Genomic DNA, 56368 nt, shown 5'->3' with positions numbered 1-56368 from the left:
GGACGGGTTCATGGCGAACAACGCCAAGATCAAGAAAGCGGGCATCGCCCCGGTCATCCAGACCTACCAGGAGACCTGGACCTCGCAGCTGTTCGTTCTGGGCGACTACCACAACGTCGCCGCCGCCGAGCCGGACTTCGCCAAGGAATACACCGGCAACGACGTCAAGTACGCCACCTCTCCGGACGCGCGCCGGGGCTTTGAGCGCCTCCAGGACGTTCATGACGCCGGCTACCTCAACAAGGGCTTCGCCTCGGCGACGTACGAGCAGGGCCTGCGCATGATCGGCAAGGGAGAAGGCGCGCACTACCCGATGCTGACCAACGCGATCAGCCCCGTGATCGAAGCCGTGCCCGCGGCCAAGGACGACATGGGCTTCTTCGCGCTCCCCGGCGAGAAGGCCGCGCAGAACGGGCTGACAGCCTGGGCCCCGGCCGCGGCGTACATCCCGAAGTCGACCGAGGGAGAGAAGCTCAAGGCAGCCAAGGAGTTTCTCGCCTTCATCGCGAGTCCTGACGGCTGCAAGTCCCTCACCAAGGCGCAGCCTCCCTCGGGGCCCTATTCGGTGAAGGGCTGCGAGCTGCCCGCCGACGCGCCGCAGGCGGTCAAGGACACGCAGCGCTACTTCGAGGACGACGCTGTGACGCCCGCTCTGGAGTTCCTCTCCCCGGTCAAGGGCCCGGCGCTGGAGCAGATCTGCATCGAGGTCGGCTCGGGTATCCGCTCCGCATCCAAGGGCGCGCAGCTGTACGACAAGGACGTGGCCAAGCAGGCCAAGCAACTGGGCCTCAAAGGCTGGTGACGGGTCCTCACCATGACCACCACCCTCGAGGCCCCCGAAAAGCGGCGGTCAAAGAAGAAGCGGTCACCGTCGTCGCGGGGTGAGACCCGGGCGGGGAGTGCGGCACTCAAGAGCGCCTACCCGTTCGGGTTCTACCTTCCCGCAGGGGTCGTCTACACGACGCTGTTCCTGGTGCCGACAGTCGCTGCGTTCTTCTTCAGCCTCACCCGCTGGACGCTCTTCGACTACGAGTTCATCGGCCTCGACAACTTCGAGCAGTTCGTCCGCGAGGCGGCGCTGGTGAAGGGCCTGACCAACACCCTCATCTACGCCGTCGTCACCTCGGGGATGAAGGTCGTCCTCGGGCTGCTGCTCGCGGTGCTGCTCACCAGCCAGATCATCGGACGCGGCTTCCTGCGCTCACTGGTCTTCTTCCCCGTGCTGGTGAGCACCATCGGCGTGGGCATCACCTTCACCGTGCTCATGCACCCGTCCGAGGGCCTGATCAACGACGCCCTCCGCGTGCTCGGCGTCGAAGGCCCGGCCTGGCTGACCGACCCGGCCTGGGCACTCCTGTCGGTCGCCTTCGTCGACGTCTGGAAGGGCGTCGGACTGGCCACCGTCATCTACATAGCCGGTGTCGTCTCCATCCCCCGCGAGTACTACGAGGCGGCCGAGGTGGACGGAGCGGGGCCGCTCGCCCAGTTCTGGCGCATCACAGTGCCGTTGGCGCGACCGGCGACGGTCACCGTCATCATCCTGTCCCTCATCGGCGGGCTGCGCACCTTCGACCTGATCTGGACGATGACCGGCGGCGGCCCCGGCTTCACCTCCGACGTCATCGCCTCGGTCATCTACAAGCAGTACCAGGCCGGCTTCTACGGTCTGTCCACGGCGGGCAACGTAGTGCTCTTCATCCTGGTCTCCGCGATCGTCGTTCCGCTGTTCTGGTTCCTCAACCGCAAGGAGGCGGAGCTGTGAGCGACAGCACCAGGACGGTGAAGGCCGTACTCCCCAGCGCGCGCCCACGTTCAAGGGTTCGCCGCCCCAACTACTCACTCAGCGTGCTGGCGACTCTCGCCTTCGTCGTCGTCTTCGTCATCCCCTTCGCCTTCATCGTCGTGACCGCGTTCAAGGGTGAACAGGAAGCGGCGCAGCTGGAGTTCTCACTGCCCGGCGACTGGCAGATCGTCGAGAACTTCCAGGCCGTCCTCGAGGCCGGCGACTACATCCTGATCATCGCGTTCATCAACAGCGTGATCCTCACCGTCGCCAGTGTCACCTTCATGGTCGTCCTCGGTGCGATGGTGGCGTTCGTCCTCCAGCGCCGCACCAGCCGGACGACCGGGCCGATGAGCTTCCTCGTGCTGGCCGGACTCATCATCCCCCCGGCCGTCGTCCCCACCATCTGGGTCCTGCAAGGGCTCGGGCTCTTCAAGACCCTTTTCGGCCTGATCCTCGTCGAGGTGGCCTTCCATCTTCCCTTCTGTGTCCTGCTCTTCCGGGCCTTCATCTCCACCGTCCCGCGCGACCTCGACGAGTCGGCCGTGATCGACGGCGCCGGCCCGATCCGCCTCTTCTTCCGCGTCATCTTCCCCTTGCTGCGCCCGGTCACGGTCACCGTGATCGTCGTCCAGTCGGTCAACGTCTTCAACGACTTCGTCAACCCGCTCTACTTCCTGCCCGGCGAGGAGAACGCCACCGTCCAGCAGACCCTGTTCAACTTCCAGAGCCAGTTCGAGAGCCAGTACAACCTCCTGTTCATGGACATCCTGCTGATCACGATCCCGCCGCTGATCATGTTCCTCTTCTTCAACCGGCAGATAGTCGCCGGAATGACCTCTGGCGCGATCAAGGGCTGAGGAGGCCCAGCACACATGGCCCACACCAACGTCAGCCCCGTCCGCTTCGAACACCGCGACAGCTCCCCGCTCGGGATCGGCACCGCGACCCCGCGCCTGTCATGGCAGGTCACCACCGACGACCCGGACTGGCACCAGACCTCGTACGAACTCGACTGTGACGGCACGGTCGTTCGCGTCGACACCGCCGAACAACTCCTGGTGCCCTGGCCGTTCACGCCCCTGACCTCCCGCGCCCGCGCCACGGTCCGGGTGCGGGTCGCTTCCGGAGAGAGCTGGACGCACTGGAGCGAGCCCGCCACCGTCGAAGCCGGCCTGCTGGCGCCGGAGGAATGGGACGCACGGTTCATCAGCCCCGCCATCCTGGGCCGGATCGGCGACCCGGCACCGATCCTCAGCCGCACCGTGACTCTGCGCTCGGGCGTGGGCATCGCCTCGGCGCGGTTGTACGCCACCGCGCACGGCGTCTACACCGCGACCCTCAACGGCGTTCGCGTCGGCGACGAGATCCTGGCTCCGGGCTGGACCAGCTACGGCAACCGCCTGCGCTACGCCACGCACGACGTCACGGAGTTGCTCCGTGCGGGCCACAACGAGCTGTCGGTGCTGCTGGGCAACGGCTGGTACCGGGGCAGGCTGGGCTGGAGTGAGCCGCCCCGCGCCTTGTACGGCGACCGGCTCGCACTGCTGGCCCAGCTGGAGGTGACCTACACCGACGGCTCGACCCAGACCGTCGTCACCGACGAACAGTGGTCCGCGCACAACAGCAGCGTCCTCGCCGACGACATCTACGACGGGCAGCGCACCGACCTGCGTCCCGCCACCACGGCAGGTGCAGCGGACACCGTCGAGGTCGTCGAGGCGGACCTCGGCAGGCTGGTCGCGCCCGAAGGGCCGCCCGTGCGGGCCACCGAAGTCGTGCCCGCCGTGAAGGTGTGGGCCTCCCCCTCGGGCAGGACGCTCATCGACTTCGGCCAGAACCTCGTCGGCTGGGTCCGCCTCACCGCCCGCCCTCCCCACGACGCGACAGAGGTCACCATTCGCCACGCCGAAGTCCTCGACGAGCACGGCGAGCTCGGCGTACGCCCACTGCGCACCGCTGAGGCCACCGACACCTACCTCCTCCCCACCGCCGACGCCGCGGGCGGGAACAACAAGCAGCACGAGGCGCTGGTGCTGGAACCGAGCCTGACCTTCCACGGCTTCCGCTACGCCGAGGTCACCGGCCTGAACGGGCTCGCCCCGGCCGACGCGGAGGCCGTCGTCATCGGCACCGACCTGCGACGCACCGGCTGGTTCTCCTGCTCCGACCCTGACGTCAACCAATTCCACCAGAACGTCGTCTGGGGCATGCGCGGCAACTTCCTGGACGTTCCCACCGACTGCCCCCAGCGCGACGAACGCCTCGGCTGGACCGGCGACATCCAGGTCTTCTCACCGACGGCCGCCTTCCTCTTCGACACCGCCGGATTCCTCTCCTCCTGGCTCGCCGACCTCGACGCCGATCAACACCCCGACGGCGCCGTGCCGTTCGTCATCCCCGACGTCCTGCGCGAGGAGCACCCGACCGCCGCCGCCTGGGGCGACGCCGCAACCGTCGTGCCGTCGGTGCTCCACGAGCGCTACGCCGACCCCGAGGTCCTTCGCGGCCAGTTCGACTCCATGCGCGCCTGGACCGACGTCGTCGCATCCCGCACCACCGACGGTGTCGTGGTGGGGGGCTTCCAGTTCGGCGACTGGCTCGACCCCGACGCGCCGCCCGACAACCCCTTCGCCGCCAAGGCCGACCCCGACGTGGTCGCCACCGCCTGCCTGGCCCGCTCCGCCGGGCTCACCGCCGAGGCCGCTCGCATCACCGGCCGCGACGGGGACGCCGAACGCTACGCCGCCCTCGCTGACCGCACCCGAGACGCCTTCATCCGCCACTACGTCACCAGCGCGGGCAGGGTGCTCTCCGATGCCCCGACGGTCTACGCCCTGGCCATCGCCTGGGATCTGCTGCCCACCCCGGCGCAGCGCGCGGGGGCCGGGGAGCGGCTGGCGGATCTGGTGCGCAGCAGCGCCTTCCGCATCGCCACCGGCTTCGTCGGTACTCCGCTCATCACCGACGCCCTCACCACCACGGGCCACCCCGACCTCGCCTACCGCCTCCTCCTCGAACGCGGCTGCCCCTCCTGGCTCTACCCGGTCACCATGGGTGCGACCACCGTCTGGGAACGCTGGGACTCCATGCTCCCCGACGGAACGATCAACCCCGGCCAGATGACCTCCTTCAACCACTACGCCCTGGGCGCCGTCGCCGACTGGCTGCACCGCACCCTCGCCGGCCTGGCCCCCGCTGCCCCCGGCTACCGGCACATCACCATCCGGCCCGTCCCCTACCCCGCGTTCACTCACGCCGAGGCGCGCCACGTCACTCCGTACGGTGAGGCGAGCGCGGCCTGGCGCCGCGAAGGTGACCAACTCACCGTCGAGGCCGTCGTCCCGCCCGGCTCCACGGCGACCGTCCACCTCCCGGGCGCCGACCCCACCAAGGGCCCCGTCGAGGTGCGGCATGGCCGTCACTCCTGGACCGTTCCTGTGCCCGCCGCCCCCGCCGCGGAGCTCACCACCGTCCGCGATCTCATCGACGCCCCGAAGCTGTGGAAGGACGCCGTCAACCTGCTCATCGACCACGGCCTTGGCCGGGACGCCTCGGACATCGCCCGGCGGGCCGGGCGCTACCTGAACGTGCCTCCGCTCGATCTGCCGCTCCACTTGGCGGGGAAGAGCGGGGACAGCAGCGCAGCGGCAGCCCGCCGAGCGTTGGCAGACCTGCTCTGACCTCGGAGTCAACTCGCGGGTCACCTGGGCTCATGCTGGCGCCCCGTTCCGCTCCGTCTGCGCCATCCATGTCAGTCATGTCGTATTTGAAAGTCCTTGCCGGTCTGCAACCATCTCGTGACGGCGCCGGGCGGCGGCGCCCAGGTGGGGTGAGGTCAGCGATGAGCAAGGTCGTGCTGGATGTGTCGGTGTCCCTGGACGGGTTCACGGCCGGTCCGAACGTCCGCGAGGCGGAGCCGATGGGGGACGGCGGGGAACGGCTGCACGAATGGATGGCCGGGTCAGGGCCGGAGGGCGCGATCGACGCAGCGGTACGCCGGGAAGTGGACGCCGCGGTGGGGGCGGCGGTCATCGGACGGCGCACGTTCGACCTCGGCCTGGGCCCTTGGGGCGGTACGCCGTGGCCCGGCGTACCGAGCTTCGTGGTCACGCACCGGACACGAGAGGACCTCGTCGGCGGCAACGGCGGGACGTTCGTCTTCGACGGGATGCGGACGGCGGTTGAGCGCGCCAGGGAGGCTGCCGGGGGCAAGGACGTTCTGGTGCTGGGCGCCGACGTCGCCCGCCAGCTGCTCACGGCCGGCCTGCTCGACGAGGTCCACATCCACCTCGTTCCGATCCTGCTGGGCGGCGGAACCCCGCTGTTCGCCGGTGAGCGGGCCCAGTTGGCCGCGGAAGGAAGGGCGGTCTCCGGGGCCGTGACCCACCTGCGCTTCCGTGTCGAGAACAGCCAAGTACCCGCCGCGTCATAGCTTTTCGCGCGTCGCGACGGCGTGGAACGGCAGCGCCGGGGATTCGGTCCCGGGGCCGTGTGCGCCGCTTGCCTGGGACCGGCTGCTACGGCGGCGGCGCATCTTCGCCCATACCAGTGCTGCCCCAGCCCCTGTTGCCGCGACCGCGGCGAGTACGGGGCCTACGGCGAGAGCGCGCTGAAGTGACGTCGCGGCCGCGTATCCGATGCCGGCCTCGGCGGTGGCCCAGAGCAACGCGGCCATGACGCTGTAAGGGGCGATGCGGCGGTAAGGCAGACGGGTGGCACCGGCAACGTGGGGCGTGACGGTGCGGACCACCGGAACGAAGCGGGAGAGAAAGACGGCCTGGCCACCGCAGCGAGCCATCAGGGTCTCGGCACGCCGCCACGCCGCAGCGGGGACGCGGCAGCCCAGCCTTCCGGTGCGCAGGCGGTCGCCGAGCAGTCCTCCCGTGCGGTGCGCGACGAAGTCCCCCGCGACCACGGCGCACATGGCGGCCGCGATCACCAACGGGAGGTTCAGGAACCCGGTCTGTGCCAGCGCACCGGCCGTCAGCAGCAGTGTGAGGGTGGGAATGAAGGCACCGATCAGCAGGACGGACTCGGCCAGGACGGCCACCGTCACCATCATGTAGGCGGCGCCGGCGGGCACTTGGCCCAGCGTGTCGGACACGATCGTCATCGACTCGCCCCGGCCGCGGCGTCCCGCGGAGCCGTACGGCGGACTCCGTTCGCGGGGCGCCTGAGCTGCCACACCGTGGCCGGGGGCAGATTGGCCCACACCGTACGGCAGCCGGTGGCACAGCGGCGCTGGTAGTCGGAGAGGACGTCCTCCGCGGCGCGGTGCCGCTGGGCCTGTGCTGCGGACGCCAGCAGGGTACGAGCGTGCCGGGTGCCCCGGTAAGCGAAGTAGGTCAAAGTACCGCCTGGATACAGGAGTTCCAGATACCGGGCCATGATCGCTTCGACATCGTGCGGAGAAAAGTTGGTGAACGGCAGGCCGGAGACGATCACGTCGTAGCGCCGATCGGTGTCCAGACGCTCGATGTGCGAGGCGTGGACACGGATCTGCTCTCGCTGTCCCGCCGCGCCCGGATACGCAGCGAGGAGGTCGCGCAGCCGCTCCGCGAAACGTGGGTTGGCCTCGACGACATCCAGACAACTGCCTTGTGACAGCTGTGGGATCAAGGCGCGCGTGACCGCTCCGGTCCCGGCTCCCGCCTCAAGGATGTTGAGCGGACGTCCCGCCTGTGCGCGCACCGGCTCGGTCAGCGCACGGGCCAGGGACCTGCCGCTCGGTGCGACAGCCCCGACAGTGCGCAGGTCGCGGGCCGCTTCGAGGACGAACGTCCAGCTCCCGGCGGGCCGTTGCGCGGGGATACGGTCGGGTGAGGCGGGCGAGTGGCTCATGGCTGCGACGCTAGGAAGCCGGCCCGCACCTGCAACTCCGTCCTTGTGCGACGGCGTCCCCCTACGAAAGTAGGGGGTCAGCATGGAAGGTCGTCGGACGAAGACCTCCTGACCGGGTACTTAGGATCGCTGGGTGGGCTGGAGAGAGCACTCTTCGTGGGTCGCATACGGGCGCTACGGCCTAGTGGTGCTGGTCACCTTCGGCGCCGTTCAGTACCGCGCCGTGTCCACCGATGGCGGGTATCTGACGCCGGGCACGGCGGCAGCGGTGCTGTGCGGACTGTTCCTGCTCGTCCGAAGGCCCCACTGGCTCCTCGCCCCGCTACTGGCCACCGCCGCAACCGGCTTGTGGGGATGGCCGATGCTGCCGCTGCTGCTGATCGCGCTGTTCGACCTGGCAGCAAGCCACCGCGTCGTCGTGGCCATGGGCTGTGGCGCCGCCGTGCTGGTCACCGAGATGCTGCTGTCCTCGGCGACCTCGTCGTTCACGGAGCGCTTCAGTCTGCTCCTCCTGGTGGTCGTGGGATGCGGGCACTGGGCGGGCAGAGGCCGTCAGGTGAAGGTGCTGAACGCTCAGGTGGAACATCTGCGCATCGAGAGGGAGTTGCGGGAGGAGGCCGCCCGTGCCGCCGAGCGCTCCCGGATCGCCGCCGAGATGCACGATGTGCTGGCACACCGGCTGAGCCTCATCGCGCTTCACACCGGGGTACTGACCGCCACGACCAGCACGCTGCCCCAGGTGGTCGGGGAACGCCTCACCCTGCTGCGCACCACCTCCACAGACGCCCTGGCCGACCTTCGGGACATCCTCGGTGCCCTGCACGGCCCCCGGGACGCCACTGCGGATGCTGCCTCCGCGCCTGTCCTGCGCGACGTACACGAGTTGGTCGACGAGGCCCGAACAGCAGGGCAGCAGGTCGAGATGACGGTCGACGGGCAGCCGGGGGAGGCTCCCACCGTTCACCGTCTGGCTGTGCACCGCCTGGTTCAGGAAGCCCTGACGAATGCCCGCAAGCACGCTGAGGGTGCGCAGGTGACCGTCCGGATCGATTACGGGCCGCCCGTCTCCGTCGTCGAGGTGACCAACGGCCCCGGCAGTACCGCGACGGAGACGACCGTCTCCTCCGGCTTCGGGTTGGTCGGCCTGCGCGAGCGCGTCACCACCCTCGGCGGCCGTCTGCACGCCGGGCCTCACGACGCCGGCAGCTGGCGCCTCGCCGCCCGCATCCCCCACCCCACAGACGTCGAACAGAACGGCATCCGTACATGATCCGCGTCATGATCGTCGATGACGATGCCCTGGTCCGTCTCGGTCTGACCGACCTCCTCCACGGCGACGACGGCATCGAGGTCGCCGCCCAGGCATCCGACGGCGTGCATGCGGTCGAACTGGCCAGGGCCCACCGCGTCGATGTCGCTCTGGTCGACGTCCGCATGCCACGCATGGACGGCATCGCCGCCACCACCCGTCTCCGTGCCCTCCCCCACCCCCCGAAGGTGATCACGCTGACCACCTTCGACCTCGACGAGTACGTCTACAACGCGCTCGCCGCCGGAGCCGACGCCTTCCTGCTCAAGGACACCGACCCGGCCGAGATCCTGCGCGCCGTCCACCTCGTCGCCGCCGGCTCGGCCATGCTTCACCCTGCCGCGGCCCGCCGCCTCATCGACCGCTATCACGCGACCAGCCGGCCCCGAGCGGCCGCCGCACGTACCCGGATCGAGCAGCTCACGCCCCGCGAACGCGAGGTGCTGGCGCTGCTCAGCAGGGGCGACACCAACGCCGACATCGCCACCGGCCTCGGAATGCGCGAGAGCACCGTCAAGGCCCACGTCAGCCGCATCCTCACCACGCTGGACGTCGCCAACCGCGTCCAGGCGGCACTGCTTGCGCGCGACGCGGGCCTCACCGCCTGAACGGCGACGGTGCCTCATCCGCGCTCGTTGCGACCCAGGAACAACTCTGGGCCGCCCACCTGCACTTGGAGGCCGGAGCCAGATACCTTGAGCACCCGGCAGCGCAGACGTGTTTCGACCGCTGACCCGGCCCGGGCCCGGAGGTTCACGGCCACGCGCCCCGGTGCAGCCACCGATCGCTGCACCGAACTCTCGCCTCATCCAAGTCGACGATGCCAACTGAGGAGATCCGGATGCGAACACTGCGCGCACAGCTGGCCGCGGTAGTTGTCGTGAGCGCTGCCTTGCCCATGACCCCTGCGCTGGCCGAGCAGCAGCCCGCCGGGTGTACGGATCCCTCGGTACAACTGACCGTGGAGGAGCAGCGCTTGGCCAGGGCGGTGCCGCAAGAGATCCTGCAGCGTTCCGGTTTCGACCCGGTGGCTTCGGAGTTCACCCGGGCCCTGTGCGGCGCGGACTCCTACGCCGAGGCGGAGAAGCTGGTCGTGCGGCACGGGCAGCGGCTGTGGCAGCGCGCGGTGGACCGGGCCCAGGGACGTGGCCCTGCGGGCGGGGACCTGAGCCGCGCTGATGACCGGCCCTTGTACTGGGCGCGGTTGGGGATGACGGGGGCGCTGCGGCAGTGGCAGCCCGGCTTCGGTCTCCCGGATGCGCAGCGTTCGGCCCTGCGTGACCGGCTGGAGCAGAGCTCTCGCGGTCAGGATGCCATCGACTTCGCGGGCGGTAAGGACAAGGGCACGAAGCGGATGCTGGTCACCGGCTTCGACCCGTTCACGCTGGATGAGGACATCCGGATCAGCAATCCGTCCGGGGCCAACGCGCTTGCGCTGGACGGCACGGTGCTGCGCACCAAGGCGGGTCCGGTCAGAATCGAGACGGCCATGTTCCCCGTGCGCTGGGAGGACTTCGCCCGCGGAACGGTCGAGCGGACCCTGCGTCCGCATCTGCCGGGGGTGGACCTGTTCACCACCGTCAGCCAGGGCAGGCCCGGCCAGTTCGACGTCGAGCGCAACAACGGGGCCTGGCGTGGGACTTTCCCCGACAACGACAACATCTCGGCCTCCGGCACGGTCCCGGTGTCCGACCCCGCTACGCAGCCTCAGTGGACGACCACCACGCTTCCCTACCAGGACATCGTGTCCGCCCCGACGGGCCGCTTCCCGGTGAAGGACAACACGGAGGTGGTCGAGATCCCGGCGGGCGAGACCGAGCCGGTGACGCGGCCGGACGGTCCGACCGAGGGCTCCACCGCACGTGAGGGCGGCGGCGGGGACTACCTGTCCAACGAGATCGCGTACCGTGCGACGCTGCTGCGCGACCGGCTCGGCCTGAACATTCCCGGCGGCCATGTGCACACCCCCGTCCTCGAGTTCGGCCAGGGCAACACCGACCCGGCCACAGGCAAGATCACCGACCCGGAGTTCCTCCAGAACCGGCAGGACATCATCGATCAGGTCCGTTCGATCATCCGGGTGGCGGCCGAGAGCTGACAGCCGGGCACGCGGCCCGGGCTCTCGGCCCGCGTGCGGGCCGCCCAGGGCGCTAGGAGCCGCTGGATTCCGGCCCGTTGATGGTGATCGCCCCGGAGGGACAGACACCGGCAGCCATCTGCGCGGCCGCGCGGTGGACGGCCGGCGGCTCGGCGCGCAGCAGGAGCACGTGGCCGTCGTCGGGATCCTGGTCGAAGACCTCGGCGGCGGTCAGAGCGCACATCCCTGCGCCGATGCAGCGCTCGGCGTCCACAGTGATCCTCATGGGTCACGCGTCCCAGGTGACGGGGAGGCTCTTGACGCCGTAGATGTCCGCCGTCTCCGGGCGCAGATCGACCTCTTCGGCCGGTACGGCCAGGCGCAGCGTGGGGAAGCGGTTGACCAGCGCGGGGAACGCGACGCGCATCTCGACGCGGGCCAGCTGCTGGCCCAGGCACTGGTGGATGCCGTGTCCGAAGGCCAGGTGTCCGCCGTGCTGCCTGCGAAGGTCGAGCACGTGGGGATCGGTGAAGCGCTCGGGGTCACGGTTCGCGGTGTTGTACGAAAGGATCACCCGCGAGCCGGCCTCGATGGTCCGGCCGCCCAACTCGACATCCTCCAGCGCCGTCCTCATGAAAGTCTTGGCGACACTGAGATACCGCAGCAGCTCCTCCACGGCCCGGTCGGCGAGCTCGGGTTCGGCGCGGAGCGCGGCGAGTTGCTCCGGGTTGCGCAGCAGCGCGAACGTCCCGAGGGCCAGCATGTTCGCTGTTGTGTCGAGCCCGGCTGCCAGCAGGAGCAGGGCGATCCCCTGCAGCTCCTCGTCGTTCAGATCGCTGTCGGTGAGGTCGCTGAGTATGTCGTCGGTGGGGTTCGCGCGTTTCGCGGCCACCAGCTGCGCGAGGTAGTCCTGGGTCGCGGCGTAGGCCGTCATCAGGTCCTCGTCGCTCGTCTCCCCGTTCATGAACGAGTCGACCTGCTCCTGGAAGGACCCCCGGTCCTGGTACGGCACACCGAGCAGCTCGCAGATCACGATGGCGGGCACGGGCCTCGCGAACGCGGTCACCAGGTCCGCCGGCGGCCCCGCCTTCTCCATGGCATCCAGATGGTCGGCGGTGATCTGCTCGACGCGCTCGGTGAGCAGGCGCATCCGCCGCACCGTGAACTTGCCCATCAGCGGCTTGCGGTAGCGGCTGTGCTGTGGCTCGTCCATGAGCAGGAACTCGCCGGGCGGCGCCGCGGGGACCTCGAAGTCCCCGTAGTCGATGGTCGGATGGAGCATCAGCTCCTTGCGTGAACTGAACCGCGAGTCGGCCAGGACCGCCCTGACGAGGTCGTACCCGGTGATCAGCCAGCCCGGCTTTCCGCCGGGAAAGGTGTAGCGGCTGATAGGGGCGTGCCGGTGGGCGTCGATCAGCTCTGCCGGTGGGTCGAAGGGGCAGCCGGCCTGCCGCGCCGTCGGCATCGTCGTGACGGTGTTGAGGGATTCACCCATGACCATTCCTCACCTCGCGATAGTACGCGTTTAACATGCCTCGAAAGCTACGTTGCACTCAGGACTCCGTCAATCGACCATTATCAGTTCTCGCAGGTGAACGGCCTCATATTGATGCAATGACGCTGAGGGCGAATGCAATATCGCGTTGCAATGAATGTTGGCAAAGGCAATACTGGCGGCATGCCAGGAGGACGATTGACCCAGCAGGAGCGTCAGCGCATCGCGGCCGGACTCGCCGACGGGCTCTCCTACGCCGAGATCGCCAGACGGCTCGAGCGGCCGACCTCGACGATCAGCCGGGAGGTCGGACGCAACGGCGGGCCCGGCGGCTACCGGCCCCAGCAAGCCCAGCGGGAGACGGTCCGGCGGGCGCGGCGCGGCACACCCGCATCCCTGGGTGCCGGCCCATCGGACAGCACGACCGAGACGGACGAGGAGATCATCGAGCTGGCGGTCAGGTCGGGGATGCCGAGGACGGCAGCGCGCGTGCACGTCGACCTGTTGCTGTCCGAGGACGGCAGGCGCACCGCGGCCGAGTTGGCCCGCAGGCTGAAAGTCAGCCCGGCCTCCGTCTCCGTGGCCGTGAACTTCCTGGTCCAGCAGGGGTTCGTCAGGCGCGAGCGCGATCCGCAGCGCAGGCGCGACATCTACGTGATCGACGACGACGCCTGGTACCACTCCATCCTGATCGGCTCGCGGCTGACGCTCGATTCGGCACAGGCCGCGCTCGCGGCCGCGGAGAAACTCGGGCCCGACAACCCCGTGGGACAGCGGCTGACCAGGGCAGGGACGTTCCTGGAGCGGGTCATCCTGGACACGATGGAGTCGGCCGACCGCTGGCGCTCCCTCCTGGCGTGATCAGCTGCCGGCCCGTTCAGCGACATGGTGATGTGGTCGGCCACGCCCCTGCTGAAGTCAGTGAGCCAGGTTCCGCATGTACGTGCCGAACCTCTCCAGGCCGTCGATGTTGCGGGGGCCGCTGATGCCCTCGTTGTAGTCGAGGATGAAGAAGTTGTCCTTCTTCACGGCGGGCAACTCCCGCGTTTGCGGCGACTTCTTGAGAAAGTCGATCTTCTTCGTGGCGGGCTTGTCCCCGTAGTCCAGGATGATGACGACCTCAGGCTCGGCCTTGGTGACACTCTCCCAGTTCACCTGTGCCCAGCGCTCGTCGAGCTTCGAGAACACGTTCCTCCCGCCGGCCTTCTCGATGATGTCGTTGGGCGGAACCTGATTCCCCGCGGTGAAGGGCTGGTCGGTCCCGGAGTCATAGAGGAAGACGGGAGGCGGGTCGCCCTTCGGCGCCTTCGAAGCGACGGCCTTCTCGCGTTCCCTGAGACCTTGGACGACCTTCTCCGCCTTTTCCTCCGCCTTGAATATCTTCCCGAGCCGCTCAAGGTCTGTGTAGAGCGCTTCGAACGGGGGCTTCTTCTCAGGGGACTTGGGGTAGTTGTAGCAGCTCTCGGTGTGCATGAAGCTCTGGATCTTGAGCTTGTCCAGTATCTCCGGAGTGATGCCGCGTTGATCGCTGAAACCGGAGTTCCAGCCGGCCACGACGAAGTCCGCCTTGGCATCGACGACCAGTTCCTTGTTGAGGAGGTCGTCGCTGAGTTTCTTCACCTTGGCGTACTCGGACGCCCAGGGCGACTCGCTCACAGGCGGGTTGGCCGGTGGCATCACGTAGCCATGGACGTGCTTCGTCAGTCCGAGGCTGAAGAGCTTGTCAGCGCTTCCCCCTTCGTAGGCGACCGTGCGCTTGGGGGTGGTGTATTCGACCGGCTCCCCGCACCTCTTGACTGTGACCTTCTCGGACTTCTTCCCGTCGGTCGCGACGTCCGCTCCGCATCCGCTGAGCAGGAGTGCGGCAGCCGCGGTCGAGCCGACAGCGGCGCGTCGCCGTGCGGGGTTCAGTGGCCGGGTGAGAGGCATGAGGTCTCACTTCCGTTCGGTGATGGAGGGGCGAGGGAATACAGCAGTTGCGGATCGCCGGTCAGCGGGTGGCTGACGACGCTCGCGCGGACGCCGAAGACGTCGTGAACGAGCTCGGGAGTCAAGACCTTCTCGGGGGCCCCGCTGGCGACCAGGCGTCCGTCGGAGAGCACACCGAGCTGGTCGCACGCCGCAGCCGCGAGATTCAGGTCGTGCAGCACGATCAAGGTGGTCAGGCCCGTGACACGCAGCAGTGACAGCAGCTCGATCTGGTGCCGCACGTCGAGGTGGTTGGTCGGCTCGTCGAGGACGAGGACCGTGGGCTCCTGGACGAGAGCGCGGGCCACGAGAACGCGTTGACGCTCGCCGCCCGAGAGTGTCAGCACGCCGCGACGGGCCAAGTGACTGATGTCGAGCTGCTCCATGGCCCGCTCGCACAGCTCCCGTTCCCTGGTGCTGAGCACCTGGTTGCCCCGGATGTGGGGCGTACGGCCCAGAGCGACGACCTCTTCCACGGTGAAGTCGAGTTCGACCTCCCCGTCCTGGGCGAGGGCGGCGACGAGTTGAGCACTGCGCCGCATGCTCAGGCGTGACAGTTCCTGCTCACCGATTCGTACAGTGCCGGAACTCGGGCGCAGGGCACGGTAGATGCACTTCAGGGCGGTGGACTTGCCGCTCCCGTTGGGTCCGACGAGGCCCACGCACCGGCCGTCCGTCACGTTCAGGGAGAGGTCGCGCAGGAGCTTCTTGCCGTCAGTCACGACCGACAGCCCGTCGAGGGTCAGGTCCATCAGCGGCCTCCGAACATGTAGGCCTTGCGGCGCAGCAAGGTGACGAACACCGGGACACCGATCAGTGCGGTGATGACGCCGAGGGGCAGTTCCCGCGGAGCCACGAACGTTCGGGCCACAAGGTCCACCCACACCATGAAGACCGCCCCCACCAGCGGACTGACCGCGAGCACGCGCTTGTGAGTGGCCCCGACGACCATGCGCACCAAGTGGGGCATGACCAGACCGACGAAGCTGATGGCACCGCTCACGGCGACCATGGCGCCGGTGACGAGCGAGATGAGGACCAGGAGCCCCTTGCGGTGCCGGTCGGGGTCGATGCCCAGGCTCGCCGCCGTCTCGTCGCCCAGTGCCATCACATCCAGGGCGCGGCTGGAGCGGTTCAGCCCGAGCACACCGAGCAGCACCGACACGGCGACTGCGGGCAGGGTTGCCCACGTTGCGGCACCGAAGCTGCCCATCGTCCAGTACAGGACCGTGCTGGTGGCCTCGCTGTTGGGGATCAAATAGATGATCATGCTCATCACGGCCTGGAGGCCGAGTGCCATGGCGATGCCGGTCAGGATGAGGCGAAGTGGTGACAGCCCGGCCCGGCTCGCGGCAGCGGCGTATACGAGGGCCGATGCTGCCAGCGCCCCCAGGAAGGCTCCGGCCGACGTGGCGTAGACCCCCAGCCCCGCGAGAGCTCCGGTGACGGTGACGCCGACCGCGCCGACAGACGCCCCGGAGGAGACGCCCAGGACGTACGGGTCGGCCAGCGCATTGCGCACCATCGCCTGGATGGCCACCCCGATGGTGCTCAGCCCCGCCCCCACCAGCGCGGCCAGCAGTACCCGAGGGGTGCGGATCTCCCAGACGATCTGATAGGTCGTCGCCTCGCGCGCGTCGATCTGCCCGCCGCTGACGGCGGCCCACAGGTATCGGGCCGTCTCGTCCGGCGTGATCACCGCCGGCCCGAGACCGATCGCCACGACGACGGACGCCAGAAGCAGGACGAGGAGGGCGAGGCAGGCGGGGATCAATCCCCTGCGTGAGGTGCGCGGCCGGACGTCACGGGCTTCCTTGTTCGCCGAACGCGAGGCGCTGCCCACGGATGGCACGGGTGAGTTCGTCATGTGTCGTCGGAGTCAGTTGAGCCGTCGTCCTCTTCACTCTCCGGTGAGGAGGACCGGGTGACCAGGAGCGCCGCCACCGACGCGACCGCCATCAGGGCGCCGAAGACCAGAGCGATCCCGGGATAGCCGGCGAGACCGAGGCCGGCGCCGCCGAGGGAGGCTCCGACGAAGACGCCCAGACTCATTCCCGCCGCGTTGATGCTCAAGGCGGTTCCGCGCAGCGGCCCGCAACGCCGGACGAGCAGACTCACGGCGCAAGCGGCGACGACCGCGTGACTGGCCGCATGCAGTGAAGTGAGGACGAGAGCCAGCACGAGCAGGTGCGTGAAGTAGAACCCGACCACGGAAGCCAGAGCGGTGACGAGACCGAGACCGAGCAAGTACTCGGTACGCACCCGGGGTCGAGCGGAGTTCGTGAGCCGACCCGCGAGGAGGTTGCTCACGAAGAACGAAGCGCCGCTCAGCGTCCAGACCAACGAGAAGAGGCCGGGGTCGAGTTGGAACCGGCTGTCGTAGTACGCGGCCAAGTACGCCAAGTACCCCATGAACACGGCGGTTCGGAGAAGGGAGATCAGGAGCAGCGGCACGGCACCCCGCACCGCGGCGAGGGCCTTGAAGGAAGCGAGGTAGGTCAACTTCCGGTCGCTGTCGGTCTCTTCCTCCACACCGGAGGAGGTGCGCCGCGAGAGCAGTATCGCCGCGAGCAGCAACGAGACCGCCGAGACCGCGAGGAGGTCACCCTCCCACCCCCAGAACAGAGCGGGCAGCGCGATCAAGGGCGCCGCCAGCATCGCCGTCATCGACTGGGTCGCCGTGACCAGCGTCGCCGCTCTGCCGGCCGTCTTCCCCGAACCGAACCGGTCGGCCGCCGCTGCGGTCAGAGACGGATTGAGCACGGCTGTCCCACCTCCGACGAGCAGGCAGAAGGCCACGAGAAGGATGTAATCGCCGCTCGCTCCGAGAGCAGCCGAGACGGCGAGCACCCCGAGCCCGCCGGCGGCGGCCCACTCCTTGGGGACACGGTCGATCAGCGGCGCCAGTGCCGTACCCACCAGCAGGGCCGCCAGCCCGCCCAGTCCGCGGAGCCCGCCCATGGCAGCGACGCTGCTTCCGGACCCGTCCGCGATCGGTACCAGATATGTACTGAAGACGGTGAACGGCAGCAGCCCGACCGCGGAGGCCAGCAGGATGGGCCACAACTCGCGTGTCATCCTCAAGTCGTTCGGCAGCCGCTCACCCGTTTCTGCTTCCTCACGCCTCATATGCGAAGTCCCGGTACCGGTACTCATGAGGCCTCCTCGACCACCGTGGCCAAGCTGCCGGCCCGGTAGCGGTACAGCACAGTGGCGTCCGCGCTGAACTGGGAGAACGGGAAGGTCTCGGCCGACAGGGCAGTCACGCCGCTGTGCAGGAACGCGCGTGCGACGGAGCTCCCGGTCTGTGCGTAGACCACGAGCGGGACGTCCTGCTGCCTGCAGTGCTCGATAATCAGGTCGAACGTGCCGTTGCTGAGCGTCATTCCGGTAGCCACCACGGCGTCGGCCTGCCCGAGGACTTCGGTCATGTCATCGGAGACCGGCTCGCCCCACTGCGTGGTCCGCAGGTTCAGGTCGCAGGGCAGACAGACGCCGCCCTGGTCGCGTATCGCTTCGATCAGTGGATTCACCACACCGATCAGGGCCACCCGGGCGCCTGGTTCGACTTCGAGCAGTCCCGCTACGGCGGCGTCCCGCGCCCTTGCCCTGCGCTCCGGGGTTCCGGTGGGCAGTGTGAACGGCTCGGCGTCGCCGGACGTCCGGTGCGGCCGCACATGGGACAGATAGGCATCCAGCGCAGCGATGCGTACCGGAGTCGTCTCGCTACGAAGCAACGTCTCCAGGGGGAAACCGGAGGCGTTCTCGCAGAAATCGGGGCTCAGTTCGCCTGCTTCGAAGGAGCAGGCTCCAAAGCTCTCCCCTACACGCAGCAGCAGGTAGTGGTTGTGGTACGTGACCTCGCCGCCCGCCAACCGCGTGGTGTGATAGAGCCAGAAGGCACTGGTGACGGTCACGCCTCCCGGAGCGGGCCCGTAGGCGCCCTCCAGCACTCCCTCGGTCAATTCCGCGACGGTATGCGGCTTCGGGTATGGCATTCTCAGTTCTCTCGTCGAATGGTGGGTTTGCTGCTGCTCTCCGAGCAGGAGCCGGCTGTTGCCGGCGTCGGTCAGGTGTCGTGGGCGCTTGCGTCAAGTCCCGCGTCGCGCCGCGGAGATGTCGGGCCACGAGGCGGTCGACCACGGCTGCCTCAATTCGTCGAGCGACGTGATCTCGTGGGGGCTCAGGATGTCGATGTCCTTGGCCCCGCGGTGCCGGGCGAAGGCGCTGTCGACATAGCGGTGTCCGGTGTCGGCTGCGATGAAGACGTAGGTCCGCCCGGTGCTTCTGCGGCGTCGCTCCCAAAGAGTCGCCAGATACGCGGCCCCGGCTGAAAGTCCCGCGAATATCCCGGTGCTGCGCAGCAGTTCGACGGCCCCGGACAGGGCGCATTCGAAGTTCACCCAGTGGATCCGGTCGTAGAGGGCGTGGCGTACGTTCTTGAACTCGATGGCGCTGCCTATGCCAGCGATGATCATGTCGGGGTCCGACACATGCTCCGACCCGAACGTCACGCTCCCGAAGGGCTGTACGCCCACGACGGTCACATCCCGGCCGGCCTCCCTCAGGTAGGTGGCGATGCCACCCGTCGATGCCCCGGAACCGACACCGCCGACCAACGAGATTCCGCCCGGCGGGACTTCCCGGTCCATGACGTCGGCCACCTCGCGGTAGCCGTAGTAATGGATTTCGTCGTGGTACTGCCGCATCCAGTGGTACGAAGGATTCGCCTTGAGGATCTCGGAGATGCGGCGTACTCGCAGTTCCTGGTCCAGCCGCAGATTCTTCGAGGGCTCGACCTGCTCCAGGGTGACGCCGAGGATCTCCAGCTGAACGCGGAGCGTGCGGTCCACGGTCGTCGAGCCCACGATGTGGCACTTGAGCCCGAAGCGGTGGCAGGCGAGTGCCAGGGCCTGTGCGTAAATGCCGCTCGAGCTGTCAATGAGCGTGTCGCCCTGCTTCACGGCCCCGGAGTCGAGCAGATGGCGAACAGCCCCCAGAGCCGAATAGATCTTCATCGTCTCGAATCGCAGGCAGAGCAGATCCGCTCGCACGCGGATCAGATCGGGCTGCTTCACGGCTTCCGCTATGTGTGCGTGCATCTCAGCGCCGGTCAGGCCGCTGCGCTTCGGCGCAGCTTGAACAGGAAGGTCTGCACATCGTCCGTGTCCCACGTCTGATGGTGGATCACCTCTGGAAGGAACCCGGATTCGATCGCGTACGCGACGATGTCCCGTAGCTCGGAGGTGTTGGAGACGATGAAGTAGATCTCGCCCTCGTCCGCCAGCAGATCCCGCTGCACGATCTGATCGAAGAACCGCACTGCGATGTCCGTCCCGACGCACACGTTCCGCACGACGGTCGGGTCGTCGCTCACTTGCTGCGTCACAGCAGGCGGGTTGAAGGTGACGACGTCGAATCGCGCGCCGTCGGGGACCCTTTCGAACAGGTCGGAGACCAGAGGGATGAAGACCGTTCCGGGCCGCTCCCCCACGATTCGCTCGTAGTGCTCCGTCATCGCCCGCACGCTCGCGGGGTCGATGTCCAACGCGTGGATCTCCCTCGCCCCTTGGAGCCCGGCGACAACGGCTTCGACTCCCAGGCCGACACCCATGGCCCCGTAGCACCTCCCGCTGACGGGGATGGTCCCGTCCAGTACCCGGTCGTGGATCATCCGGCTCGTCTCCCCCGGCATGAAGACACCGGGAGGCAGATCGAACGTCCAGTCCCTGTAGACGTAAGGGCGTTGCGTGTGAAGGTCCGCCTTGGGCGTGTTGAGGGCGATGATCTCGTCTGCGGGCAGCGTGTCCGGGAGGCTCTCGTGGAGTGCCCATGCCCTGGCCTCAGCCGGGTCGTCGGCGAAGAGTGCTGTGTTCCTGCGGCCGTGCTCGCGCATGGCTCCTCCTGCTGAGTTCTTCTCGTGGGACCGACGCAGCCGACTGCACTGCGGCGCAGTGCTTCCAATACGTCGTTGTCGCTCCTCCGGCCCGGCCTTCGCCCCACGAGTGGGAGACGGCTGCATCCGAACGACTGCCTGCGTCCAGCGCAGCATTCGTTAAATGGAAATGATTGTCAAGAGCACTTGGAGTAGCCTGGCGATCGCGACGACCCGGCGGCCCCTGGATCACACCGAGCCGAGGACGCAGCCAGGCGCGACGGACAGGCGGCCGCGGCGGCAGCACCGCACGGCGGGGTGCTCGGCAAGCGCCCGCCCTCCCAAGTGACTTCAGTCGGCCGGCGAAGAAGGATGAGGAGTGGAAGACGTGCAGCTGTCCCGCGATGTGACACCGCGACAAGGGACAACAACCGGAGTGGGGACGGCATTTGGCACCTTCGGCGAACTGCTACAGGGTGCGCTGCCGGAGGAGGGCGGTGACTTCTTGGTCACGCTGCCCGTCGCCCGTTGGAGCATGGCCACGTTCCGGCAGGATCCCGAAGCCGACGAGATCGCCGTGCGTCCCTCCCACAAGGAGAAGGCTCTTCAACTCACCCGCATGATCGCCGAGGAGGTTCCGGGGCCTGTCGGAGGAGTCCTGACCCTGAGCAGTGTGATCCCCGAGGGCAAAGGGCTGGCCAGTTCCTCGGCCGACCTGGTCGCGACTGCCCGAGCGGTGTCGAACGCCCTGAACACGCCCATGCCGCCCGCCAGGATCGAACGACTGCTGGCGCGGATCGAGCCGACCGACGGCGTGCTCTACCCGGCGATCGTCGCGTTCCACCATCGCACGGTACGGCTCCGGGCGATCCTGGGGTCCCTTCCGGCCATGACCGTGGTGGGCATCGATGAGGGCGGCGGTGTGGACACCGTCGACTTCAACCGCACCCCCAAGGGCTTCTCCACGGCGGAGAGTTGCGAGTACGCCCGGCTGCTGGACAGGCTCGCCGACGCCATCCCGCGACACGACCTGGAAGAAGTTGGCACAGTCGCGACCCGGAGCGCCCTGATGAATCAGTCGCTCCGATACAAGCGGTCGCTGGAGCCGATGCTGAAGATCTGCCGGGACGTCGGCGGCCTCGGCGTGGCCATCGGGCACAGCGGCACAACTCTCGGAGTTCTTCTGGACGCCCGTGACTCCTCCTGCACGCGGAGAGCCACAGCAGCCGCCCGAGCATGCGCCGATCTGGCCGGCAACGTCGCCGTGTACCGGACTCTCAGCTTCCCCGGCGTGCCTGCCCGGCCCGTCAATTCCCTTCTGCCTGCCTGGGACTCGCCCTGGTTGAGACTCAACGGGTGACGCACCGGGCCTCACGATCAGGACCGGCGCCGCACAGCCTCCCGCACGATGTGCTCCGCGATGGCGAGAGCCGAAGTCGCCCCCGGCGACGGCGCGTTGCGCACGTGCACGATGTGCTCGGTCCCCGAAATGACGAAGTCGTCGACCAGGGCGCCGCGGCCGTCCATCGCCTGTGCGCGGATGCCCCGCGGCCCGCGCGTGACGTCGTGGTGGGCGAGGGCCGGAACGTACTTCCGCGCCTCGGCGACGAAGCGCCGCGAGCTGAGGGCGGTACGCGCCTCGCGGGCGGCCGCCGGGAGATTGCGGGCTGCGAACCGCCAGAATCCGGCGAACCCGAGAGCTTCCCGCACGTCTCGGGGAACGAACCGCCGGCCTTCGTAGACCTCCCGTCCCGATGACAGAAAGGCGTTGGGGCCCAGCAGAACTGCGCCGTCGATCCGCTTGGTGAGGTGGACACCCAGGAACGGGTAGCGGGGGTCGGGCACCGGATAGATGAGCCCGTTGACCAGGTGGCTCTTGCTCGCGTGCATCAGGAAGTAGTCGCCGTAGAAGGGCACGATCCGCGGCTCGTCGGGTTCCCCTGCGGTACGTGCCAGGCGGTCGGAGTGGAGACCGGCGCAAGCGATCACGAGATCGAACTCCTCGGTCAGTGAGCCTGCCGTGAGGCGGACCGCTCGTCCGTGCCGCTCCAGGGCCGTGACCTCTTCGCCAAGCCGTACGGAGCCACCGGCCGCGCGGAGATCCTCCGACAGCGCGGCCGTGAGCGCCGCGTAGTCGACGATCGCGGTGTGCGGCGAGTGCAGTGCACGGATTCCCTGCGCGTGCGGCTCGAGTTGGGTGATCTCGTCACGGTCGATCAAGCGAACGCCTGGGACGCCGTTGGCTGTGGCACGGGCATGGATGTCGTCGAGGCGGGATGCTTGTTTCTCGTCGAGTGCGACGACGATCTTGCCGCACTCCTCGTAGGGGATCCGGTGCTCCCGCACGGCCTCTCGCAGCAGGCCGACTCCCCTCCTGCAGAGGGTGGCCTTGAGGCTCCCCGGCTCGTAATAGAGGCCGGCGTGCACGACACCGCTGTTGTGTCCCGTCTGGTGGGCGGCCAGCCGGTCCTCCTTCTCGAACAGGGTGACCTCGAACCCATCGGCCTCCCGGGCGAGTTGGCGGGCGACCGACACTCCGACGATGCCGCCACCGACGACGGCTGCACGCTTCTTCGTGTGGCTCACCGGCCTCCCGCCTCCACCACTCCGTCCACGCGTCGTGGCAGGGACCAGGGGTTCCCCGACTGCACCGGCGGGGGCAGCGCGGCATCGGGTGCCCCCTGGTAGGTGACCGGGCGGGTGAACCGGTCGAGGGCGGCCGCGCCGATCGAGGTCGACGCGGGCACCGTGGTTGCCGGCCAGGGCCCGCCGTGCTGCTGTCCCCATGCGGTGGCGACGCCGGTCGGCCATCCGTCGACCACGACCCGGCCGACCAGAGGCGTGACGGCTTCGAGCAGCGGGCCGACGTCGGGGTCCCGCTCACCGCCCGACATCACGCAGGCGGCCAGGGCTCCCTGAAGGCCGGTCATCACTGTGAGCAGTTCCGGCATGTCGTCGTACTCGACCACCAGCGCGACCGGTCCGAAGCACTCGTCGAGGAGGCGACTGCCTGGCCGCACGGCACCGATCGGTGCGGCCAGCAGGGTCGACGCGACCGACCAGCCGTGCGCGGGGCCCGCCACCTGTGAGACGACGGTCGCCCCGGCCTCGACCAGCTCGGTCACGCCTGTAGCTGCCGAGGCGGCGATCTGCTCGGTCAGGCACCACGCTCGGGGTGCGCAACTCCCGAGCGCACGCGCCGCGTCGGCAGCGAATTCCGACCCGGACGGCGCGAAGAGCAGACCGGGCTTCGTACAGAACTGGCCGGCGCCGCCGGTGAACGAGTCGACGAAGCCGGCGGCGACTTCAGCCTTGCGCGCGGCGCCGGCCGGGGTGAGAACCACCGGGTTCACGGTCCCCATCTCGGCGAACACGGGGATCACGACGTCGCGTTCGTTGGCGAGGCGCCAAAGGTGCTGGCCCCCTTTCTGCGACCCGGTGAACGCCACCGCGGATATGTGCGGTGAGCGCACCAGGACGGTCCCGGAATCGAAGCCGGTGACGAGCGCGAAGGCACCGGCGGGCGCACCGGCCCGTTCCAGGACGCGCGTGGCGAGTTGGGCGAGCCGTGCGCTCAGCGCGGGGTGCGCCGGATGGCCCTTCACCACCACGGGGCACCCGGCCGCGAGTGCGGAGGCGGTGTCGTTGCCCAGAACTCCGAACGCCAGCGGGAAGTTGCTGGCTCCGAAGACCGCGACAGGACCGAGCGGAATCCGGGTGCGGGCCAGGTCCGGCCCGGCCGCCGTTGCGCGGTCGATCGTGACCCCGAGATAGGAGCCCTCGCTCGCGACGTCGGCGTAGAAGCGCAACTGCCCGGCGGTGCGTGCCAGTTCTGCGGCCAGACGAGCCGGGCCCAGAGCTGTTTCGCGGTCGGCGACGGCGACCAGATCGTCAGCCGTGTCCGGCTCCTCCAGCGCGTCCGCGATGCCATGCAGCCAACGGGCGCGGGTGGTGGGCCTCGTCGAGCCGACAGCTCGTGCGGCAGCGCTCGCCGCACCGAGTGCTTCGTCCACCCGCTCGCGTGGCGTCACCGCGAACGTGCACGTCACGTGGCCGGTCCGTGGATCCCGGCCTCGCTCGACCGTGGGGGTCGAAGCCCTTGTGATGTCTGCCATGCTGTCGTAACGTACAGCCGCACTGAACACCTGTCCAGTGAGAGTGAGGAGTCAGAAGCTCGATGTCCGCCGAGACCACCACCGACCGTGACGGCGCTCCCCACCAGGTCGGCGCGCGCCTCCAGGCCTTCCGGGAAGCGCGCCGCCTGTCCGTCAGGAAGACCGCGCTCGGGGCCGGAGTCAGCGCCAGCTTCGTGAGCCAGCTCGAGCGCGGGAAGTGCAATGCGAGCATCGCCGTGCTGCAACGGCTGTGCGACGTGCTCGACATACACGTGTCGGATCTCTTCGCCTCCACCGAGGCGGGCGTAAGGCCCGTGCGGATGGCGACGCGCGAACCGCTCGTCACACGCGAGGGCATCACGAAGTACCTGATCACACCGTCGAGTTACAGCCCCCTCGCGCTCTACGACGCCACGTTCGACCCGACGGCCAACACCGGCGACCCGTACTCGCACGCCGGGCTGATCGAGACGGTCGTCGTCCTCGACCACGAGGTCACCATCCAGCTGGGGGACGACCCCCACATCCTCAAGGCGGGCGACAGCATCTCCTACGCCTCGGAAACCCCCCACCGGATCTCCAACCACACCAACGAGCGCTCGCGCATCCACTGGCTGTGCGCGCCCGTCCTGGCTGCCGGCGAACGCAACGAGTCCTCCAGCGACCCGGCGCCGCGCAGCCCCTGATCACCCCGGCCCTTCCATCCCGAGAAGGAACACATGCCATGAGCACCGACGAGACCCACCAGACCCGACCGGCAGGACCCGAACCGGCGAAGTCCCTCGACACCGATTCCACGCGCCCCGCCGAAGCCGCGCGCGTGCTCTCCGCCACGAGCATCGGCAACTTCCTGGAGTGGTACGACTTCGCCGTCTACGGCTTCCTGGCTCCCCAGATCGGGGCCGCGTTCTTCGCCAGCGGTGACCAGGTCACAGACCTGCTCGCCACATTCGCGATCCTCGGCGTCGCGTTCGTCTCACGGCCCTTCGGCGGTGTCCTGTTCGGTCACTTCGGCGACAGGCTGGGGCGGCGAGGAACGCTCTCGGCGATCATCCTGCTGATGACCGTGGCGACCGCCACCGTCGGGTTGCTGCCGACGCAGGCTTCGATAGGCCTGTGGGCGCCGGTGCTGCTGGTGGTGTGCCGACTCGCGCAGGGGCTCTCCGCCGGTGCCGAGTTCAACGGCGCATCGACGTTCGTCGTCGAGCACGCGCCCGTCAACCGCCGGGGCCTGTACGCGAGTTCGATCATCTCCACCGTCGGTCTGGGCATCGCCTGCGCCGCCGGTGTGGGCGTGCTCCTCAATTCGGTGCTCAGCCCGGACGCGATGCAGGACTGGGGGTGGCGGATTCCGTTCCTGATCTCGTTGCCGCTGGGCCTCTCGGGCCTCTACATGCGGCTGAGGCTGAGCGAGACCAAGGCGTTCAAGCGCGCCGAGGAGTCCAAGCAGATCAGCCGGGCGCCGGTCCTGGAAGCGCTGCGCACCCACCGCAGGGCCGTGCTCATCCTCTTCTGGGCCGCGGCGGCGCAGGGCGTCAACTACTACATGATGCTGTCCTACATCCCGAACCACCTGCAGGTGAACTCGGGTATGTCCGGCAGCGCCGCGCTCGGCACGGCGGCGATCGCCGAACTGGTGCTTGCGTTCGTCGCACCCGTCGTGGGCATCTACCTCTACCGGGTCGGTCCCCCGCGCATGCTGCTCGCCGGCATGGTCGGGTTCCTGCTGATGAACATCCCGGCGTTCATGCTCTTCGAGTACGGCACCTGGACGACAGCTCTCCTCGGACAGTCGCTGCTGGCCCTGTGCGAAGGCATGCTGGTGGTCGCCTACACGCTCGTCCAGGTCGAACTGTTCCCTGCCAGGGTCCGGTTCAGCGGCTCGGCCGTCGCGTACGGGCTCGCCTATGTCGTCTTCGCCGGCACGGCGGCCTTCGTCGCCACGTTCCTCGCCAGCGAGTTCGACACCCCCTACGCGGCGCCGGTGTACGCCATGGCCGTGACGCTGATCGCGATCGCGGTCGTCGCGGCGTGGCTCCCGCGGGAGTACCGCGCCGCCCGGGACCGTGAGGCCGCGCTGCTCACCTCCCCCGAGGTGATCCGATGACGCCGGGGCGTTCAAGTGGCGTGGGCAGGACGGCCCTTCGTGCCGCACGGGCCTTCGACGGGAGCCAGGAGCTCACCGAAACCGTGGTCACCGTCGAGGACGGCGTGATCGTGAGCGTCGAGAGCGGGACGAGCGCGGCTCAACGGCAGGTCGACGTCGACCTCGGGGACTGCACGCTCCTGCCGGGTCTCATCGACACGCACACTCACCTCGTGTGGGACGCCTCCCCCGCTCCCCAGGACCGGGTCGCGCTCGAGACGCCGGAACGGACCGTCCTGCGCGCCGCCTCGCACGCCGTGCAGCACCTCCGAGCTGGAGAGACCACCGTCCGGGATCTCGGAGCGACCGGTGCTCTCTCCGTGCCGCTCGCGCAGGCCATCGCGGAGGGCGAGGTGCCTGGTCCGCGTGTGATCCCCTGCGGCCGGGCGATCGCCATGACCGGTGGCCACGGCTGGTACCTCTGCCACGAGGCCGACGGGCCCGACGCGGTGCGCGCCGCCGTCCGTTCAGAGATCAAGCACGGCGCCCGGGCGATCAAACTCATCGCGTCCGGCGGGGTCTACGGGGAGAACGAGCGCCCTGAGGAGCCCCAACTCTCGCGCGCCGAGGTGGAGGTGGCCGTCGAGGAGGCGCACAAGGCGGGTTGTCTCGTGGCGGCGCACGCCTACTCGCCCGTGGTGATCGACATGCTGCTCGACGTGGGTGTCGACAGCATCGAGCACGGATCGCTGCTGGACGCGCACACCGCACAGCGGATGCGGCAGCAAGGTGTCGCGCTGGTACCCACGTTGTGTGTCTTCGACGCGATACACAGCGCCTACGCGGACCAGCCCGGCTCGCCCATCACCACCAAGGCCGCGGAGATCCGGACGAAGTCGCTCGAGGCCTGCCGCGTGGCCGCCGAGCACGGCGTCACGATCGCCGTGGGCACCGACTCCGGCGCCCCGGGAAACCCTCACGGGGCCGTTGCGCAGGAGATGCAACTGATGGTCGAGGCAGGACTCTCACCGGCCCAGGCCCTGCATGCTGCGACGGCCGCCGCGGCGGAGGTGATCGGACTTGCCGACACGGTGGGCCAGTTGACCGAGGGACACGCCGCCGACCTCGTGGCCGTGCGGGGCAACCCCATGGCGGAGATCCAAGCCGTCCGCGACGTGGCGCTGGTCATGCTGGGCGGTCGCGTCGTCGTCGGTGCGTGAGGCCCGTCCTTCCGGAAGGAGACAGCAGACATGGACGCAGACGTCGCCGTGATCGGCGTCGGGACGATCGGCAGCATGACGATGTGGCGGCTGGCCGAACTCGGCGTGGAGGCCATCGGGTTCGAGCGGTTCGCACCGGGACACGACCGGGGCGCCGCCGGCGGCAACACACGGCTCTTCCGCCTCGCCTACATGGAGGGCGCCCAGTACGTCCCGCTGCTGAAGCAGTCACTCGGGCTGTGGCGGGAGCTGTCCGAGCAGACGGCGACGCAGCTCCTGGTCCAGTGCGGCGGTCTGAGCATCGGCCGCCCCCAGGACGCTTCCATGCAGCAGGTCGCCGAGTCGGCGAGCAGCTACGGCCTGAAGCTCCAGATTCTCCAGCAGGCGGAGATGGCAGAGAAGTACCCCCAACACGTCCTGGATGAAGGCGAGTTGGCGTACTTCGACCCGGAGGCGGGATTCCTCAGGAGTGAGCAGGCGGTCGTCACGGCCGCAGCACGGGCGGAGTCCCTGGGTGCGCGCATCCTCCGCTATCACCGCGTGGAACGGGTCGAGCCGACGCGTGACGGCGTCGTCATCGAGGCCGAGGGGTCCACTTGGAGGGTGCGCACGGCGATCCTCGCCCTGGGCTCGTGGGCTCCGCCGTTGCTGCCCTCACCGCCGGCACACAGCGTGAGTCCCAAGAGGGTCCTGCTGACCTGGTTCGCTCCGAAGTCCGTCCAGGACTTCGAGCCCGAAGTGTTTCCCGTCTTCACCCGCCAGAGCGGGAGCGACTTCCTCTACGGTGCCCCCACCGCGGACCACGCATCAGTGAAGGTGTGCGGGCTGCGGCCCACGGACATCGACGACCCCGACAGGTTCGAGCGCCGCCACGATCCCGTCGAACTCGCGCGGATGGTGGAGCTGTTGCGAGCCCACGTCTCGGGCCTCCACCCCGATCCGGTGCGGTCCGCCGGCTTCACGGACCTGTACTCCAGCGACGGTCACGGGATCACCGGACACCACCCGCAGACCCCGAACATCGTGCTCGCCGGCGCCTACTCCGGACGCGGCTTCAAGTTCGCCCCCGCCGTCGGGGACGCGGTCGCACGCCTCGCCGTCGGTGAGGCCGTTCCCGAGATCGCGTTCATGCGACCGGAGCGGTTCGCCACGCGCGGGAGCCACCGGTGACCGGCAGCATGTCACCCGACGCGACCGGCGAGATCGCGCGCTTTGTCTCCGAAGCGCGGTTCGAGGACCTCGCTTCCGCCACCGTCGAGCAGTTGAAGCGGCTGATCCTGGACGGGGTCGCCAACGCCGTGGGCGGCTTGAGCACGGCGGCATCCCGGATCCAGGGCAGCGTCGTCTCCGGCCTGGGCTCCGAGCGGGCGGCTCGTGTCCTGGGATCGGGCGAACACGTCTCGGTCCTGGCCGCCTCCTACGTCAACGCGGCCTGCGCGAACGCGCTCGACTTCGACGACACCTACAAGACCTTCCTCCACCCCGGCGCGACGGCCGTCCCGCCGTCGTTCGCCGTGGCGGAGAAGGTGTCGGCTCACGGACGGGACGTCCTCGCCGCGGTCGCGGTCGGATACGAGGTTGCGATCCGGGTGGCCGAAGCGGCCTTCCCGAGTCCCGAACGGCTGCGCCAGGTCTGGGGGTTCGCCACGTGGCAGACCCTGGGTTCCGCGGCGGCCGCTGCCAGCCTGCTCGGCCTCGACACCGAGACGACCCGCCACGCCCTCGGTGCGGCAGCCTTCAACGCTCCGGTGCCGAGCGTTCGCAAGATCGGCCTGGAGCCGGAGGACCGGCCTCTTTCGTGGACGAAGAACAACTACGGGTGGGCCGCCATGGGAGGCGTACTCGGGGCGCTGCTGGCCCGCGACGGCTTCCGCAGCAGCCGGACGGTGCTGGACGGAGATCACGGCTTCTGGACGATGGCGGGCTCGGACCGGTTCGACGCCGAACTCCTGACCGCCGGCCTCGGCGAGGAATTCCGCCTCGGGGCGACGCGGATCAAGCCGTACGCGTCGTGCCGGTGGACGCACTCCGCCCTCGACTGCGTCAGGCAGTTGCGGCGCAGCGGCGAACTGCCCCCGCTAGCGGACATCGAGCGGGTCGAGGTCCATACGTTCCGGGAACTGGCGTCGAACTTCACGAACCCGGCTCCGGAGGACATCGTCGACGCCCAGTTCAGCCTTCCGTACCTGCTGGCGCTGGAGCTTGTGGAACGGTCGCCGGGGCGTGGGCTGAAGGAGTCGGACCTCACCGATCCGGCGGTCCTCGGTGTCGCCGCGCGCATCGCTGTGCATCACGACGAGGAGATGGACGCGTCGTTCCACCACGGGCAGATGCCGTCCCGCGTCGTGTTCCGCACCCGCTCCGGCAAGGTTGTCGAGGTGGCGGTGGCCGATCCCGTCTGGGGCGCTCCCGAAGACCCGTTCACCGACGACGACTTGATGGTCAAGTGCACCGCTCTCCTGGAACCTGCATGGGGCCGTGCGGCAACGAGAAAGCTGATCGAGGGAATCCTGGACCTCGACCGCGTCACGGACCTCGCCACGATCCTGCCGGAGTGACCCCACCGGGCCAGGCCCAGAACGTCAGCGGGTGCGGAACCGGCTGTGACCCCGTATCGCGGCGATGACGAACACGGCGAGGGCCGTGACCACGAGCACGTTGTGGAGCCAGCCTGCGGCGGTATCGAGCAGGCGCGTCAGTGATGTGTCGGCGTAGCTGTCGGGCACGTCAGCCTCTGTGGCCCCCCACAGCATGAGGGCGCTGGTGATGAGGCTGGCCGTGCACAGGATGAGGCGGATCAGGGTCCTCCTGCTGCGGAAGCGTTCGAGAACGGCCAGCAGAAGCAGGAAACCCAGGAGATAGACCACCCATGCGCAGATGACCAGAAGCTGCATCAACACGCAAGGGCCTCCCGTGACAGGGCAGTTGAGCGATGGCGGCCTCACTGTAGCGGCGCGCATATCGCGGTGCTCCACCGCGAGCGGGGCTTCTGCGGTTTCTTCACAGGTCTGCGGCCAGGCCCTCTCGTGTCCCTCCTCGCAGGCCGGGTGTTCGCTCGACGACGCCGTACCGGATCCGGACCCCGCGCAACAGGGCAGCTGGGCCCTCACGGAGCAGGTGTCACGCAGCCGCGACCGCCTCGGGCGGCGCCGAGGGCTTGCCCGCCTTGCTCTCCGCCCGCCAGGCGGTCCGCGGTAGGGCACGCGCACACGTCAGCCGACGTCAGCCTTCCCGGACCCGGATGCCCGGTCGCCAACCGAGCTGCCGTGAGATCCCGAAGCCGCTCGCCAGCACTGCTGCCAGCGCGGCTTGATGGTTGACCGAACCCGCCCGGAGCACGACCGACAGGGCCGCGACGACCCGGCCATGGCCGTCGACGATGCGAGCGGCCACCGAGTCGGCTTCCCCGGTCAGCTCCCCACGAACGGCGGCGGTTCCGGTCCGGCGGCACGCAGCGATCTCGTTGCGCAGCTCCGCGGGGTCGACCACGGTCCGCGAGGTATGGCGGTGCAGTCCGCCACTCAGAACGCTCTCGATCAGCTCCGGCCCGCCGTGGCTCAGCAGCACTTTCCCGACGCCGGAACAGTGGAGCGGGAGCCGTCCGCCGACCCGCGACACCAGGGCCGGCGCGTGCGGCGCGGAGAGCCGTTCGATGATCACTGCCTCATGTCCTTCGAGGACGGCCAGCTGTACGTGCTGGTGCAGTGCGCTGTGGAGGTCCTCCATGAAGGGCTGGGCCAGGGTCCGCAGCGACTCGGTCAGGGGCGCCAGCGTCCCCAGTTGCCAGAGCCGCAGCCCGACGGTGAACCGTCCGTCCTCTCGGCGTTCCAGGGCGCCCACGTCGACCAGTTCCAGGGCCAGTCGCCGAACGGTGGCGTGCGGGATGCCGGTGATGCGCACGAGATCGGCCAGGCTCAGGTCGGGGTGGTCGGCCCGGAAGGCGAAAAGGATCTCCAGCAGGCGGGAGCTGACGGTTCTCCCGGGTTCGCGCGTTCGAGGCATGGTGTGCAGCCTCCTCGTCCGTCGGGCGGCGGCACCCGCCAGGCATGTCCATTGGATGAACACCCCATCCTGCTGGAGCGGCGTGGTCAGGCAACATATCTCCACCGGTGCCTGGATGCCGAGCGGAAGCGGAGCAGGAGCAGATGGTCGAGGCAGGTGCGCGAAGCCCGCGGATCGCGATTCTGGGAGGCGGGATCGGCGGCCTCGCGACCGCCGCCTTCCTCCATCGGGAGGGGATCGCGACCACGGTCTACGAACAGGCGCCGGAGTTCAGGGCGATGGGAGCGGGACTGGTGGTGGCGCCGAACTCGGCGCGGCTGCTCCGCCGGCTCGGCGTACTGGACCAGTTCCAGCGCCACGCCGTGCGACTCGACGTCGGCTGGGAGTTCCGCCGCTGGCAGGACGGCACGGTGCTGTCGGCCGAGGACCTCGCCTCGGCGTGCGAGCACCTGTACGGCGAGCAGACCTACACCGCGCATCGCGCCGACCTGCTGGAGGCCCTGCGATCAGCCGTCCCCGACGGCAGCGTCCGTCTCGGCAAGCGCTGCGTCGGTCTTCGCGTTCACGGCGGGGACCGGCCCGTGCTCCGCTTCGCCGACGGTGGGACGGCCGAGAAGGACGTCGTGATCGGAGCGGACGGGATCCACTCCGTCGTACGCGCCGCGATCGCTGAACCCTCGCCCGCCGCCTGCTCGGGAATCTGCGCCTTCCGCGCCCTCGTGCCGTCCGGGAGAGCCCCGGCCTTCGCCCGGCGCAACGCCCAGACGCTCTGGATCGGGCCCGGCCGCCACCTGGTGCACTATCCCGTCTCGGCCGGACGGTCGGTGAACCTCGTCGCGTTCGCTCCAGCGGGCGATTTCAACGTCGAGTCCTGGACCGCGACCGCGACAGTGGAAGAGTTCCTGGGCGAGTTCGGCACCTGGGATCCGGCGCTCACCGAACTCATCAGTGCAGCCGGAACGCCCGGACGCTGGGCCCTCCTGGACCGGGCACCGCTGCGGCGCTGGAGCAAGGGCCCCGTCACCCTCCTCGGCGACGCGGCCCACCCGATGTTCCCCTTCTTCGCGCAGGGGGCGGCTCAAGCCATCGAGGACGCCGCCGTCCTCTCCCGCTGCCTTGCCGACGACCTCGGTGATCCGCCCCGGGCTCTGCTGCGCTACGAGAAGCTGCGAATTCCCCGGACCACACGACTTCAGGAAGACAGCCACGCGCGGTCCCTCGTCAACCACCTGCCGGACGGACCCGAACAGCAGGCCCGCGACAGGTCCTTCGCCGACGCGGATCCGCTGGTGGCGAACGGCTGGATCTACGGTTACGACCCCGACGACGCCCTCGCAGAAAGCACCGGCACGCGATGACTCCCCAACGCCCGTACGAGCGGATGCAGTTCGAGCACACCAACCTCCCGCAGCGAGTCCGGTTCGCCTCCGGCGAGGCGGCGACGGCGCTCGCCGAGGAGGTCACCGCCCTCGGCGCCTCCCGGGTGATGGTGATCGCTTCGGCCGCAGAGCGGGAACTCGCGGGCCGGATCGCCGCGGGCCTGCCGGTCACGCACTGGCACCACGATGTCGCCATGCACGTGCCGCTGCCGGTCGCCGAGCGCGCCCGTGCCGCCGCGAGCGCACACGAGGCCGACGCGCTGGTGTGCGTCGGAGGCGGGTCGACGACCGGACTGGCCAAGGCGGTCGCGCTGACCACAGGGCTGCCGATCCTGGCGGTGCCCACGACGTACGCAGGCTCCGAGGCCACCAACGTCTGGGGGCTCACGCAGAACGACCACAAGACCACGGGCGTCGACGACCGTGTGCTCCCTCGCGCGATCGTCTACGACCCCTCGCTCATGATCACACTTCCCGTGGACCTCAGCGTCGCCTCCGGTCTCAATGCGCTCGCGCACTGCGTGGACTCGATGTGGGGCCCACGGGCCGACCCCGTCGACCGTGCACTGGCCGCCGAGGCGATCCGGGCACTGCGCATCGGCCTACCGCAGGTGGTCACGGACCCGACGGGGCTGACGGGACGTGAACACACGCTCTACGGCGCCTACTTGGCCGCGGTCGCATTCGCGTCGGCAGGCTCGGGCCTGCACCACAAGATCTGCCACGTGCTGGGCGGGATGTTCGACCTGCCGCACGCGCAGACGCACGCGGTGGTGCTGCCTCACGTGCTGGCCTTCAACGCTCCCGCCGCACCGGAGGCCGAGCAGCGGATCGCTGAGGCGTTCGGCAGCGACACCGCACTCGGCGGGCTGACCCGGCTGCGCGCCGAGGTGAACGCCCCGGCCGCCCTGCGTGACCATGGCATGCCCGAGGAGGGCATCCCGGCCGCTGTCGAGGCCGTGCGGGGCGCCGTCCCCGCAGGAAATCCCCGCCCCGTGACCACCGACCGCCTTACTGCCCTGCTGCGGGCGGCCTGGGAAGGAGCCGAGCCCCGATGACCCACAGCGACGCCTCACCCGACACCGGCTCCGAGCAGGCACGTCGCGAGGAGGAACTCCTCGAGAGGGTGCTGCGCTCGTACGACGCCTGCGCCGACCCGCGGCTCAAGGAGCTGCTGCAAGGGCTGGTACGGCACCTGCACGCGTTCATCCGCGACGTGAGGCTCACGGAAGAGGAATGGCAGAAGGCCATCGAGTTCCTCACCCGGGTCGGCCGGATCACCGACGGCAAGCGGCAGGAGTTCGTCCTGCTGTCCGACACCCTCGGCGCATCGATGCAGACGATCACGGTCAACAACCAGGCGTACGGCGACGCCACCGAGGCGACCGTGTTCGGACCGTTCTTCGTCGAGGACGCTCCCCTGATCCGGCTCGGCGGTGACATGGCGGGCGAGGCATCCGGCGAGCCGTGCTGGGTGGAGGGAACAGTCCGGGACACCGACGGCAACGCGGTCCCCGGTGCCCGTATCGAGGTGTGGGAGGCGGACGCCGACGGCTTCTACGACGTGCAGTACGGCGACGGCCGCACCGCGGGACGGGCCCACCTGTTCACCGGGCCGGACGGCGAGTACCGGTTCTGGGCCATCACGCCGACGCCGTACCCGATCCCGCACGACGGGCCGGTGGGAGAGATGCTCACAGCCGCCGGACGCTCCCCCATGCGCGCCTCCCACCTGCACTTCATGGTGATCGCCGAGGGCTACCGCACCCTGGTCACCCACATCTTCGTGCGCGGCGACGAACTGCTGGAATCCGACGCCGTGTTCGGCGTGAGGAAGTCGCTGATCAAGGACTTCGAGCGCCTGCCCGCCGGAACGCCTCCCCCCGACGGCCGCGCCCTCGACGGCACCTGGTCGAAGGTCCGGTTCGACATCGTGCTCGCCCCTTCCGGTGCTGCTCCGCAGGAGGAGCCCCCGCACTGACGGCAACCATGGGTCGCGCCCGCCCGCTCGCGCTTCCCGATTCGCCCCGTGCGAGGACGACGGCGCCGCGACCGCGACGGCGTTGAGGGCGCCGCCGCCCGGCGGCAGGTATCGGCGGCGGCCGCAGCCGTCGTTCACTGGCGGCACATGCATCAGTTCTCGTACACCTGGCTGAAGGCACGGTGAGACCGGCATGAGGATTTCTTCATGTCCGACTGCCCGAGGACCCGTGGGCGAACTGCCCGCGACGCGGGTGGCCGGCGCCTCTTCGGCAATGACGCGCTCGGGCTGCTCGACGTTCTGGTTCGCACTGCGGCGTACCGGGATGCCGATCGAGGCGGCACGTGAGTTCAGCCGGCACGCGCGCAGCGGCAACGACGCCACCAGCTCGCGTCAACTCCCGCGGTGCGAGCGGGAGATCCTTGCCCGGTGTTCACGCATCGCGCCTCCCGCAGGGCGGCCGCCGGGATGGGCGATGAGTTCTTGCGCGTCACGCGGTCTCCACTCGGCCGGGGCGGCAGGCGTCCCGGGCCGAGGAAGGGCAGTGCACCGTGAGGCTGATTCTGCAGGAGTTCCTGTCGCTGGACGGCGTGGCGCAGGGTCCGGGGTCCCCGGAGGAGGACACGAGCGACGGGTTCACGCGGGGAGGCTGGCTCGTGCCGCACCTGGACGAGGAGTTCGTGCGGATCGTCACGGGCTGGCTCGGCGAGGTGGACGCGTTCCTGTTCGGGCGCCGCACCTATGTCAACTTCGCGCGGGACTGGCCGAAGATGAACGACCCGGACGACCCCGTCGCCACCAAGCTCAACGGCCTGCCGAAGTACGTGGCCTCCCGCAGCCTGACCAAGGCCGACTGGGAGCCCACCACGATCCTCTCCGGGGACGCACCGGCCGAGGTCGCCGCATTGAAGCGGCAGCCCGGACGGGAACTGCAGATCCACGGCAGCGCCCGCCTTGGCGCGTCACTGCTGGACGCGGGACTGGTCGACGAACTGCGGCTGATGATCGCGCCGGCGGTGGTCGGCAGCGGCCGGCGGCTGTTCCCGGACAGCGGCGCTCCGGCCGGGCTCAAGCTGCTGAGCTCCGAGACGACACCGAGCGGCGTCACGGCCCAGGTCTACGAGTGCGCAGGGCTGCCCGACTTCGGGACGTACGGGGCCGGCGGGCACTCCTGAGCAGATGCCGCGGCGTGGCTGCCACCGGGGCTTCAGCTTGAACCGGATCGCGGAGCGGCCGGTACCCGTCTGGGACGTCATCGCCGGCGGGGCAACGTCGAACGCCGCACGAAGAGTTCGGGCTGGAACGCGATGCGCTGGTGCTCGTGTCCGGGATCGCCACTCGTCTCGTGGAGCAGCAACTCGGCCGCGGTCCGGCCCATGCGAACCGCAGGCTGACGCACCGATGTCAGCGGAACCGCGGCGGCCTCGGCGAACTCGATGTCGTCGTAGCCCACGATCGAGACGTCCTCGGGCACACGCACTCCCGCAGCGAACAGGGTCTGCAGCACCCCAAGGGCGAGCAGGTCGTTGGAGCAGAAGATCGCGGTGGGCCGTGAGTGCAGGCCGAGGAAGCGCGAGCCGGCGTCGCGGCCGGACGCCACGTCGTCCGCGCCCTGCTCCAGGACCGTCAGGTCCTCCCGCGGGAGTCCCGCGTCGCTGAGTGCCTTCAGCGCTCCGCCCAGCCGGTCCTCGCACTGTGCGAGGTGCAGGGGGCCGGTGACATAGGCAAGGGAGGTGTGCCCGGCCTCGATCAGGTGGCGTACTGCCAGCTCCCCGCCCGATACGTCGTCCACCGACACGGAGCACGCCTCGTCGGCGGCGACCACCCGGTCCACGAAGACGTACGGAATGCCGTTGCGCTGGAGGGACTTGATGTTCTTCCCGGACAGGTCCGCGGGCGTGATGAGCACGCCCCGCACGCGCTGTTCGGCGAACAGGGACAGGTACAGCGCCTCGGCCGTCTCGTCGTGCTCGCTGTTGCACAGCATGACGCCCAAGCCCTCGGCCCGGGCGGCCTGTTCCACTCCCCGCGCGACGTCGGCGAAGAACGGGTTGCCGATGTCGAGGACCAGCAGCGCCAGGATGCGGCTCTGTCCGACGCGGAGCTGGCGTGCGGACTCGCTGCGCACGTAACCGAGTTCGTCCACAGCCTGCAGCACACGTGAACGGGTGTCGGCCGAGACACGGTCGGGCCTGTTCAGCGCATTCGAGACGGTGCCGATGGAGACGCCGGCTTCCCGCGCGACGTCCTTGATGCTGACCATGCCGGTCTTCCCGCCTTCGACGGCTGCCACTGGTGTGCGTTCCTCCCTGGCCGCGTATCCCGCGCACCCCAGCCTACGCTGCATAAAACGTTTTATCCTGCACGCAGTCTGGCCTACCAATGCGCACCAGCCGGGCGTTTCCGCACGTCACCTCGGTCGCAGTGCTGCATGTGCGCCTGCCATGGCGCTCTCACCGGACGGGCCCCTCCAGCGACGCGAGGTCCGGTGGCAACGGCGAGCGAGGCCGCCAACCCGTGGCCGGCCACGCACGCCGGCACGGCCTTCCCGGCGCACCCTCGGGCCCCCGTCTGCGGCGGGCCTGCCCCGGACCCGGCAGCGCCCTCATAGGCGTCCATCCATTGAAACGATTCGATTCGACCTGCTCCAGGTGTTGTAACTCCCTGAGCTGAGAGCTACGGTGCCGCGCTAAATACGTTTCAATACCCAGCCTCGGCGAGGACTAGGAGACCGCCATGGCATCCTCCGAAGCGGTCGGCGTCGGTACGGCGGACGACAGCGGAACGATCACGCGCCAGCAGTGGAAGTGGGCGATTCTGGCCGGCATGGCGTCGTACATCGACGCCGGCTCCATCGTCGCGCTCAGTGCAGGCTTTGCCCTCTTCCAGTCCGAACTCGGCCTGAGCAGCAGCGCCGTCGGCGCGCTCGCCGCCATCGGCCCGAACGCGATCGGCTGCGCGCTCGGTGCGTTCATCGGCGGACGGTTGGGAGACAAGCTCGGCCGCAAGCGCATCTACAAGTACGACCTGCTGGTGTACGCGGCAGGCGCGCTGTTGATCGCGCTGTCGTTCAACGCCCCGATGCTGTTCATCGGTACGTTCATCGTCGGCGTCGCAGTAGGGGCGGACGTCCCCGCGTCACTGGCGCTGGTGGGCGAGTTCTCGCCTGCGAAGGCCCGCGGCAAGCTGCTCGGCTTCACCCAAGTCGCCTGGAACGCGGGACCGTTGATCGTGCTGCTGCTCGCCTTCGCGCTCGCTCCCCTGGAGCTGCTCGGCATCCGCATCGTGTTCCTTCACCTGGTAGTGGTCGCGATCGTCACCTGGGCCATGCGCCAAGGTCTGACCGAATCGCCCCGGTGGCAGCAGGCGTCCGCATCCCGGACCACGTCCCGGCACGAACTGCGCAGCCTGTTCCGCGGCGCGAATCTGCAGGCGCTGCTGTGGACGCTGTCCATCTACACGTTCTGGAACCTCGCTGCCGGCACGAAGGGAACCTTCAACCCGTACATCATCAAGTCGCTCAATGCCGGCTCCCAGGCGGTCAGCGTGGGACTCACCGCGCTGGGCTTCTTCCTCGGCATGGTGGCGACGGTGGTGCTCTTCATGCGGCTGGCCGACCGGTCCCACGCCACGCGCAAGCGCATGTGGGGCATCGGGGCGTCGATGGAGATCATCGCGTTCGCGATCTATCTCTTCCTGCCGTTCAACATCCCGGTGATCATCGGCAATCTGGTGTTCTGGGCCGTGGGTGCCGCTCTTGCCGGTGAGGCGATGTACAAGGTCTTCAGCCAGGAGCTGTTCCCGACCATCCTGCGCGGCACCGCCCAGGGGCTCACCTTCGGCACCGCCCGGGTCGTGCTCGGGATCTGGAGCTTCTTCGTCCCCGTCCTCGCCACCACCGGGATCGAGCCCGTCGCGGGGCTGCTCGTGGTGTTCCTCGTCATCAGCGGCACCGTGGGCTACTTCTTCATGCCCGACACCTCGGGCAAGTCACTCGAGCAGATCGAATCGGAGCGTGCGACCGTATGAGTGCGCAGTCCGTTGTCATCAACCCCGTCCGGTTCGAGCACCTCGACTCGGCCCTCGGCATCGGCACACCGGCGCCACGTCTGTCCTGGCAGACCAGCACGGACGACCCGGCGTGGCGTCAGACCGCGTACGAGGTGGAACTGAACGGCGCGACGACCGTCCGCGTCGACTCGCCCGAACAGATCCTGGTCCCCTGGCCGTTCGACCCGCTGCCCTCCCGTACGCAGGCATCCGTCCGGGTGCGTGCGGCATCCGGCGATCAGTGGACGGAGTTCAGCGCCCCGTCCACCGTGGAGACCGGTCTGCTCCAACCCGGCGACTGGACCGGCCGGTTCATCAGCCCGGCGACCATCGGCGGTCTCGGAGAACCGGCGCCAGTGCTGACGGGGACGGCTCTCCTCCGACCCGGCATCGCATCCGCCCGCCTGTACGCCACGGCACACGGCGTCTACGCGGCGAAGCTCAACGGCAGCCCGGTGGGCGATCACGTCCTCGCACCCGGCTGGACGAGCTACCACCATCGGCTGCGGTACCAGACCTTCGACGTCACTGACCTGGTGGGCGAGGGCGAGAACGCGCTCGAGGTGCTGCTGGGCAACGGCTGGTACCGAGGCCGGATGGGCTTGGGAGGTGGCCGGCGGGCGGTCTACGGAGACCGGCTGTCGTTGTGCGCCCAGCTGGAGGTGGTCTATCGGGACGGCTCACGCGAGGTCATCGGCACCGACGAGACGTGGACCGCCCACGAGAGCGGGATCATCGACAACGAGTTGTACGACGGCCAGCGAACCGATCTGCGTGCGCGGGAGTCCCGCGTGGACAGCGTGGAGGTCGTCGACGCCGACCTGGGCCTGCTCGTCGCACCCACGGGACCACCGGTACGGGTCACCCAAGTAGTGCCCGCCACCCGGGTCTTCCGGTCACCGTCCGGCCGGACGCTGGTGGACTTCGGGCAGAACCTGGTCGGCTGGGTGCGGCTCCAGGTGCGTGGAACGAAGGCGGGTGAGGAGATCACCGTCCGCCACGCGGAGGTTCTGGAGAACGGCGAACTCGGTGTCCGTCCGCTGCGCACCGCGCGGGCCACAGACAGCTACGTGCTCGCGGACGACGACGAAGCGGTGCTCGAACCGAACCTGACGTTTCACGGCTTCCGTTACGCCGAGGTCTCCGGCGTTCCCGAACTCCGGGAGGCCGACGTGGAGGCGGTCGTCGTGGGCACGCAGCTGCGGCGCACCGGTTGGTTCTCCTGTTCGGAGCCGGACCTGGAGCAGTTCCACGAGAACGTCGTGTGGAGCACCCGCGGCAACTTCCTCGACATCCCCACGGACTGTCCGCAGCGGGACGAGCGTCTCGGCTGGACCGGCGACATCCAGGTCTTCGCCCCCACCGCGAGCTTTCTCTTCGACACCGCGGGCTTCCTGGAGTCCTGGCTCGGCGACCTCGCCGCGGACCAGCTTCCGGACGGTTCCGTGCCATGGGTGATACCGGACCTGCGGAACCCCCGGGAGTCGGTGACCAAGGAGAACCCCACGGCGGCCGCATGGGGCGACGCGTCGACCGTCGTCCCGTGGGTGCTCCATCAGCGCTATGGCGACGCCGGAATCCTCGCGCGGCAGTTCAGCAGCATGTGCGCCTGGGTGGAGAAGATCGCGTCGCTGACGAAGGACGGCGTGTGCGTCGGAGGGTTCCAGTTCGGCGACTGGCTCGACCCCACCGCCCCACCGGACGACCCGTTCGCAGCGAAGGCCGACGCGGACGTCGTGGCCACGGCACACCTCGCCCGGTCCGCGGAGATCGTCGCCGAGACGGCACGGGTGCTGGGACGCGAGACCGAAGCCGGTCACTACGCATCGCTGGCCGCTCGCACCCGGGAGGCCTTCGCCCGCGAATACGTGACCAGTTCGGGGCGCGTACTCAGTGATGCACCCACGGTCTACGCGCTCGCCCTCGAATGGGCGCTGCTGCCCGAGGAGTCACAGCGGCAGACCGCGGCCCGGCGGCTCGCGGATCTCGTGCGCGTGAACGGGTTCCGGATCAGCACCGGGTTCGTCGGCACTCCCCTGATCACGGACGCCCTCACCTCCACCGGCCGGCTCGACCTGGCATACAACCTGCTGCTGGAGCGGGGCTGCCCGTCGTGGCTCTACCCGGTGACCATGGGTGCGACCACGATCTGGGAACGCTGGGACAGCATGCTGCCCGACGGCTCCATCAACCCGGGCCAGATGACGTCGTTCAACCACTACGCGCTCGGTGCGGTGGCGGACTGGATGCATCGCGTCGTCGCCGGGCTCGCCCCGGCGGCCCCCGGCTACCGGGAGTTCACGGTCAGGCCGCGACCGCACCGTCCGCTGACTCACGCCTCGGCGCGCCATCTGACGCCCTACGGTGAGGCTTCGGTCGCGTGGCAGCGCGCGGACGGTCAGTTCTCCCTCGACGTGGTGGTGCCTGTCGGTACGAGCGCCACGGTGCATCTGCCGGGACAGGAGCCGGTCGTCGCGCGGCATGGCCGGCACTCATGGACCGTTCCGGAGCCGGCCGCGGCTCAAGAGCCCACCCCCAGGACGGTGCGCGAGCTCATGGACAGGGCGGAGCTGTGGCCGCAAGCGGTCTCGGTGCTGCTCGGCAACAGGCTGGTCGGGGACGCCGCCGAGGTGCCCGGCCGAGCCGCCCGGTACTTGGACCATCCGGCGGCGAGCCTTCCACGGCTGGTGGCGGACAAGGACGTCGGCGAGCGCGCGGAGCAAGCCTGCCAGGAATTGGAGGAACTGCTCCGCTAGCTCCAGGTCGCGGCTGGTCACGGGTGGGACGAGTACGGCGTGGCTGCGGGGACAACCGCGAGGGGTCCTGGCTGGAGCCCTCGCAGGGCCCGATTCCCGCAATGCTGCGGCAAGTTGGTGACCTCGCCCGCCGTCACTCGCCCACCCCCGTCCGCATGGCGTACCCGCCGGAGGCGCAGCCGGCGTTCGGCGCGGCGGGTGACGCGTGACCGAGGCGCGGCCTGTCACTCTGCGGGCGTCGGCGGCCACCTCAGCAGCGGCGTCACGGCCAGGGCGTCCGCGCCGAGCGCGGTGACGAGCACCGCCGGTCCTTCCACGGGCGTGACGACGGCGTCGGGTCCCGGCAGGCACGGCGGCGCCGGATCACGGGCCAGGTCCGGGTCCACGAGGAGCAGTTGCCCCACAGCACGGTGCCCGCCCAGTACGGCACCGCTGTCCCACCCGGGGGCTCCCGCTCCGATGTCGAGCTGCTGGTCGAGCAGCGGGCGGCCGCCACGGTTGACGCTGACCCTGGTGGTGAGACGCCCCGGTTCCTCACCGGTGCGCCCGAGTACGAATACGTCCCGCAGCTCGAGACGGGCGGTGGGGGCGAGTTCGACGTGCACGGTCTGACGCAGGTCGCTGCGTGAGGCCGAGATGAGAGGCCCGGGCAGCCACCGCAATTGTGCGTGCTCGCCCACGGTCAGCCGCACGTCGTATCGAGCTGCGTCACCGCCGCGACCAGGCAGTGCGACGCTGGCCGCTACGGTGTCCATCCGCAGCCTGGCACCGGCCTCGACCCGTACGTCCAGGGTCAGTTGGTCGCCGCCGAGTGGGGCGCTCATGGCGCCGACGAGGGTGACTCGTGCTTCGCCTTCCGCAGCGTCCCGGGCGGCTCGCGTGAGGCGCGGGGTGAGCGGTCCCGTACCGCTGACCAGAGGGACTGCGGTACCGCCGCGGCCGTCCGCCACAGCTGTGACGCGGGCACCGGCCCGCACGGCGAAAGCGCGAGGCCACGCTGCTCGGGCTCTCGCGCTGTCGTCCTCGGCCGTCGGCGCTGTGCTGCCCTCGCCTGCTGTGCCGCTCACGCGGTCACGGTCTCCTGCTTCTGCCAGGCCGAGAGCCGGGCACGCGTCCAGTCGGCGACCGGGGTCACGCCGTCCTCGGCCTTCAGCGAGGTGAAGGCGACGGGGCGGCTGCCCCGCTGTGCCTCCGCGTCCCGGGCCATGGCGGCCAGGTCGGAGCCGACGTGCGGGGCGAGGTCGGTCTTGTTGATCACGAGGAGGTCCGCGGTGGTGATGCCGGGGCCGCCCTTGCGGGGGATGTCGTCACCGGCCGCCACGTCGATGACGAAGATCTGAGCGTCGACGAGGCCCCTGGAGAAGGTGGCGGTGAGGTTGTCGCCCCCGGACTCGACGAGGACCAGGTCGAGACCACCGCTGGAGGCCGCGGCTTGCTCCAGGTCCTCGACCGCTTCCAGGTTGGCGGAGATGTCGTCGCGGATGGCTGTGTGAGGGCAGGCACCGGTCTCGACGGCGGCGATCCGCTCGGGCGGCAGCACGGCGGCGCGGAGCAGGAACGCTGCGTCCTCCCGTGTGTAGATGTCGTTGGTGACCACTGCGAGCGAGAACTCCTCGCGCAGCACGCGGCAGAGCGCCGCCACGGTGGCGGTCTTCCCCGAGCCGACGGGCCCGCCGAGGCCGATGCGCAGGGCCCTGCGCGCCCCGTCGGGGCGAGCGACTGCGCCGTCCGGCCGGGCGCTGTGGGTGTGCCGCTGCGGGAACGGGGCGGGTTGATCGAGATGCATTGCGGCGGCTCCTTGCTCGAACTGTGTGCTGAAGTGGTGTGGCTCGTCGGGTACTTGTGGCGAGGGACGACGCGACGTGGCCGTGGCCGACTCGGAGCGGGTCTACGAAGCGAAGAGGCGCACCGGCCAGGTGGCATGGTCTTCCGCCGTGATCTCCAGCATCGGCGCGGCAGCGGCCGGGATTGCGTCGATGCCGCCATGCGCGGCCCGTGCCCCCTCGCCGGCGATCCCGGCGACGGATGGCGCAAGCCGGGCGAGTACCGAGGTGGCTTCGAAGGGGTCGAGGCCGAGAAGCCGCACCGCTGCGGTGGTCGGCGCCGAGACGGCGTCGTACGCGGCGGCGTGGGCGGCATCCATCGGTGTCAGTCCGGCAGCGCGGGCCACGAGGCCGAGTACCACGGGCTGGTGCGCACCGCCCGGACGTGCCTGCGCCAGGTCGTCGAGCGTCGCCGACGGCCATGCCGCACGGCCCGCCCGCATCATCTGGCGGCCGAGCCTTCGGTACGTGCGGCGCAGGGCAGGTGACGGAGTACGCGCGTCGGCCGCCTCGTCGAGATCGAGTGGGTCGTGACCTCCGGCGGCAGCGGCGGCGAGGCCCGCGGCGACCAGCCCTGCCGTGTGGAGGCGGCCCAGGCAGAAGTCCGCAAGCGTGGCGGAGTCGACGATGCGGCCTGCCCGCACTGCGGCTTCGGCTCCGCCGGAATGTGCGTGTGTCCCGGCGGGGAAGCGCCCGTCGGCGAGTACGAGGAGGGCTGCCGTGGTCATCTCGGGGCCCTGGCCGGTGTGTTGGTTGCGGTGCGGGTCATCTGCGCGTCCTTCCGTGCAGCCGCGTCAGAAGAGGAAGTAGCGCTGGGACATGGGCAGTTCCGCAGCGGGAGCCGGGTCGACGGTTTCGCCGTCGATGGTGACGGTGAAGGTGTCGGGATCGACCGCGACGTCGGGGAGCGCATCGTTGCCGCGCATGTCCGACTTCGTGACGGCGCGGGTGTCGCGTGCGGCGACGAACTGCTTGCCGAGGCCGAGTCGTTCGGGCAGCCCGTCCTCCAGCGCGGCAGCGTTTGCAAAGTTGAGCGAGTTCGCGGCCGGAGCGCGGCCCATGGCCCCGAACATGGGCCGGGGCAGCACGGGTTGGGGTGTGGGGATGGACGCGTTGGCGTCACCCATCTGCGCGTACGCGATCTGCCCGCCCTTCAGGACGAGTTGAGGCTTCACACCGAAGAAGGCCGGCTCCCACAGCACCAGGTCAGCCAGCTTGCCCGGCTCGACGGAACCGATCTCTGCGTCGAGTCCCTGCGCGACGGCGGGGTTGATCGTGTACTTGGCGACGTAGCGGCGGGCGCGTGTGTTGTCGGAGCGGCCGTCGCCGGGCAGGGGCCCGCGTCGCTGCTTCATCACGTGCGCGGTCTGCCAGGTGCGCAGGGCCACTTCGCCGATGCGGCCCATGGCCTGGGAGTCGGAGGAGATGATCGAGATGGCGCCCATGTCGTGCAGGACGTCCTCGGCGGCGATGGTGGACGGCCTGATCCGGGACTCGGCGAAGGCGAGGTCCTCGGGGACGGCGGGGTTGAGGTGGTGGCAGACCATCAGCATGTCGAGGTGCTCGTCGACCGTGTTGACGGTGTGGGGACGGGTGGGGTTGGTCGAGGAGGGCAGCACGTTGGGCTGTCCGACGACGGTGATGATGTCGGGTGCGTGGCCTCCTCCAGCACCCTCTGTGTGATACGCGTGGATGCCTCGGCCCGCGATCGCGGCCAGGGTGTCTCCGACGAAACCTGCTTCGTTGAGCGTGTCGGTGTGGATGGCGAGTTGTGCGCCGGTTTCCTCGCAGACAGTGAGGCACGCGTCGATGGCCGCGGGGGTCGCTCCCCAGTCCTCGTGGATCTTGAATCCCACGGCGCCGCCCCGTAGTTGGCTGTGCAGCGCGTCGTGGGAGACGGTGTTCCCCTTGCCCAGCAGCCCCACGTTGACGGGCATGTCGTCCATGGCGGCGAGGGTCCGGGCCAGGTGCCACGGACCGGGTGTCACTGTGGTCGCCTTGCTGCCCTCCGCCGGTCCCGTGCCGCCCCCGAGCAGCGTCGTGACTCCGGAGGCCAGCGCCTCGTCGATGAGCTGCGGGCATACGAAGTGGACGTGGGCATCGACGCCACCCGCGGTGAGGATCCTGCCGTTCCCGGCGATGATCTCGGTTTCGGGCCCGATGACGAGGGCGGGGTGCACGCCGTCCATGGTGTCCGGGTTCCCGGCCTTTGCCAGCGCGGTGATCCGGCCGTCCCGGATGCCGACGTCCGCCTTGATCACGCCCCAGTGGTCGAGGACGAGTGCACCTGTGACGACGGTGTCGGCCGCACCTTCGGCGCGTGTCGTGCGCGCCTGGCCCATGGATTCACGGATGACCTTGCCGCCTCCGAAGACCGCCTCGTCCCCCGCCCGTCCCGGCCCGCCGCTACGGTCCTCCTCGACCTCGACGATGAGGTCGGTGTCGGCGAGCCGTACCCGGTCGCCGGTGGTCGGGCCGAACAGTTCCGCGTAGACGGCCCGGGGGATCACGCCGCCCTCATCGGTCATGGGCATCTCCGTCGCCGGGAGCGGATCCGCCGTCATCGAGTGGTCCGCCTGTCTGACCGCGAAGCCCGGCGATCACGCGCCGGCCGCCGATCGGGACGAGGGCGACCTCGACAGGGATGCCGGGCTCGAACCGCACGGCCGTTCCCGCGGCGATGGCCAGGCGCCGGCCGTGGGCGGCGGGCCTGTCGAACTCCAATCCGGGGTTGGCCTCCGCGAAGTGGTAGTGCGAGCCGACTTGTACGGGCCGGTCGGCGGCGTTCAGCACAGTGAGCCAGGTGATCTCGGCGCCCTCGTTGAGCGTCACCGGGTCATCGCCGTGGAGGATCTCTCCCGGTATCACGTTGCGGCGCTCCTTCCGCTGTTGCCAGGTCCGGGTCACGGGACGGGCCGGTGGACGGTGACGAGTTTCGTGCCGTCCGGGAAAGTGGCCTCGACCTGCACGTCGCCGAGCATCTCGGGAACCCCGTCCATGACGTCGTCCCGGCTGAGAACCTGGCGGCCCGAATCCATCAGCTCGGTCACCGACCGACCGTCCCTTGCCCCCTCCAGCACGTGGGAGGTGATCAGTGCGACGGCCTCCGGGTGATTGAGCAGTACGCCGCGTTCCTTCCGCCGCGCCGCGACGTCGGCGGCAACATGGATGAGCAGGCGTTCCTGCTCATGCGGTGTCAGCTGCATCGTCTCCGCTCCGCCCTTCTTCGCCTCTCCCCCATGGCCGGGACATGGCCCCGCAGGTCGAGGCAGGCTATGCCGGGAGCGTTTCAGTGGCGTTAACGCTGGAAACGGCGGCAACCCCTGACGCAGCCGCCCGGTCACGGATCGTTGGCGGCACTCCGTGCCGGTGCGGGTTGCGTGTCCGGGGCGAGGACATGGAGTTTCCGGCTGCGGCCGAGCCGGACCGACTGCAGGCAGCGCACACCCCAGAACCCTGATGGAAGGACGTCAGAACCCTGATGGAAGGGCGTCGCGCACTGCACGAGCCCGCAGATCAGCAGATTCCAAGCGGCGTACCAACTGGTCTTGGACGCACAAGGATCCGGGCTGCTGTGATGGGGTCATGAGCGATCTGCTTCCCCCGGAGTTCACGCACCGCACCGTCGATGCGGACGGCGTACGGATCAACGTACGCACTGCGGGGGACGGACCGCCGCTCCTGCTGTTGCACGGCTACCCCCAGACCCACATGATCTGGCATCACGTGGCTCCACAGCTGACCGCCACACACACCGTCGTACTCACGGACCTTCGCGGCTACGGCGACAGCGCCAAGCCGGCCAGCGACCAATGGCACCTCCCGTATTCGAAGCGGGCCATGGCACGCGATCAACTGCTGGTCATGCGTGAACTCGGATTTGAACGCTTCGCCGTCGCAGGGCACGACCGCGGCGGACGAGTCGCCCACCGCCTCGCGCTCGACCACCCCCAGGCCGTCTCCGCGCTGGCCGTCCTTGACATCGTGCCCACCCGGCATGTTTTCCGGCACGCCGACGCCGACTTCGGACGCGGCTATTACCACTGGTTCTTCCTCATCGCCGGGAACGGCATCCCGGAGCATCTGATCGGAAAGGACCCCGACTTCTGGATTCGGGCGCGCGTGGGCTCGCGCCATCAGGGCGGCACACCCTTCTCTCCTGGCGCGCTCGACGAGTACGTGCGCTGCTTCAGCGACCCGGCAGCCATTCACGCCTCGTGCGAGGACTACAGGGCCGCGGCTTCCATCGACCTCGTGCACGACGACGAGGACGCCGACGCGGGCCGGCGAGTCCAAGTTCCGTTGCTGGCCCTCTGGGGAGAGTCCAGCTTCGTCGGACACCACTACGACGTCGAGACCGTGTGGCGGGAGTACGCCACCGAGGTACAGGGCGAAGCACTCCCCTGCGACCACTACCTGCCGGAGGAAGCCCCGTCCGGGACAACGGAGCGTCTGCGGAGCTTCCTCAGCGGAGTGCAGGACCGAGCATGAACCGCGGTGGCGTTGAGCCAGCCGAGGGGCACTTCACCTGTCACTATGCTCAATCCCGCCGCCACTACCGGCCCGCTCGCTGGGCAGATTGCGCAATGGAGTGTGCCGTGATTGTGCGGTCATCATCACCCTGCTCTCATATTGAGGCAATCTGCTGACTTCGAATGCTTCGGACGGGCGGCATGAAGACCACGGACGACATGACAGGGACGGCCCCGGCCACCGACGCGGATGCTCGGCGCAACGGCGGGCAGGACCTCAAGACCCTTACGGCGGTCGAGCAGCGCGTGCTGTGGCTGGCGACATCGGTCATCGACCACGCCAACCGCGTCCGCCCGAACCCGTCCGGGCTGAAGGTCGGCGGCCATCAGGCCTCCAGCGCCTCCATGACGTCGATCATGACGGCGCTGTGGTTCCACGAACTCGGCCGCGACGACCGCGTGTCGGTCAAGCCGCACGCCTCCCCCGTCCTGCACGCGGTGAACTACCTGCTGGGTGAGCTGGACGAGTCGTACCTGACGACGCTGCGCAGCTACGGCGGTCTGCAGAGCTACCCGAGCCGCGAGAAGGACCCGGACCCTGTCGACTACTCGACCGGGTCGGTCGGCATCGGTGCGACGGCGCCGATCTGGGGTGCGATCGCGCGCCGGTATGTGAACGGACGCTTCGGAGGCGGCAGTTCGGGCCGGCAGTACTCGCTGCTGGGGGACGCCGAACTCGACGAGGGCGCCTGCTGGGAGGCGGTGCTCGACCCGGCGGTGACCGACCTGGGTGAGATCGTGTGGATCGTCGACTTCAACCGTCAGTCCCTGGACCGGGTCGTGCCGAACATCTCGGCGACCCGCCTGCAGGGCATGTTCGACGCGGCAGGATGGCAGGTCATCACCGTCAAGTACGGGCGCCTGCTGGAGGAGTTGTTCGCGCGGCCGGACGGGGACGCGCTGCGCGCCCGCATCGATGAGATGACGAACCCCGAGTATCAGCGGCTGCTGCGTTGCTCCGCGGAGCAACTGAGGGAGCGGCTGCCCGGATCCGGGCCGGGGCAGAAGGCGATCGCGCAGTTGCTGGCCGGGCTCGACGACGACTCGGTGGTCAACCTGCTGCGGAACCTCGGCGGCCACGACCTCGGGGCACTCATCGATGCCTACTCCCGCATCGACGACACCCGGCCCACCGTCGTCTTCGCCTACACCGTCAAGGGCCACGGGCTGCCCACCGCCGGGCACCCGCAGAACCACTCGGCGCTGCTGACCGGTGAGCAGATGCAGGAACTCGCGGCACGCGTGGGCGCCGACGCGGACGCGCCGTGGGCCCGCTTCCAACCCGGCAGCGCCGAGGCCGAGTTGTGCGAGCGCACCGCGGCGAAGCTGCGCCGCCAGGACGCGCCGCCGCAGCAACCCCCCGCGCTTCCCGCGGACTTCGGACGCACACCGTCCGGGAAGGGCTCGACCCAGCAGGCCCTCGGCAGGGCCCTGCTCGACCTGACACGGCAAGCCCCCGAGGCAGCAGGACACGTGGTGACCGTCTGCCCGGACGTCGCCTCGACGACGAACCTGGGCGGCTGGCTCAACAAGGTCGGAACGTGGTCGGCAACGCAGCGCCGGGACTGGTTCGACGACGACGCCGAGACGATCCTCCACTGGCGTGAGCAACCGGCCGGGCAGCACATCGAGCTCGGCATCGCTGAGACCAACCTGGTCGGGCTGCTGGGTGAGTTGGGTGCCACGTGGAGCCGTTGGGGCACGCCTCTGCTGCCGATCGGCGTGGTCTACGACCCGTTCGTGGGCCGGGCCTTGGAACCGTGGTCGTTCGGGATGTATGCGGGCGGTCAGTCGATCCTCGTGGGGACGCCGTCGGGGGTGAGCCTCGCACCGGAGGGCGGTGCCCACCAGTCGGTCATCACACCCTCGATCGGCCTGGAGCAGCCCGGATGCACCGCGTATGAACCGGCGTTCGCCCTCGATCTGGAATGGTGCCTGCTCGCGGGCCTGGCCAACCTCGGTAAGGCGGGCGGCAGTTCGACGTATCTGCGACTGTCCACCCGCCCCGTGGACCAGGCGCTCGCCGCCGTGCCGGACGACTCGGCGGCGCGGGAGCGGCGGCGCAGGCAGTCCGTGGCCGGCGGCTACCTGCTGCGCAGGCACGAGAATCCTTCGCTGACGATCGCAGCGGCCGGTGTGATGGTCACCGAGGCGCTCACGGCGGCGGACCGCCTGGAAGGGCTCGGCGTCGGCGCGGACGTCGTCTGCGTGACCAGCCCCGACCTGCTCTTCCGTGCCGTTCAGGCGCGGCAGGGTCTGCAGGACGGTCCGGACTGGATCCTCGATCAGACCTTCCCCCGGGAGCGTGCGCGTCCGCTGGTGACCGTCCTCGACGGGCATCCGCACACCCTGGCGTTCCTCGCAGGCATCAACGAGGTGCCTGCCCGCGCCCTCGGGGTGACCGGCTTCGGGCAGAGCGGCAACCTTGCCGACGTCCACCGGCATCACGGGATCGACGCGGACGGCATCGTCGCGGCGGCGCTGGACCTGGCGGACTGACTTCAAGGGCCGAGGCGATCAGGGGCGGGCGTCGCTTGGCTGTGCGGGCCGACGTCACGCTCCGGCCCGGTCGCCGACGGTGCGCAGGTCAGGCACCGTGTGAACTGGTCCTGCTCAGCGGGAGTTGAGCACCGTCGGCCACATCGGCCACGCCGACGCTACTTCGCCAGGGACCGGGCCGCGTCCAGCGCGAGCGCCCACGGGTAGGCCCTACGGTCGCCCTCCCCCGGCGGATCGGGCTGGAAGCCGCCCTCACCGAACAGCACTCGCACCCCGGCGTTCCGCAGCGTCTCCATGCTCGGACCGAACTGCGGGTGGGTGGCGTACTCGCTGTTGACGCAGGGCATCACGACCAGCGGCCACCGCCTGCCGATGGCCTCGGCCACCTGACCCGTGACGAAGTTCGTCGTGAGTCCGAGTGCGCTCGCGTTGACGGTGTTGAGCGTCGCAGGTGCCAGGATCGTGGCGTCCGCGCGGGGCCACATCTCGCGCTCGCCGAATTTCCGCGGAGTGCTGCGTACCGGATTCCCGGTCTGCCCTTCGAGCGCGGACAGTTGGCCCTTTATCCACTCGGCGGCCGTCGGTGTCAGGCCGACGCATACGGTCCAACCGTCGGTCTGCGCACGCCAGACGATGTCGACCAGGTCGACCACGGGCGGCGCGGCGGAGCCCAGGAGGTGCAGCACTCGGGAAGCCATGCAGGTATCCCACCACAGCGGAACGTCCCCGAACCGGCCCGTGTCGGAGGCCGATTGCCGAGCGTTTCCAACCCCCAGCCGGAGAACGTCAGATCGCGGCTCGGGACAGCTCGGAGAAGTGCCTCATGCGAGCGCTGCTGAGCCCGGCTTGATGCGACCGGCCCGCCACAGATCGCGGAGCAGCGCGATCTCGGCCATGTGGTGGATGAGTTCGAGGTTGGCCCCCAACAGCACACTGATGAACGGCTCGTCGGGGTCGGACCCGTACGGGTACTGCGAGAAGCCGACCGTGTCGAGCTGCTCCTCCGTGACGGCGGCGACGCTCTCGCGCCAGCGGTCGGTCACCGCCCAGAAGCGCTCGAGTGCCAGGGCGGCTGAGGGCGTGAAGTCGACGAGCAGCTTCGGCTCCTGCCGCCGCTCGCCGAAGGCCCACTCCCAGCCGCCCGCAAAGCAGAAGTGAAGGTGCCCCAGCCGCCACGCGATGGTCGTGACCGGTGTTTCGTCCGGCTCCGGCGTGCCGGTGTGAGCGAGGACCTGCTCGACCCGCTCGACGCTCACGCTCCAGTCATCCGCGATCTTGGCGACGCTCATGCCGCCGGCGGCCTGCCGGGCCACCTCGGCGTACTCGCCGGCCGGGATGTCCGGGGCGCCCAGGTCGAGCACCCACTCGCCGGGCCCGAACGCCCTGGACGTCGCCGCCTCGCCGCGGCGCCGGATGGACCAGCACCCGGGCACCGGCTCCCACAGGTACTCCTCGTCGCTGAGCCCGGTCAGCCGCACCTGGGCCATCTCCCTGGCGTGGTCGAACTGGTCGAGCACCATGCTCAGTCGGTCGGTCCGCGCGCCCTCGGTCCCCATGCCCACTCCCCCTTCGCGGGCGATTCGTGCCGAACCGCGCCCAGGCGGAAGTTAACGGCTCCCCTCACGAGGCGCGACCGATTTTCCTTGGACGGCGGACGTGAGCTGTGCGGCACCACCTCTCAGGACCGCCTCGGGCGTCCTCCGTTCGCACCCGCGCGCTGGAGCTCCTTGAGGTGGCTGCCGAGGAACGCGCGGATCAGGCCGGCGGTCTCGTCCAGGGCCGACTCCAGGAGGAAGTGGCCTCCGTCGAGCAGGTGCACCTCGGCGTCGGGCTGGTCGCGTGCGAAGGCACGGGCGCCGTCGGGCCCGAAGATGGGGTCGTTCCGGCCCCAGACGGCCAGCAGCGGCGGGCGCCTGTCGCGCAGGTACTCGTGGACGCGCGGATAGAGCGGAACGTTCGTGGCGTAGTCGCGGAACAGCTTGAGCTGTACGCGGTCGTTGCCGGGTCGGGAGACCATCTGGTGGTCGTGGTGCCAGGTGTCGGGGTCGACCCGCGTCTCGTCGGGGACCCCGGTGACGTACTGCCACTTGATCATGTCGAGGCTCAGTGCCGGGACCAGGGCCGCTTCGTTCTCCGGCGTCGGGGCCTGCTGGTAGGCGAAGATCGGCTGCCAGAACTCCTGGACGAAGCCCTCCTCGTAGGCGTTGCCGCTCTGACTCACCAGTGCTGTCACGGCGTCCGGGTTCCGCAGTGCGAGGCGCCAGCCGATCGGGGCGCCGTAGTCCTGGACGTACATGGCGTACCGCGTGACGCCGAGCTGGTCGAGCAGGCCGGCGGTGTGATCGGCGAGCGCGTCGAAGGTGTAGTCGAAGTCGTCGACGGACGGCGCGTCCGAGTAGCCGAAGCCCAGGTGGTCGGGGGCGATGACGCGGTAGCGGTCGGCCAGCGCCGGGATCAGGTGGCGGAACATGAACGAGCTGGTCGGAAAGCCGTGCAGCAGAACGAGGGCGGGTGCGTCGCGCGGTCCGGCCTCCCGGTAGAAGAGCTGCCGACCCTGCACAGTGACGAATCGGTGGTGCACTTCCGCCATGATCTCTCCGCCCTCCTCGGGCCCGTATGCGGCCTGCTGATCGATTTTCCTCATATTGCACCGGTGCCGGAGGGGGCGGATCCCGACGCGCCCGGGCGACGGCACATGCCGCTGCCTGCGGGCCGGCGCTCCTGATCACCGCTCCTCCCCGCATTCCGCGATCACGCACGGGCCGGGACCGCCCACCGCCGAGCGTTACGGTCGAAGGTGGGAGGAAGGGGGACACGATGCCGTCCCGGATGCTGCACGACAGCGCTCTGAACGACCTGCGCAAGGGGTTCACGGGCGAAATCCTCACCCCCGACGATCCGGCCTACGAGGAGACCAGGCCCGTCTTCAACGCCATGATCGACCGCTTCCCCGCCGTGATCACTCTGCCCCGCAACGAGGCAGAGGTCGCCCGGGCCATCGAGTACGGCCGTTTGGAAGGTCTGCAGATCGCTGTGCGCGGCGGAGGTCACAGCGTTGCGGGCAACTCGATCTCCGACGGCCTGGTCGTGGACCTGCGCCATCTGAATTCCGTCACCGTCGATCCCGGTGCACGCACCGTGCGCGTCGGCGGCGGCGCCACCATCGCCGATCTCGACAGGGCGACCCAGCCCTACGCACTGGCCACGACCGGCGGACGGGTCTCCACGACCGGCGTCGGCGGATTCGTTCTCGGCGGAGGCTCGGGCTGGCTGGAGCGTGCCTTCGGCCTGGCCTGCGACAACCTGCTGGCCGTCGAGCTCGTGACCGCCCACGGCGATCTCGTGCGGGCCACCGGCCACAACAACAGCGAACTGTTCTGGGCGTTGCACGGCGGCGGAGGCAACTTCGGCGTGGCGACGTCCCTGACTCTGCGACTGCATCCGCTGCCCGCCCTGACCACCGCCCTGCTGATGTGGCCGCCGGATGCCGGTCCCGAAGTGGCGCGCGCCTACCGTGACTTCATCGATGCGGCACCCGACCAGGTCGGCGGAGGCCTGATCTACCTCATGGGGGGCGAGGAGCCCTTCGTCCCGGAGGATCTGGTGGGGAAGCTCGCATGCGTAGCGCTGATCACCTACACCGGTCAGGAGGCGCAGGCCCGTGACGTCATGGCGCCGATGCTCGGCCTCGGGCACACGGGAGAGCTGCTCGCGCAGATGCCGTACGCGCAGGTGCAGAGCATGCTGGACGACCCGCCCGGCTACCGCAACTACTGGTCGGCGGAGCACCTCGACACCTTCCCCGACGAGGCGGTCGACCTCTTCTGCGCACGGGCCGACGACATGGTGATGCCCTCACCGTCGCAGCATGTCCTCTTCCCGCAGGGCGGCGCGGTCGGGCGGGACGCGGATCTGTATCCGCTGCCCTGGCGCAGTGCCGCATGGACGGTGCACCCGTTCGGTCTCTGGTCGGATCCCGCCGACGACGCACGCGCCAAGGAATGGGCCCGCGACCTGCGCAACGACATGAAGCCCTGGGCGAGCGGCGCCGTCTATCTGAACTTCATCGGCCAGGAAGGACGGGACCGCGTCGTCGCCGGCTTCGGGCCCGAGAACTACCGGCGGCTGGCCGCGGTCAAGGCCGAGTACGACCCGGACAACGTCTTCCGGCTCAACCACAACATCCATCCGGCCGCCTGAACGGCTCCCGGTCTCCCCCGTCCTCAGCGACAGCCAGGAAGGTCACGTCACTGCTCGTCGAGTGCCGCGCTGAGCAGTCGGCGGGTGCCTTCCTCGACATGGTCGGCGTAGTAGTCGTAGAGCGCCTGACGTCCCAGTCGGGCGGCGAGCTCGGCGTCACCGTCGCGGACCGCGGCCAGGACCTGCCGGTGGTGGGCGATGGAGCGTTCCATCCACACCGTGGTCTCGCTGGCGGCAGCGATCTTGCCTTCGATGACCTCGACGACGGCATCGTGAACGGCACGTGCGCACAGCCCGAGCAGCGAGTTGCCGCTGGCCTCGGCGACCGCCCGGTGGAAGAGCGCATCGGCCTCGCTGAACGCGTGCAGCCCGGCCGTGCCGGTGCTGAGCGCCTCCATCCGCTCGATCTGCTCCTCCATGCGCACCAGGTCCTTCTCGCTGTGCAGCCGCGCCGCGAGCCGGTTGCTCTCGGCGTCCAACACCATCCGGAACTGGACGAGTTCGCCGAGGGTCGACAGGTGGGAGCGGGCCAGGCGCCCGAGTGTTCGGCTGAGATTGTCCGGGGTGACGCCGAGGACCTCGGCACCCAGCGGATCCCCCGGCCGGGAGCGCACCAGCCCCGCGGACTGCAGCACGCGCAGGGCTTCGCGGACGGTCGAGCGTCCGACGGCGAACTGGCTGACGAGCTCGCGCTCCCCGGGGAGCCGTGAACCGGGCGGGAGATCGCCGCTGAGGATGCGCTCCTCGATCTGCTCCGCGACACGCTGATACGCGCGCACCGGCTCCACCGGACGGAAGATGGCTCCCTCGGCGGACATGTACTTCCCCCTCGTCGTCCCGGTCGGCTGCGGCCTGCTGCCCACCGAGCCGGACGCCGGTCCGAAAGGACGAGCGCCGTCTACCCCCTTGACCGACCCGTGAGCGCCCTAGGAGAGTACGGGAAATCAACTGGTCTGACCAGTCTCCTGGCTCTCTGGCCAGGACACATGGAGGTTGCCGCATGCATTCCGGTCCCGGTGCCGGTCCAGATACTCCTCCCGCTGCTCCACCGAGTCCGGTGGTCGATGCGGAGGCCGCCGTCCGCCTCACCCGCGACCTGGTGCGGCTGCGCACGGTGAGCGACGCGGGGGCGCAGGACGTCGAAGGTCCGGCCGTCCGCCTTCTCGCGGGCCTGTTCACGGAGTTCGGCTGGGAGCACGAGGTGATCGAGGTCGCGCCGGGCCGCACGAACCTCGTGGCCGTCGTCGAGGGAGGCGGCGGCGACGGGCCGACGCTGATGTTCGAGGGCCACACCGACGTCGTGACGGAGGGGCGCACGGAGGACTGGAGCGTCGATCCGTACGGCGGGGAGATCCGCGACGGCAGGCTGTGGGG

The 56368-nt window shown here is 69.4% G+C and carries 51 protein-coding genes (2 of these 51 running past the window's edge); 25 read left to right on the top strand and 26 right to left on the bottom strand.

Annotated elements, in window-relative coordinates:
- The 5 genes from G4Z16_RS31540 to G4Z16_RS31520 form a co-directional block, all read left to right on the top strand.
- Nucleotides 1–802 carry the 3' portion of an ABC transporter substrate-binding protein gene (locus G4Z16_RS31540; RefSeq protein WP_197353961.1) on the top strand. Its footprint begins 521 nt before the window's first position, so the window shows 802 of its 1323 coding nt (coding positions 522–1323); its start codon lies off the left edge, out of view; its stop codon occupies nt 800–802.
- A 12-nt stretch (nt 803–814) separates the two neighbouring features.
- Nucleotides 815–1762: a carbohydrate ABC transporter permease gene (locus G4Z16_RS31535; RefSeq protein WP_197353960.1), complete on the top strand. Its 948-nt coding sequence runs from the start codon at nt 815–817 to the stop codon at nt 1760–1762.
- Complete coding sequence (locus G4Z16_RS31530; RefSeq protein ID WP_246531172.1) at nt 1759–2643, top strand: carbohydrate ABC transporter permease; 885 nt, start codon at nt 1759–1761, stop codon at nt 2641–2643. Before G4Z16_RS31535 ends, G4Z16_RS31530 begins: the two co-directional genes overlap by 4 nt.
- Before the next feature lie 15 nt (nt 2644–2658).
- Nucleotides 2659–5466 (top strand): glycoside hydrolase family 78 protein, encoded by a 2808-nt coding sequence (locus G4Z16_RS31525; protein WP_197353959.1) that lies wholly within the window; start codon nt 2659–2661, stop codon nt 5464–5466.
- Nucleotides 5467–5627: 161 nt separating this feature from the next.
- The gene (locus tag G4Z16_RS31520; protein ID WP_197353958.1) at nt 5628–6218 is read left to right on the top strand and encodes a dihydrofolate reductase family protein; all 591 of its coding nucleotides are present in this window, start codon (nt 5628–5630) and stop codon (nt 6216–6218) included.
- Here the strand turns inward: G4Z16_RS31520 and G4Z16_RS31515 are convergent.
- On the bottom strand, nt 6213–6899 hold the full coding sequence (locus tag G4Z16_RS31515; protein ID WP_197353957.1) for a DedA family protein: 687 nt from the start codon (nt 6897–6899) through the stop codon (nt 6213–6215). The genes G4Z16_RS31520 and G4Z16_RS31515 overlap by 6 nt on opposite strands.
- A complete protein-coding gene (locus tag G4Z16_RS31510) occupies nt 6896–7627 on the bottom strand; it encodes a class I SAM-dependent methyltransferase (protein WP_197353956.1) in 732 nt (243 codons plus the stop codon). Before G4Z16_RS31510 ends, G4Z16_RS31515 begins: the two co-directional genes overlap by 4 nt.
- Nucleotides 7628–7760: 133 nt before the next feature.
- Between G4Z16_RS31510 and G4Z16_RS31505 the strand changes: the two genes are divergently transcribed.
- From G4Z16_RS31505 to G4Z16_RS31495, 3 genes are all read left to right on the top strand, one after another.
- Complete coding sequence (locus G4Z16_RS31505) at nt 7761–8897, top strand: sensor histidine kinase (RefSeq protein WP_246531171.1); 1137 nt, start codon at nt 7761–7763, stop codon at nt 8895–8897.
- The gene (locus tag G4Z16_RS31500; protein ID WP_197353955.1) at nt 8894–9544 is read left to right on the top strand and encodes a response regulator; all 651 of its coding nucleotides are present in this window, start codon (nt 8894–8896) and stop codon (nt 9542–9544) included. The genes G4Z16_RS31505 and G4Z16_RS31500 overlap by 4 nt, the downstream gene beginning before the upstream one ends.
- A 233-nt stretch (nt 9545–9777) precedes the next feature.
- Nucleotides 9778–11034 (top strand): pyroglutamyl-peptidase I, encoded by a 1257-nt coding sequence (locus G4Z16_RS31495; RefSeq protein ID WP_197353954.1) that lies wholly within the window; start codon nt 9778–9780, stop codon nt 11032–11034.
- 52 nt (nt 11035–11086) lie between these two features.
- On the opposite strand, the gene G4Z16_RS31490 is transcribed toward G4Z16_RS31495, so the two are convergent.
- Both G4Z16_RS31490 and G4Z16_RS31485 read right to left on the bottom strand, forming a co-directional pair.
- The gene (locus G4Z16_RS31490) at nt 11087–11299 is read right to left on the bottom strand and encodes a ferredoxin (protein ID WP_197353953.1); all 213 of its coding nucleotides are present in this window, start codon (nt 11297–11299) and stop codon (nt 11087–11089) included.
- A 3-nt stretch (nt 11300–11302) separates the two neighbouring features.
- A complete protein-coding gene (locus G4Z16_RS31485) occupies nt 11303–12508 on the bottom strand; it encodes a cytochrome P450 (RefSeq protein WP_197353952.1) in 1206 nt (401 codons plus the stop codon).
- A gap of 183 nt (nt 12509–12691) precedes the next feature.
- Between G4Z16_RS31485 and G4Z16_RS31480 the strand changes: the two genes are divergently transcribed.
- Nucleotides 12692–13369 carry a GbsR/MarR family transcriptional regulator gene (locus tag G4Z16_RS31480; protein WP_197353951.1) on the top strand — a complete coding sequence of 226 codons (678 nt, stop codon included), beginning with the start codon at nt 12692–12694 and terminating at the stop codon, nt 13367–13369.
- 57 nt (nt 13370–13426) lie between these two features.
- On the opposite strand, the gene G4Z16_RS31475 is transcribed toward G4Z16_RS31480, so the two are convergent.
- The 7 genes from G4Z16_RS31475 to G4Z16_RS31445 form a co-directional block, all read right to left on the bottom strand.
- Nucleotides 13427–14437 (bottom strand): ABC transporter substrate-binding protein, encoded by a 1011-nt coding sequence (locus G4Z16_RS31475; RefSeq protein ID WP_197353950.1) that lies wholly within the window; start codon nt 14435–14437, stop codon nt 13427–13429.
- On the bottom strand, nt 14416–15228 hold the full coding sequence (locus tag G4Z16_RS31470) for an ABC transporter ATP-binding protein (protein WP_197353949.1): 813 nt from the start codon (nt 15226–15228) through the stop codon (nt 14416–14418). The genes G4Z16_RS31475 and G4Z16_RS31470 overlap by 22 nt, the downstream gene beginning before the upstream one ends.
- The gene (locus tag G4Z16_RS31465) at nt 15228–16343 is read right to left on the bottom strand and encodes a FecCD family ABC transporter permease (RefSeq protein WP_246531170.1); all 1116 of its coding nucleotides are present in this window, start codon (nt 16341–16343) and stop codon (nt 15228–15230) included. The genes G4Z16_RS31470 and G4Z16_RS31465 overlap by 1 nt, the downstream gene beginning before the upstream one ends.
- Complete coding sequence (locus G4Z16_RS31460; protein WP_197353948.1) at nt 16340–17632, bottom strand: MFS transporter; 1293 nt, start codon at nt 17630–17632, stop codon at nt 16340–16342. The genes G4Z16_RS31465 and G4Z16_RS31460 overlap by 4 nt, the downstream gene beginning before the upstream one ends.
- Complete coding sequence (locus G4Z16_RS31455) at nt 17629–18474, bottom strand: Rossmann-like domain-containing protein (protein ID WP_197353947.1); 846 nt, start codon at nt 18472–18474, stop codon at nt 17629–17631. The genes G4Z16_RS31460 and G4Z16_RS31455 overlap by 4 nt, the downstream gene beginning before the upstream one ends.
- 93 nt (nt 18475–18567) lie before the next feature.
- On the bottom strand, nt 18568–19578 hold the full coding sequence (locus G4Z16_RS31450) for a pyridoxal-phosphate dependent enzyme (RefSeq protein ID WP_197353946.1): 1011 nt from the start codon (nt 19576–19578) through the stop codon (nt 18568–18570).
- 11 nt (nt 19579–19589) lie between these two features.
- Complete coding sequence (locus G4Z16_RS31445) at nt 19590–20372, bottom strand: class I SAM-dependent methyltransferase (RefSeq protein WP_197353945.1); 783 nt, start codon at nt 20370–20372, stop codon at nt 19590–19592.
- Between the two features lie 415 nt (nt 20373–20787).
- Here G4Z16_RS31445 and G4Z16_RS31440 point away from each other — a divergent pair, with 415 nt between their 5' ends.
- Nucleotides 20788–21711 carry a GHMP family kinase ATP-binding protein gene (locus G4Z16_RS31440; RefSeq protein WP_246531169.1) on the top strand — a complete coding sequence of 308 codons (924 nt, stop codon included), beginning with the start codon at nt 20788–20790 and terminating at the stop codon, nt 21709–21711.
- Nucleotides 21712–21728: 17 nt separating this feature from the next.
- Here G4Z16_RS31440 and lhgO read toward each other — a convergent pair whose 3' ends face one another.
- Both lhgO and G4Z16_RS31430 read right to left on the bottom strand, forming a co-directional pair.
- Nucleotides 21729–22937 (bottom strand): L-2-hydroxyglutarate oxidase, encoded by a 1209-nt coding sequence (gene lhgO, locus G4Z16_RS31435; RefSeq protein WP_197353944.1) that lies wholly within the window; start codon nt 22935–22937, stop codon nt 21729–21731.
- Nucleotides 22934–24466: an aldehyde dehydrogenase family protein gene (locus tag G4Z16_RS31430; RefSeq protein ID WP_197353943.1), complete on the bottom strand. Its 1533-nt coding sequence runs from the start codon at nt 24464–24466 to the stop codon at nt 22934–22936. The genes lhgO and G4Z16_RS31430 overlap by 4 nt, the downstream gene beginning before the upstream one ends.
- Nucleotides 24467–24528: 62 nt before the next feature.
- On the opposite strand from G4Z16_RS31430, the gene G4Z16_RS31425 reads away from it, so the two are divergent.
- From G4Z16_RS31425 to G4Z16_RS31405, 5 genes are read left to right on the top strand one after another with little or no spacing between them, the layout of a single operon-like run.
- Nucleotides 24529–25152 carry a helix-turn-helix domain-containing protein gene (locus G4Z16_RS31425; protein ID WP_197353942.1) on the top strand — a complete coding sequence of 208 codons (624 nt, stop codon included), beginning with the start codon at nt 24529–24531 and terminating at the stop codon, nt 25150–25152.
- A 38-nt stretch (nt 25153–25190) separates the two neighbouring features.
- The gene (locus G4Z16_RS31420) at nt 25191–26573 is read left to right on the top strand and encodes an MFS transporter (RefSeq protein WP_197353941.1); all 1383 of its coding nucleotides are present in this window, start codon (nt 25191–25193) and stop codon (nt 26571–26573) included.
- Nucleotides 26570–27772 (top strand): metal-dependent hydrolase family protein, encoded by a 1203-nt coding sequence (locus G4Z16_RS31415; RefSeq protein WP_197353940.1) that lies wholly within the window; start codon nt 26570–26572, stop codon nt 27770–27772. Before G4Z16_RS31420 ends, G4Z16_RS31415 begins: the two co-directional genes overlap by 4 nt.
- A 30-nt stretch (nt 27773–27802) precedes the next feature.
- The gene (solA, locus tag G4Z16_RS31410) at nt 27803–28942 is read left to right on the top strand and encodes an N-methyl-L-tryptophan oxidase (RefSeq protein WP_197353939.1); all 1140 of its coding nucleotides are present in this window, start codon (nt 27803–27805) and stop codon (nt 28940–28942) included.
- Nucleotides 28939–30330: an MmgE/PrpD family protein gene (locus G4Z16_RS31405; RefSeq protein WP_197353938.1), complete on the top strand. Its 1392-nt coding sequence runs from the start codon at nt 28939–28941 to the stop codon at nt 30328–30330. Before solA ends, G4Z16_RS31405 begins: the two co-directional genes overlap by 4 nt.
- Nucleotides 30331–30354: 24 nt before the next feature.
- On the opposite strand, the gene G4Z16_RS31400 is transcribed toward G4Z16_RS31405, so the two are convergent.
- Both G4Z16_RS31400 and G4Z16_RS31395 read right to left on the bottom strand, forming a co-directional pair.
- Nucleotides 30355–30672 carry a hypothetical protein gene (locus G4Z16_RS31400; protein WP_197353937.1) on the bottom strand — a complete coding sequence of 106 codons (318 nt, stop codon included), beginning with the start codon at nt 30670–30672 and terminating at the stop codon, nt 30355–30357.
- Between the two features lie 322 nt (nt 30673–30994).
- Nucleotides 30995–31774 (bottom strand): IclR family transcriptional regulator, encoded by a 780-nt coding sequence (locus G4Z16_RS31395; protein ID WP_197353936.1) that lies wholly within the window; start codon nt 31772–31774, stop codon nt 30995–30997.
- A 143-nt stretch (nt 31775–31917) separates the two neighbouring features.
- Between G4Z16_RS31395 and G4Z16_RS31390 the strand changes: the two genes are divergently transcribed.
- From G4Z16_RS31390 to G4Z16_RS31375, 4 genes are all read left to right on the top strand, one after another.
- Nucleotides 31918–33132 carry an FAD-dependent monooxygenase gene (locus G4Z16_RS31390; RefSeq protein WP_197353935.1) on the top strand — a complete coding sequence of 405 codons (1215 nt, stop codon included), beginning with the start codon at nt 31918–31920 and terminating at the stop codon, nt 33130–33132.
- 23 nt (nt 33133–33155) lie between these two features.
- Nucleotides 33156–34211 carry a maleylacetate reductase gene (locus G4Z16_RS31385; RefSeq protein WP_197355049.1) on the top strand — a complete coding sequence of 352 codons (1056 nt, stop codon included), beginning with the start codon at nt 33156–33158 and terminating at the stop codon, nt 34209–34211.
- On the top strand, nt 34208–35134 hold the full coding sequence (locus G4Z16_RS31380; RefSeq protein ID WP_197353934.1) for an intradiol ring-cleavage dioxygenase: 927 nt from the start codon (nt 34208–34210) through the stop codon (nt 35132–35134). The genes G4Z16_RS31385 and G4Z16_RS31380 overlap by 4 nt, the downstream gene beginning before the upstream one ends.
- A 551-nt stretch (nt 35135–35685) precedes the next feature.
- On the top strand, nt 35686–36309 hold the full coding sequence (locus tag G4Z16_RS31375) for a dihydrofolate reductase family protein (RefSeq protein WP_197353933.1): 624 nt from the start codon (nt 35686–35688) through the stop codon (nt 36307–36309).
- 77 nt (nt 36310–36386) lie between these two features.
- Here G4Z16_RS31375 and G4Z16_RS31370 read toward each other — a convergent pair whose 3' ends face one another.
- Nucleotides 36387–37397, bottom strand: a complete 1011-nt coding sequence (locus tag G4Z16_RS31370) for a LacI family DNA-binding transcriptional regulator (RefSeq protein ID WP_197355048.1) — start codon at nt 37395–37397, stop codon at nt 36387–36389.
- A 473-nt stretch (nt 37398–37870) separates the two neighbouring features.
- Here G4Z16_RS31370 and G4Z16_RS31365 point away from each other — a divergent pair, with 473 nt between their 5' ends.
- Together G4Z16_RS31365 and G4Z16_RS31360 are read left to right on the top strand one after the other, a co-directional pair.
- Nucleotides 37871–39163, top strand: a complete 1293-nt coding sequence (locus tag G4Z16_RS31365) for an MFS transporter (protein WP_197353932.1) — start codon at nt 37871–37873, stop codon at nt 39161–39163.
- Nucleotides 39160–41940, top strand: coding sequence for a glycoside hydrolase family 78 protein (locus G4Z16_RS31360; RefSeq protein WP_197353931.1), 2781 nt, complete (start codon nt 39160–39162; stop codon nt 41938–41940). Before G4Z16_RS31365 ends, G4Z16_RS31360 begins: the two co-directional genes overlap by 4 nt.
- Nucleotides 41941–42164: 224 nt before the next feature.
- Here the strand turns inward: G4Z16_RS31360 and G4Z16_RS31355 are convergent, their stop codons facing one another.
- From G4Z16_RS31355 to G4Z16_RS31330, 6 genes are all read right to left on the bottom strand, one after another.
- Nucleotides 42165–42764, bottom strand: a complete 600-nt coding sequence (locus G4Z16_RS31355; protein WP_425508136.1) for an urease accessory protein UreD — start codon at nt 42762–42764, stop codon at nt 42165–42167.
- Nucleotides 42765–43003: 239 nt separating this feature from the next.
- The gene (gene ureG, locus G4Z16_RS31350) at nt 43004–43726 is read right to left on the bottom strand and encodes an urease accessory protein UreG (RefSeq protein ID WP_197353929.1); all 723 of its coding nucleotides are present in this window, start codon (nt 43724–43726) and stop codon (nt 43004–43006) included.
- A 102-nt stretch (nt 43727–43828) separates the two neighbouring features.
- A complete protein-coding gene (locus G4Z16_RS31345; protein WP_197353928.1) occupies nt 43829–44491 on the bottom strand; it encodes an urease accessory protein UreF in 663 nt (220 codons plus the stop codon).
- 66 nt (nt 44492–44557) lie between these two features.
- Complete coding sequence (locus G4Z16_RS31340; protein ID WP_197353927.1) at nt 44558–46291, bottom strand: urease subunit alpha; 1734 nt, start codon at nt 46289–46291, stop codon at nt 44558–44560.
- On the bottom strand, nt 46281–46631 hold the full coding sequence (locus G4Z16_RS31335) for an urease subunit beta (RefSeq protein WP_197353926.1): 351 nt from the start codon (nt 46629–46631) through the stop codon (nt 46281–46283). Before G4Z16_RS31335 ends, G4Z16_RS31340 begins: the two co-directional genes overlap by 11 nt.
- A gap of 35 nt (nt 46632–46666) precedes the next feature.
- Complete coding sequence (locus G4Z16_RS31330) at nt 46667–46969, bottom strand: urease subunit gamma (protein WP_197353925.1); 303 nt, start codon at nt 46967–46969, stop codon at nt 46667–46669.
- A gap of 379 nt (nt 46970–47348) precedes the next feature.
- Here G4Z16_RS31330 and G4Z16_RS31325 point away from each other — a divergent pair, with 379 nt between their 5' ends.
- Both G4Z16_RS31325 and G4Z16_RS31320 read left to right on the top strand, forming a co-directional pair.
- The gene (locus G4Z16_RS31325; RefSeq protein ID WP_197353924.1) at nt 47349–48254 is read left to right on the top strand and encodes an alpha/beta fold hydrolase; all 906 of its coding nucleotides are present in this window, start codon (nt 47349–47351) and stop codon (nt 48252–48254) included.
- 200 nt (nt 48255–48454) lie between these two features.
- The gene (locus G4Z16_RS31320; protein WP_197355047.1) at nt 48455–50794 is read left to right on the top strand and encodes a transketolase-like TK C-terminal-containing protein; all 2340 of its coding nucleotides are present in this window, start codon (nt 48455–48457) and stop codon (nt 50792–50794) included.
- 158 nt (nt 50795–50952) lie between these two features.
- Here G4Z16_RS31320 and G4Z16_RS31315 read toward each other — a convergent pair whose 3' ends face one another.
- From G4Z16_RS31315 to G4Z16_RS31305, 3 genes are all read right to left on the bottom strand, one after another.
- On the bottom strand, nt 50953–51492 hold the full coding sequence (locus G4Z16_RS31315; protein ID WP_197353923.1) for a flavoprotein: 540 nt from the start codon (nt 51490–51492) through the stop codon (nt 50953–50955).
- 123 nt (nt 51493–51615) lie between these two features.
- On the bottom strand, nt 51616–52350 hold the full coding sequence (locus G4Z16_RS31310) for a DinB family protein (RefSeq protein WP_197353922.1): 735 nt from the start codon (nt 52348–52350) through the stop codon (nt 51616–51618).
- Between the two features lie 122 nt (nt 52351–52472).
- A complete protein-coding gene (locus G4Z16_RS31305; protein WP_197355046.1) occupies nt 52473–53384 on the bottom strand; it encodes an alpha/beta fold hydrolase in 912 nt (303 codons plus the stop codon).
- A 227-nt stretch (nt 53385–53611) separates the two neighbouring features.
- Here G4Z16_RS31305 and G4Z16_RS31300 point away from each other — a divergent pair, with 227 nt between their 5' ends.
- Nucleotides 53612–54994 carry an FAD-binding oxidoreductase gene (locus tag G4Z16_RS31300; RefSeq protein ID WP_197353921.1) on the top strand — a complete coding sequence of 461 codons (1383 nt, stop codon included), beginning with the start codon at nt 53612–53614 and terminating at the stop codon, nt 54992–54994.
- 47 nt (nt 54995–55041) lie between these two features.
- On the opposite strand, the gene G4Z16_RS31295 is transcribed toward G4Z16_RS31300, so the two are convergent.
- A complete protein-coding gene (locus G4Z16_RS31295; RefSeq protein WP_197353920.1) occupies nt 55042–55812 on the bottom strand; it encodes a FadR/GntR family transcriptional regulator in 771 nt (256 codons plus the stop codon).
- A 239-nt stretch (nt 55813–56051) separates the two neighbouring features.
- Between G4Z16_RS31295 and G4Z16_RS31290 the strand changes: the two genes are divergently transcribed.
- Nucleotides 56052–56368, top strand: the beginning of a protein-coding gene (locus tag G4Z16_RS31290) for a M20 family metallopeptidase (RefSeq protein WP_246531167.1). Its footprint extends 883 nt past the window's final position; only the first 317 of its 1200 coding nucleotides appear in the window; it begins with the start codon at nt 56052–56054; its stop codon lies beyond the right edge, outside the window.

Source organism: Streptomyces bathyalis (assembly GCF_015910445.1).
Lineage (GTDB): Bacteria > Actinomycetota > Actinomycetes > Streptomycetales > Streptomycetaceae > Streptomyces > Streptomyces bathyalis.
Note: the sequence above shows the minus strand (reverse complement) of the source record. Positions and strands in the feature narration are given on the sequence as shown.

What these genes read in the sequence shown, in the direction of transcription:
- G4Z16_RS31310 (WP_197353922.1), bottom strand. Translation starts at nt 52,350, where the DNA reads ATGGGGACCGAGGGCGCGCGGACCGACCGACTGAGCATGGTGCTCGAC.
- G4Z16_RS31425 (WP_197353942.1), top strand. Translation starts at nt 24,529, where the DNA reads ATGTCCGCCGAGACCACCACCGACCGTGACGGCGCTCCCCACCAGGTC.
- G4Z16_RS31365 (WP_197353932.1), top strand. Translation starts at nt 37,871, where the DNA reads ATGGCATCCTCCGAAGCGGTCGGCGTCGGTACGGCGGACGACAGCGGA.
- G4Z16_RS31355 (WP_425508136.1), bottom strand. Translation starts at nt 42,764, where the DNA reads ATGAGCGCCCCACTCGGCGGCGACCAACTGACCCTGGACGTACGGGTC.
- G4Z16_RS31535 (WP_197353960.1), top strand. Translation starts at nt 815, where the DNA reads ATGACCACCACCCTCGAGGCCCCCGAAAAGCGGCGGTCAAAGAAGAAG.
- G4Z16_RS31475 (WP_197353950.1), bottom strand. Translation starts at nt 14,437, where the DNA reads ATGCCTCTCACCCGGCCACTGAACCCCGCACGGCGACGCGCCGCTGTC.
- solA (WP_197353939.1), top strand. Translation starts at nt 27,803, where the DNA reads ATGGACGCAGACGTCGCCGTGATCGGCGTCGGGACGATCGGCAGCATG.
- G4Z16_RS31325 (WP_197353924.1), top strand. Translation starts at nt 47,349, where the DNA reads ATGAGCGATCTGCTTCCCCCGGAGTTCACGCACCGCACCGTCGATGCG.
- G4Z16_RS31345 (WP_197353928.1), bottom strand. Translation starts at nt 44,491, where the DNA reads ATGACCACGGCAGCCCTCCTCGTACTCGCCGACGGGCGCTTCCCCGCC.
- ureG (WP_197353929.1), bottom strand. Translation starts at nt 43,726, where the DNA reads ATGCATCTCGATCAACCCGCCCCGTTCCCGCAGCGGCACACCCACAGC.
- G4Z16_RS31520 (WP_197353958.1), top strand. Translation starts at nt 5,628, where the DNA reads ATGAGCAAGGTCGTGCTGGATGTGTCGGTGTCCCTGGACGGGTTCACG.
- G4Z16_RS31450 (WP_197353946.1), bottom strand. Translation starts at nt 19,578, where the DNA reads ATGCACGCACACATAGCGGAAGCCGTGAAGCAGCCCGATCTGATCCGC.
- G4Z16_RS31380 (WP_197353934.1), top strand. Translation starts at nt 34,208, where the DNA reads ATGACCCACAGCGACGCCTCACCCGACACCGGCTCCGAGCAGGCACGT.
- G4Z16_RS31395 (WP_197353936.1), bottom strand. Translation starts at nt 31,774, where the DNA reads ATGCCTCGAACGCGCGAACCCGGGAGAACCGTCAGCTCCCGCCTGCTG.
- G4Z16_RS31495 (WP_197353954.1), top strand. Translation starts at nt 9,778, where the DNA reads ATGCGAACACTGCGCGCACAGCTGGCCGCGGTAGTTGTCGTGAGCGCT.
- G4Z16_RS31465 (WP_246531170.1), bottom strand. Translation starts at nt 16,343, where the DNA reads ATGACGAACTCACCCGTGCCATCCGTGGGCAGCGCCTCGCGTTCGGCG.
- G4Z16_RS31455 (WP_197353947.1), bottom strand. Translation starts at nt 18,474, where the DNA reads ATGCCATACCCGAAGCCGCATACCGTCGCGGAATTGACCGAGGGAGTG.
- G4Z16_RS31415 (WP_197353940.1), top strand. Translation starts at nt 26,570, where the DNA reads ATGACGCCGGGGCGTTCAAGTGGCGTGGGCAGGACGGCCCTTCGTGCC.
- G4Z16_RS31385 (WP_197355049.1), top strand. Translation starts at nt 33,156, where the DNA reads ATGCAGTTCGAGCACACCAACCTCCCGCAGCGAGTCCGGTTCGCCTCC.
- G4Z16_RS31445 (WP_197353945.1), bottom strand. Translation starts at nt 20,372, where the DNA reads ATGCGCGAGCACGGCCGCAGGAACACAGCACTCTTCGCCGACGACCCG.
- G4Z16_RS31525 (WP_197353959.1), top strand. Translation starts at nt 2,659, where the DNA reads ATGGCCCACACCAACGTCAGCCCCGTCCGCTTCGAACACCGCGACAGC.
- G4Z16_RS31390 (WP_197353935.1), top strand. Translation starts at nt 31,918, where the DNA reads ATGGTCGAGGCAGGTGCGCGAAGCCCGCGGATCGCGATTCTGGGAGGC.
- G4Z16_RS31300 (WP_197353921.1), top strand. Translation starts at nt 53,612, where the DNA reads ATGCCGTCCCGGATGCTGCACGACAGCGCTCTGAACGACCTGCGCAAG.
- G4Z16_RS31305 (WP_197355046.1), bottom strand. Translation starts at nt 53,384, where the DNA reads ATGGCGGAAGTGCACCACCGATTCGTCACTGTGCAGGGTCGGCAGCTC.
- G4Z16_RS31340 (WP_197353927.1), bottom strand. Translation starts at nt 46,291, where the DNA reads ATGACCGATGAGGGCGGCGTGATCCCCCGGGCCGTCTACGCGGAACTG.
- G4Z16_RS31510 (WP_197353956.1), bottom strand. Translation starts at nt 7,627, where the DNA reads ATGAGCCACTCGCCCGCCTCACCCGACCGTATCCCCGCGCAACGGCCC.
- G4Z16_RS31500 (WP_197353955.1), top strand. Translation starts at nt 8,894, where the DNA reads ATGATCCGCGTCATGATCGTCGATGACGATGCCCTGGTCCGTCTCGGT.
- G4Z16_RS31515 (WP_197353957.1), bottom strand. Translation starts at nt 6,899, where the DNA reads ATGACGATCGTGTCCGACACGCTGGGCCAAGTGCCCGCCGGCGCCGCC.
- G4Z16_RS31295 (WP_197353920.1), bottom strand. Translation starts at nt 55,812, where the DNA reads ATGTCCGCCGAGGGAGCCATCTTCCGTCCGGTGGAGCCGGTGCGCGCG.
- G4Z16_RS31360 (WP_197353931.1), top strand. Translation starts at nt 39,160, where the DNA reads ATGAGTGCGCAGTCCGTTGTCATCAACCCCGTCCGGTTCGAGCACCTC.
- G4Z16_RS31420 (WP_197353941.1), top strand. Translation starts at nt 25,191, where the DNA reads ATGAGCACCGACGAGACCCACCAGACCCGACCGGCAGGACCCGAACCG.
- G4Z16_RS31330 (WP_197353925.1), bottom strand. Translation starts at nt 46,969, where the DNA reads ATGCAGCTGACACCGCATGAGCAGGAACGCCTGCTCATCCATGTTGCC.
- G4Z16_RS31460 (WP_197353948.1), bottom strand. Translation starts at nt 17,632, where the DNA reads ATGAGTACCGGTACCGGGACTTCGCATATGAGGCGTGAGGAAGCAGAA.
- G4Z16_RS31315 (WP_197353923.1), bottom strand. Translation starts at nt 51,492, where the DNA reads ATGGCTTCCCGAGTGCTGCACCTCCTGGGCTCCGCCGCGCCGCCCGTG.
- G4Z16_RS31490 (WP_197353953.1), bottom strand. Translation starts at nt 11,299, where the DNA reads ATGAGGATCACTGTGGACGCCGAGCGCTGCATCGGCGCAGGGATGTGC.
- G4Z16_RS31320 (WP_197355047.1), top strand. Translation starts at nt 48,455, where the DNA reads ATGACAGGGACGGCCCCGGCCACCGACGCGGATGCTCGGCGCAACGGC.
- G4Z16_RS31480 (WP_197353951.1), top strand. Translation starts at nt 12,692, where the DNA reads ATGCCAGGAGGACGATTGACCCAGCAGGAGCGTCAGCGCATCGCGGCC.
- G4Z16_RS31370 (WP_197355048.1), bottom strand. Translation starts at nt 37,397, where the DNA reads ATGGTCAGCATCAAGGACGTCGCGCGGGAAGCCGGCGTCTCCATCGGC.
- G4Z16_RS31470 (WP_197353949.1), bottom strand. Translation starts at nt 15,228, where the DNA reads ATGGACCTGACCCTCGACGGGCTGTCGGTCGTGACTGACGGCAAGAAG.
- G4Z16_RS31485 (WP_197353952.1), bottom strand. Translation starts at nt 12,508, where the DNA reads ATGGGTGAATCCCTCAACACCGTCACGACGATGCCGACGGCGCGGCAG.
- G4Z16_RS31430 (WP_197353943.1), bottom strand. Translation starts at nt 24,466, where the DNA reads ATGGCAGACATCACAAGGGCTTCGACCCCCACGGTCGAGCGAGGCCGG.